This is a genomic window from Streptomyces sp. PR69, from assembly GCF_026420845.1.
Classification (GTDB): domain Bacteria; phylum Actinomycetota; class Actinomycetes; order Streptomycetales; family Streptomycetaceae; genus Streptomyces.
This window is the reverse complement of sequence record NZ_JAOWCB010000003.1, coordinates 1-57671: the sequence shown is the minus strand read 5'-3', so window position 1 is coordinate 57671 and position 57671 is coordinate 1. Positions and strand designations below refer to the sequence as shown.

Here is a 57671-nt window from a genome sequence, read left to right as displayed (position 1 = left end):
TGCTGTACGGGAACGCGGCGTCCGCGCTGGCCGAGGCGGGCCGCGCGATCCTCGCGGCCCGCCCGTCCGCCGAAGACCGCCTCAGCGCCGTCACCGGAGAACTGCTCCGCACCGGAAACCTGGCGGGGACCGGGAGCGTCACCGGGTCCGGTCTCGGCTTCCGGCGTCGCAGCTGCTGTCTGTACTACCGCACGCCGTCGGGGGTGACCTGCGGAGACTGCGTGTTCTCAACCGCGCCGCCGCCACGCCCCGACGCCTGACCTGGGGCTGAAGCTCCAGACCCCGTTTGCGGGGGCGCCGCCCCCGTACCCCCGCGCCTCAAGCGCCGGCGTGGCTTGGTTTCTGGGCCCTGCGCCTCAAGCGCCGGCGTGGCTTGGTTTCTGGGCCCCGCGCCTCAAGCGCCGGCGGGGCTGGATTTCTCAGCCCGTCTGGGGGCTTGCCCCCAGTGACGGGCAGGCGGCGACCCACCGGCGATACTGGGCGCACCCCCGTCCACCCCGACGCTCCGCCCGCGGACGTCCCCATCCCCGAGAACGGCAGCGCACATGACCGCAGACCTCCGTCATATCCTCGTCATCGGCATCGGAGCCGGCGACCCCGACCATCTGACGCTTGCCGCCGTCAAGGCCATGCGCCGTGCCGATGTCTTCTTCGTCATCGGCAAGGGTGAGGAGAAGTCCGGGCTGACGGATCTGCGCCGAGAGATGCTCGACGAGCATGTGCCCGGACCGTACCGGGTGGTGGAGGCCGAGGACCCCTGGCGCGACCGGACGCCCGCGGACCGCTCCCGGTACGCGTCCGCGGTTGACGACTGGCGGCGTCGCCGCGCCGACGTCTACGAGCGGCTGATCCGCGAGGAACTCGCGCCCGGCGAGCACGGCGCCTTCCTGGTGTGGGGCGACCCGGCGCTGTACGACAGCACGCTCGCCATCCTCGACGACATCCGCGGCCGCGGGACGGTCGCCTTCGACCACGAGGTGATCCCCGGGGTCAGCAGCGTCTCCGCGCTGGCCGCCCGGCACCGGATTCCGCTCAACCAGGTGGGCAGGCCCGTCCACATCACCCCGGCCCGCCATCTCGCCGGCCGTGTCGGCGAGGGCCCGGCGGAGACGCTTCCCGACGACGGCGACGTCGTCGTCATGCTCGACGCCCACCAGACGTTCACCCGCTTCACGGGCCGGGATCTGTGGATCTACTGGGGCGCGTACCTCGGCACCCCGGACGAACTCCTCGTCTCCGGACCGGTGTCCGAGGTGGCCGGCCGCATCCTTGAGGTGCGCGCCGAGGCCCGCGCCCGGCACGGCTGGATCATGGACACCTATCTGCTGCGCGACCATGGCTGAGCAGGCGAGGGCCGGGCAGGACGGAACCGAATCCGTCCTGCCCGGCCCTGTACGTTCCGCCAGGTCGTCATGAGCCCCGCATCAGCTTGCCGTCAGCCGGGCTCGGCCCGCCGTCAGGACGGCAGCTCCCCGCGCACCGTACGCGCCGCCTCGACGAGGTTCGCCAGCGACGCCTTCGTCTCCGGCCAGCCGCGTGTCTTCAGCCCGCAGTCCGGGTTGACCCACAGCCGCTCGGCCGGGATGGCCTCAAGCCCCTTGCGGAGCAGCGCCGCCGCCTCCTCGGCGCTCGGCACGCGCGGCGAGTGGATGTCGTACACACCCGGTCCCGCCTCGCGCGGATAGCCGTGGGCGGCGAGCTCCCGGGCGACCTGCATATGGGAGCGGGCCGCCTCCAGGCTGATGACATCGGCGTCGAGATCGTCGATGGCCTGCACGATGTCGCCGAACTCGGCGTAGCACATATGGGTGTGGATCTGGGTGTCCGGCCGGACGCCGCCCGTGGTCAGCCGGAACGCCTCCGTCGCCCAGGCCAGATACCCGGCGCGGTCGGCGGACCGCAGCGGCAGCGTCTCCCGCAGCGCGGGCTCGTCCACCTGGATCACCGAGGCGCCGGACGCCTCCAGGTCCCGCACCTCGTCCCGCAGCGCCAGGGCGACCTGGCGCGCGGTCTCGCCGAGCGGCTGGTCGTCGCGGACGAAGGACCAGGCGAGCATGGTGACCGGGCCGGTCAGCATGCCCTTGACGGGACGGTCCGTCAGAGACTGGGCGTACCGGGTCCAGCCGACCGTCATCGGCTCCGGCCGGGAGACGTCGCCGGCGAGGACCGGCGGCCGGACATACCGGGTGCCATAGGACTGGACCCAGCCGTGCTGGGTGGCGACATAGCCGCTGAGTTGCTCGGCGAAGTACTGGACCATGTCGTTGCGTTCGGGCTCGCCGTGGACGAGGACGTCGATCCCCGCCTCCTCCTGGAAGGAGATCATGTCCTGGATCGCCGTCCTGATGTGCTCCTGATAGCCGTCGGCGTCGATCCGGCCGGCGCGCAGTCCGGCGCGGGCGGCACGCAGATCGGCCGTCTGCGGGAAGGAGCCGATGGTGGTGGTCGGCAGCAAGGGCAGCTTCAGCTGGGCGCGCTGGGCGGCCGTCCGCTCGGCGTACGGCTGGGAGCGGCGGGCGTCGGCGTCGGTGACCGCGGCCGCCCTGGCCCGTACGGCGGGGTCGTGGGTGAGGGGCGAGCCGGCGCGCGACGCGAGATCGGCGCGGTTGGCGGCCAGTTCGGCGGCGACGGCCCCGGTGCCTTCCGCCAGGCCCCTGGCGAGGGTGACGATCTCCCGGGTCTTCTGCCGGGCGAACGCGAGCCAGCGCAGGATCTGCGGATCGACGTCCGTCTCGGCCGCGGCGTCCAGCGGCACATGGAGCAGGGAGCAGGACGCCGACACATCGACCCGGTCCGCGAGGCCCAGCAGCGTGCCCAGGGTGGCCAGGGACTTCTCGTGGTCGTTCAGCCAGACGTTGCGGCCGTCGACGACGCCCGCGACAAGCCGCCTGCCGGGCAGCCCGCCGACCGCGGCGAGGCCGTCGAGGTTCGCGGCCGCGGCGCCGGTGAAGTCGAGAGCCAGTCCGTCCACCGGGGACGCGGCGAGCACCGGCAGCGCCTCGCCGAGCCGGTCGAAGTAGGAGGCGACGAGCAGCCTGGGACGGTCGGCAAGACCGCCGAGGTCCCGGTAGGCGCGGGCGGCGGCGTTCAGCTCGGCCGGGGTGCGGTCCTGGACGAGGGCCGGCTCGTCGAGCTGCACCCACTCCGCGCCCGCCGCCCGCAGATCGGCCAGCACCTCCGCGTACACCGGCAGCAGCCGGTCCAGCAGGCTGAGCGGCTCGAAGTCCGCGGCGACGCCCGGCGCGGGCTTGGCCAGCAGCAGATAGGTGACGGGGCCGACGAGCACGGGCCGGGCGGCCAGCCCGAGCGCCAGCGCCTCCCGCAGCTCGCCGGTCTGCTTGGCGGAGTCCGCGGTGAAGACGGTGCCGGGGCCCAGTTCGGGCACCAGATAGTGGTAGTTGGTGTCGAACCACTTGGTCATCTCCAGCGGCGCGACGTCCTGTGTGCCGCGTGCCATCGCGAAGTAGCCGGCCAGGGCGTCGGCCGCGACCGCGTCACGGTGCCGCTCGGGGATCGCGCCGACCATCACGGTGGTGTCGAGGACATGGTCGTAGTACGAGAAGTCACCGGTCGGCACCTCATGGACGCCTGCGCCTGCCAGCTCCCGCCAGTTCGCCCGGCGCAGCCCCGCGGCGGTCTTTGCCAGGGCGTCGGCGGTGACCCTGCCCTTCCAGTAGCCCTCGACCGCCTTCTTCAGTTCCCGGTTCGGCCCCTGGCGGGGATAGCCGTACACAGTGGCCTGCGCGGCCACGGCTGCGGGCTTCGTCATGACACTCTCTCCTTCGCGAAGATGTCCTCGGTCCATCCCGGGAACCGGGGGGAGAGCGCGAAGGGGTGACGCAGTCAGGCGGCACGGCCGTGCGGGCCGTTCGCCTGATGTGGTTGCCGACCCGCCCTCGAGGTCACCGGGATGTCCGCGCACGGCCGTCCGTACGCGGGCAGCGGGCAGGTCTTCGGACTCGCGGGCGCGTGCGGCCCGGAAGGGCGCACTCCTACTGGCCGTCGCTTCCCAGACCCGGACGGGTCCAGTGCGTATGACGGCGGTCGTTCCCGCTCACCGCTGCGGGGCAGTCCCGGATTTCCACCGGGTTCCCTCTTGCGACGCGCCTGCCTGGACGACAGGGCGAACCAGCTGCGTCCGCCAGCCTAGAGCCCAAGGCTCGAAGACGGGTGCGGCGGCCCGTATTCCGGACGGTGAGCTGAGACACGTGCCGCGCCCGGTCTGGGGGCTCCGCCCCCAGACCCGCTGCGGACGGGCTTGATTCGGCTGCGCCGAATCCCAGCCCCGCCAGCGCTGAGGCACAGGAGCCAGAAACCGAGCCCCGTGGGGACACCTCCGTGGGGGTGCCCCTGGGGGCACCCCCAGCGGTAGCTGGGGGAGTTTGAGGCGCGGGGGTCCGGGGGCGGAGCCCCCGCACGGGCCCGCACCGTCGGCGAGGCCGCCACGCCGCACGCCACGCGGGTGGAGGGGGCCGGGCCGCCGGCCGTGGCGACGGCGACCGGGCGTAACCGGGCCGCCCGCGCCGGCGTAACGACACCGTACGACGCCGGCCGCAAGGGGCTACCCGCTCAGCCGCGCCCCAGTCACCAGGTCCGGCCTGATCCGCAGCGCGGCGTTCATGGGCGGGCACTCCACCCAGGGGCGGAGCCGCTCCGCGTACCGGGCGAGCAGCCCCTCGTCGGTGACCCGGCGCGCATACCCCGTGACGACCACGCTCCAGCCCAGATGGGTCACCGGATCGATGGCGTCCGCCTCATAGGCCACCACGACCCCCGTGGCGTCCGCCGGCGCGACGATGGCGGCGAGCGACGCCCCGTCGTGCAGCCGGACGATGATGTCGTCTCCGTCCATCAGATGGTTGACCGGCCGGACGGCAGGCAGGGCGCGCTCGGTGAACACGATGCGCCCCAGGGACACCGACCTGAGGAGCCGCAGCGCCTCGGCGCGGTCGAGGCGCGTCATACGCCGCGGCTGTACCCCGCCTCCGTTGTCCGGCGACTGCCGAGCAGCCGCCCCGTCGTCCGCCATCTCCGCCTTCTCCTTCGGCGCGCCGCCGGACGCGCCCCGCTGCCTGCGAGGGAAGCGTCTCTCCGGCGTGTGCGGCGCGGACAGGGCCGAACGGGTCCTTCACGGTCCCGTATGCCCCACGTCACCCCGGGGCAGCCGGGCGCCCGCGGCGCCCGGCACGGGGACAGCGGGTCCGCAAGGCCCCTTGGGGCAGGGCCGAAGGTCCCCGCCGGCCGGAGGAAACGAGGAAACGCGGAAACGCGGAGAGGGACCATTCGGCCCTGGCCCAAGGGCCCGTGGAGAGGAGACCATGCGCGGGGTGCGCCGCCGGCGGACCGGACCCGGCGACAGCGGAGTGTGTGATGACGGACAGCGGCAGCCCCGCCAAGGCCCCGATCGGCGTCTTTCTCCTCGACGACCATGAAGTGGTGCGCCGCGGTGTGCACGATCTGCTGGACGCCGAACCGGACATGACCGTCGTCGGCGAGGCGGCGACCGCAGAGCAGGCGCTGGCCCGTGTGCCCGCGCTGCGCCCCGACGTCGCCGTGCTGGATGTGCGCCTGCCCCAGTCGGACGGCGTCACCGTCTGCCGTGAACTGCGTTCGCGCATGCCGGGACTGGCCTGTCTGATGCTCACCTCGTTCGACGACGAGGAGGCGCTGCTCGACGCGATCATGGCAGGGGCGGCCGGCTATGTGCTCAAGCAGATCAGCGGCACCGACCTGGTCAGCGCCGTGCGCACGGTGGCGTCCGGCCAGTCCCTGCTGGACCCCGGGGTCACCGCCCGTGTCATGGCCAGACTGCGGGGAGAAAGCCCGCAGGAGGAACAGCCCGGCACCCTGCCCGGGCTGACGGACCGTGAGCGGGACATCCTGGCGCTGGTGGGGGAGGGCCTGACCAACCGGGAGATCGGCAAGCGGCTCTATCTCGCGGAGAAGACCGTCAAGAACAACATCTCCCGGCTGCTGGCCAAACTCGGCGTGGAGCGGCGGGTGCAGGCGGCCGTCCTCGCCACTCAGGCGCTCGCGCCGCGCGGCGGCCGGCGTGAGACGCCGTCCGGCTCGCGCCGCGACGGCCGCGGACGGAACTGACGTCAGGCCTGCGCCGGGCCGACCTCCCGCCCGGCGCAAGCCCGCGCGGGTCCTGTCCTCGCGCGGGTCCTGTCCACTGTGCGGGTCCTGCCCACCCTGCGGGCCCCGTCCCCGTGCGGGCCCTGCCCACCGTATTGGCCCTGTCCACCGTCCGGGCCCGGCGCCTTCCGGCCCTGACGCCGCCCTGCACGCGCGCGTGCCGCACCGGGCCCGGCTCCCTGCCATACGGGCCCGGTACGGCACCCGGTGCACCGCGCCGAGCCGCTCGCGCGGTGCGGATGTGCGGCACGCCGGTTCACTCAAGAAGCATGGCCGAGCAGGGGCCGGCCGGTCAGGGCCGACCGGCCCGGCTTCCGTGGCCGTTCGGCCGCACCCGCGGGGCTGCCCCGGGATGACACGACCGGCCCTCCGCCCGGAGGTCGGGCGGAGGGCCGGTCGCAGACGCCGGAGGCGGTGGGTGCCGGGCGGATCAGGTCGGATCAGGCGGATCAGAAGGTCAGGCTCCAGGAGTCGATCCGGCCGGTGTCGCGGCGGGCGGTGTCCCGGACGCGCAGCTTCCAGGTGCCGTTGGACGCCTCGGACGAGGCGTCGACTGTGTAGGTCTTGACCACGTCGTCCCCGCTGTCGCCGCCGGGGAAGTCCTCCAGGAGGTAGACCGAGCCGTCCGGCGCGACCAGGGAGATCACCAGATCCCCGCGGTAGGTGTGCTTGATGTCCACGCCCACCGCGAGGTCGGCCGGCGCATTGCCCGCGACGCCGCTGACGGTGATCGGGCTTTCCACCGTGGAGTTGTCGCGGATCGTCACATCGCCGGTGTTCTCGAACGTCGTGCCGGGCGGGGGAGTGACGGCACCGCCGACCGCCTTGAGGGCGTCGACCTGGCCCTCGCCGAAGAAGCCGTTCTTCGCCGTCGTGCCGTCGCAGCGGCTGTCGGACGGGCAGGCGACGTCGGTCGCCTCGACGCCCAGCCGGCCGCGCAGCTCGGCCGGGGTCAGCGTCGGGTCCTGGCTCTTCATCAGCGCCGCGACGCCCGCGACATGCGGCGAGGCCATCGAGGTGCCGCTCTTGGAGCCGTACTTGCCGCCGGGGAGGGTCGAGTACACGCCGCTCCAGCCGTCGCCGCCGGGCGCGGCGATGTCGATGACGTTCTCGCCATAGTTGGAATACGAGGCCTTGACGTTGCCCTGGCCCATCGCCGCCACGGTCACCACGCCGGGCAGCTCGGTGGGAATGTCGATGCACTCGTCGGTGATCTGGCGGGTGACCGGGGTGGAGTCATTGGGACTCGTGGTGTCGGTCGTCTTGTTCGCCAGGTCGTAGTCGGAGTTGCCCGCCGCGGCGACCTGCAGCGAGCCCCTGCTCTCGGCGTACGCCTGGGCGCGGCGCACCCCCTCGATGATGGCGGCCTGGTCGGCGTCGTCCGGGCAGTTGAACATCCACGGATCGGTGTAGTAGCTGTTGTTGGTGACCTCGAAGCCGTGGTCACCGGCCCACATGAAGCCGCAGACGGTGTTCTCGGGGAAGAACAGACTGGTGTCGGGCTCCGCGATGCGGACCGAGGCGATCGTCACGCCCGGCGCGACGCCCACGACGCCCTTGCCGTTCTTCGCGGCGGCGATCGTGCCCGCGACATGCGTGCCGTGCGTGCCGACGTCCCGCCAGGCGCCCTCGCGGGTGTCGGCCTTGCCGTAGGCGCAGGAGACCGAGTCGGCCGCGTTGAAGTTCGGCGCGAGGTCCTGGTGCAGGTTGTCCACCCCGGTGTCGAGCACCCCGACCGTGACCGACGACGCCCCAGTGGTCACCTGCCATGCCTGGTCGGCCTTGATCTGGGTCATGTCCCAGCGGTCGGACTCCGTCAGGGTCGTGGGCGACTGCGCGGGCGCCGACGGCAGCTTCGGGCTGTACGCGTCGGCCGGCACGTCGGAGGTCCGGGTGGCCCCCACCTGCTCGACCCCGCTGACGCCCCGCATCGCGGAGGCGAAGCCCGCGGACGCCGAGTGGGCGACGAGCACGCCGATGGCGTCGTACGCGGCGAACACCGTGCCGCCGTTGGCCTCGACCGCCTCCCGTACGGCCGAGGTGTCACCGGCGGCGGTGATGACGAGGTACGCGCGCGTGCCGGGGGCCCAGGCAGCGGCGCCGGCGCCCTCCGCGGACGCGGCGGGGGACTGAGGGGTGTGCGGGACGGCTGTGGCGGCCCCGGCGGGTACCGCGAACGCGAACGCCGCGCCGAGCGCGACGCCGGCCACGGCGATGCGCCGCAGCCCGGTGGATATGTGGGGTATCACGATGGGTCCTCCGACGGCCCGGCAGCGCGCACCGCGCCGCCGGGCCTCTCCTGTAGGGGGTGAACGCACGATGTCAGCCCGGCTCTGCGGAGGGGAAGGAGGGAAAACCCTTGCGTCGCGTGCCGGTTCGCCCCGCCGAAGGCTGCACTGCGTGCCGTGCCCCGGCCCGTCTGGTGCGCGGTCGGCGACGCGGTGGGCCCACCGGCCCTTCGGGCGGCCATCGGACTGTCCCGCGCCGCGTCTCCGCTTGTCCGGTTGTCCGGTCCGCGTCCGGCGGGGCGCACGGCGGCATGGCGCTCCGCCCGGCGGCCGGCCGGGCTGTCCGCCGCTGACGCCCCCCGGGGGGGCGCATGTCCACCGGCCGGGTGGCGCGCCGCGGAGCTGTCCGGTCTGCCGCATGCGGCAGGATCCCACCGGCGCAAGCGCGTACGGCGCACCGTGGCCGGCGCGCGCAGCCCGGCGGACATCACGGCCGAGCCGCCCGCCCAGACTGAGCCCCCCGCCCAGGACCGGGCGAGCCGCCCGCCGGGCGACGCCCGGCCCGCAGACGCGCATGTCCACCGGCCGGGTGGCGCGCCGCAGACGTGCCCGGCCCGCCGCATGCGGCAGAATCCCACGGCACAAGCGCGGACGGCGCGGCGGGAGCGGCGCACACCCCATGGACCGGAGGCGCCGATGAACGGCCAGGACGACAACGCGAACACGGACGGGGCGGGCGGCGCGGACCGTCCGGGGCTGCGCTGCCTGGTGACCGGCGCGAGCGGATACATCGGCGGACGGCTCGTCCCGGAACTGCTGGACGCGGGCCACCGCGTCCGCTGCCTGGCCCGCACGCCCGGGAAACTGCGCGACCACCCCTGGGCGCCGCGCGTCGAGACCGTCCAGGGCGACGTCACCGACGCCGCGTCCGTCGCACACGCGATGCGGGGCGTCGACGTCGCCTACTACCTGGTGCACGCCCTGGGCGCCGGACGCGACTTCGAGGAGACCGACCGGCGGGCCGCCCGGACCTTCGCCGAGCAGGCGCGCGCGGCAGGCGTCCGGCGAGTGGTCTATCTCGGCGGGCTGACGCCTGCCGGAGCGCCGCCGCACACGCTCTCCCCCCATCTGCGCTCCCGCGCCGAGGTCGGGGACATCCTGCTGCGCTCAGGCGTCCCCACCACGGTGCTGCGTGCCGCGGTCATCATCGGCTCCGGCTCCGCGTCCTTCGAGATGCTGCGCTATCTCACCGAACGGCTCCCGGTGATGGTCACCCCCAGCTGGGTCCGCACCCGCATCCAGCCGATCGCCGTCCGGGACGTGCTGCGCTGTCTCGTGGGCAGCGCGGTCATGCCGACGGACGTGAACCGCGCCTTCGACATCGGCGGGCCCGACGTCATGACATACGAGCAGATGATGCGGCGCTACGCCGCCGTGGCCGGGCTGCCGCGCCGGCTGATTCTGCGGGTGCCGGTGCTCACCCCCGGGCTGTCCAGCTACTGGATCGGGCTGGTGACCCCCGTACCCGCATCGCTGGCCCGCCCGCTCGCGGAGTCCCTGCGCCATGAAGTGGTCTGCCGGGAACACGACATCGCGCGGTACGTGCCCGAACCGCCCGGCACGCCCCTCGGCTTCGACGACGCCGTCGCCCTGGCGCTGCGACGGGTGCGGGACGCCCAGGTCAGCACGCGCTGGTCGGCCGCCGCCGTGCCGGGGGCGGCGAGCGACCCGCTGCCCACCGACCCCGACTGGGCCGGCGGAAGCCTCTACACCGACTGGCGCTCCCGCGCGGTCGACGCCTCGCCCGCCGCGCTGTGGCAGGTCATCGAGGGCATCGGAGGCGAGAACGGCTGGTACTCGTTCCCGCTCGCCTGGGCGGTGCGCGGCTGGCTTGACCGGCTGGCCGGGGGCGTCGGACTGCGCCGCGGACGGCGGGACGCCGCGCGTCTGCGCGTCGGGGAATCCCTGGACTTCTGGCGTGTGGAGGCGATCGAGCGGGGCCGGCTGCTGCGCCTTCGCGCGGAGATGCGGCTGCCCGGGCTCGCCTGGCTGGAGATGTACGCCGAACAGGACGCACAGGGCCGCACCCGCTACCGGCAGCGGGCGCTCTTCCATCCGCACGGCCTGCTCGGCCATCTGTACTGGTGGAGCGTCGCGCCCTGGCACGCCGTCGTCTTCGGCGGCATGGCGCGCAACATCGCCCGGGCCGCGCACCGGGCGGAAGCCGCCGCGCTCCCCAACGACGCCGACGCCGACGACGCCGGCCGCCGGATTCTGGATCCGTGACCGCATCCGCACCCCGGACGCCTTCCCGGTCCGCTGACGCGGCTGTCCCCGACTGTGGTGCACTGTCCGTGCGGACGACAAGCGCAGGACAGTGCACCGGGAGCCGGGCAGAGCAGGAGCAGCAGCGTGACCACGTACCGCCAGCCGGGACTCGTTCTCACCGACCACACCTTCACCGTCCCCCTCGACCACGCCCAGCCCGCCGGGGAGCGCATCGAGCTGTACGGACGGGAGGCCGTCGCGACGGCCAGGGCCGGCGAGCAGCTGCCCTGGCTGGTCTATCTGGAAGGCGGCCCCGGCTTCGGCGCGCGCCGGCTGACAGGCACACAGGCCTGGCTCGGCCGTGCGGTCCAGGACTACCGGGTGCTGCTCCTCGACCAGCGCGGCGCCGGCCGCTCGACCCCGCTCAACCGGCAGACGCTCCCGCTGCGCGGAGGACCCAAGGAACAGGCCGACTTCCTGGCCCTCTTCCGGGCGGACAGCATCGTCCGCGACTGCGAAGCCATCCGCCCACAGCTCACCGGCGGGGCGCCGTGGACCGTTCTCGGCCAGAGCTTTGGCGGGTTCTGCACCGTCCACTATCTCTCCACCGCCCCCGAGGGGCTGGCGACCGCGCTGATCACCGGAGGGCTCCCCGCCCTCGACGGTCACCCCGACGACGTCTACCGCGCCGCGTATCCCCGGATGGAGCGCAAGAACCAAGCCCACTATGCCCGTTACCCTCAGGACGTGGAGCGTGCCCGCCGCATCGCCGGACATCTGGCGGAACACCGCACCGAACTGCCCGGCGGCTACCGGCTCACCCCCGAGGCCTTCCAGTCCCTCGGCATCCTCCTCGGCCTCGGCAACGGCAGCCACCAGCTCCACTATCTGCTGGAGAACGCCTTTGTGCGCACCCCCGCGGGCCGCACCCTCTCCGACGCCTTCCTCGAAGGAGTGCTCGGTGTGCTCTCCTTCGCCTCCCACCCGCTGTACGCCCTCCTTCATGAAGCCTGCTACGCCCAGGGGGACCGGCCCACCGCCTGGGCCGCCGAGCGGGTACGGGCCGAGTTCGGGCGGTTCGACGCGGCCGCGGCGCTGGACGGCGACGGCCCGCTGCTGTTCACCGGGGAGACCGTCCACCCCTGGCACTTCGATGTGGACCCCAGCCTGCGCCCGCTGAAGCGGACTGCGGAACTGCTGGCCGCCCGCTCCGGCTGGAGCGCCCTGTACGACCAGGGGCGGCTGTCCGCCAACGAGGTGCCGACCGCCGCCGTGGTCTACCACGACGACCTGTACGTCGAGACCGCCCATTCCATGCGTACGGCCCGCGCCATCCGCGGGCTGCGCACCTGGGTCACCGACGAATTCGAGCACGACGGGGTGCGGGTGAGCGGCGCACGCGTACTGGACCGGCTGCTGGCGCTCGCGCGAGACGACGCCTGAGCGCGTCCGTCCAGCCGTGTCCGTCCAGCCGTGTCCGTCCGACCGCGTCCGTCCGAATGCGGCCGGCGCGCGGCCGTGCGGACTACGCTGCGATCATGACCGAACAGCAGCACGGCACAGAACCGCAGTTGGCGGCCATGCCCGGCGACTGGCAGCGCGCCCTCGCCGTCGTCGCCCACCCCGACGACCTGGAGTACGGCTGCTCCGCCGCCGTCGCCCAGTGGACCGACGAGGGACGCGAGGTCGTCTACCTCCTCGCCACCCGCGGCGAGGCGGGCATCGACACCCTGGAGCCGTCCGTGTGCGCCCCGCTGCGGGAACGGGAACAGCGCGCCAGCGCGGCGGAAGTCGGCGTGTCCGCCGTGGAGTTCCTGGACCACGAGGACGGGGTCATCGAATACGGCCCCGCCCTGCGCCGCGACATCGCGGCGGCGATCCGCCGCCACCGCCCCGAGCTGCTCATCACCCTCAGCCACCGGGACACCTGGGCGATGAACGGCCGCCGCTACTGGAACACCCCCGACCATGTGGCCGTCGGCCGTGCGGCCCTCGACGCCGCGGCGGACGCCGGCAATCGCTGGATCTTCCCCGAACTGGGCCGCGAACAGGGCCTCGCGCCCTGGAACGGTGTGCGCCATCTGGCCATCGCGGGCTCCAGGGACGCCACGCACGCGGTGGACGCCACGGCCGGCCTTGAGCGGGCGGTGCGCTCCCTGATGGCGCACCGCACCTATGTCGAGGTTCTCACCGACGAGGACCCGGAGACCTACTGCCGCTCGGTCGTCGAGGGCATGGCCCGGGCGGCCGCACCCCGCTTCGGCGGCAGGCCCGCGGTGCCCTTCGAACTCCTCAGCCGCTGAAGCTGCTGATCCGCGGTCCCTCGCTCTGCCGCAGAGCGGGGCCGGCTCACACGGTCCAGGCGGTTCAGCCGACCGGCTCCTCGGCCTGTTGGCCGTCGCCCCGCCAGTGGTCTTCCGCCCGCGTCCGCCCGCGTCCGCCCGCCTCCGCGGACCGCCGCGGTCGTGCGAGGAGCGGACGGCACCGAGCCGCCTGCCGCGGCCCGACCGGCAGCCTTGACAAGGTCACCTTGCCGATTCTGCAATGGCTTCCATGTCCGAAGACGCGTCCGTCGACGCCATCCTCGACCATGTAGGCCCCCGCCTCCGCACGCTCCGGCGGGCCCGCGGAGCCACCCTCGCCGCCCTCTCCTCCGCCACCGGGATCTCCGTCAGCACCCTCTCCCGGCTGGAGTCCGGCCGTCGCAGACCCAGTCTCGAACTGCTGCTGCCCATCGCCCGCGCCCATCAGGTGCCGCTCGACGAGCTGGTGGGCGCGCCCGCCGTCGGCGATCCGCGGGTGCGGGCCAAGCCGATCGTGCGGCACGGCAGGACGCTGCTGCCGCTGACGCGCCAGCCGGGCGGGCTGCAGGCGTACAAGGTCGTCCAGGAGCCGGGCGGCGACCCCGACCCGGAGCAGCGCACCCACGAGGGGTACGAGTGGCTGTACGTCCTCTCGGGCCGGCTGCGGCTGCTGCTCGGCGATCACGACGTGGTGCTCACGGCGGGCGAGGCGGCGGAGTTCGACACCCGCGTCCCGCACTGGTTCGGGCCCGCCGGTGACGCCCCCGTCGAGTTTCTGAGCCTTTTCGGCCCGCAGGGCGAGCGGATGCACGTACGGGCGCGCCCCAAGCGTCGCGACGGCTGAGGGGCCGCCGCCTGCGGGAGGGGCCTTCCCGAGCGGGCAAGCGACCGCTTAGTATGCACCTGGTGCGGGCTGTCCGCCGCCCGAGGGCGGGCGAGGACAGACGAAGGCAGACGAAGACAGACAAGGACAGGCGAAGACGGACACGGTCCGGGGAGGCCACGAGATGCAGGCATGGCGAGTCCACAGCAATGGAGAGCCGGGCGAGGCGATGCGCCTTGAAGCGACCCCGCGCCCCGCCCCCGGCCCCGGGCAGCTCCTGCTGCGGGTGCGTGCCGCGAATGTGAACTTCCCGGACGCCCTGCTGTGCCGAGGCCAGTACCAGGTGCGCCCGCCCCTGCCCTTCACCCCCGGCGTGGAGATCTGCGGCGAGACCGAGGACGGCCGCCGCGTCATCGCCACTCCCGCGCTGCCGCACGGCGGCTTCGCCGAGTACGCCGTCGCCGATGAGGCCGAGGTGCTGCCGGCCCCCGAAGCCCTCGACGACGCCGAGGCCGCAGCCCTGCACATCGGCTACCAGACGGCCTGGTTCGCCCTGCACCGCCGCGCCCGGCTGCAGCACGGCGACACGCTGCTGGTGCACGCGGCGGCCGGCGGCACCGGCAGCGCGGCCGTACAGCTCGGCAGGGCGGCCGGGGCCCGTGTCATCGGAGTCGTCGGAGGCGCGGACAAGGCCCGCACCGCCAAGGAGCTCGGCTGCGACCTCGTCATCGACCGCCGCGCCGACGACATCGCGGCCGCCGTCAAGGAGGCCACCGGCGGCCGGGGCGCGGATGTCGTCTACGACCCGGTCGGCGGGGACGCCTACGCCGCCTCCGCCAAGTGCGTCGCCTTCGAGGGGCGGATCGTCGTCGTCGGATTCGCCGGCGGCACGGTCCCCACCCCCGCCCTCAACCACGCCCTGGTCAAGAACTACTCGATCGTCGGCCTCCACTGGGGCCTGTATCGGCAGGCGGACCCCGAGGCGGTCCGGGGCTGCCACGCGGAGCTGACCCGCCTCGCCGCCGACGGCGTCGCCAGGCCGCTCGTCAGCGAGCGCGTCGCCCTCGCCGGCGCCGCCGACGCCGTACAGCGCGTCGCGGACGGCGCGACGGTCGGCCGCCTCGTCGTCGTACCGCCGTCGTCCTGACCGCGAGCCTTGCGCACGAGCGCGGCCGTACGCACGAGAGGGCCGTACACAGAGGCATGCGAATAATCCGCGTGCATACGCCACGGATGTCCCGCTAGCGTCTCCTCCCGTGGAACCGCTGACCGACAAAGCCATCCGAGCATCGTTCGTCAACTGCTCGAAAGGAGAGGCCTCCCGGCTCAAGCTGCCCGCCGGCTTCCGTGAACTGCCCTGGGAGGACCTGGACTTCCTCGGCTGGCGCGACCCGGGCGCACCGCTCCGCGCCCATCTGGTGCTCCCCTCGCCGACCGGCCCGAACGGCCTGACCGGGGTGAGTCTGCGCGTCCCCGACGCCACCCGCACCAGCGCGGTCAAGTCGAGCATGTGCCAGTTCTGCCTCACGGGCCACGCCTCCTCGGGAGTGACCCTCTTCGCCGCCCCGCTCGCGGGCGCGGCGGGGCGTCAGGGCAACACCGTCGGCGTTTACGCCTGCGACGACCTCGCCTGCTCGCTCTATCTGCGCGGCAAGCGGCAGCCCAAGCTGCGCAGTGCACGCTACGAGGAGTCGCTGACCCTTGAGGAGCGCACAGCCCGCTGCCTCGGCAATGTCGCCGCGTTCGTCGACAAGGTCACCGGGGGCCGCTGAAACGCGTCCCACCAGGGCCCCGGTGCAGAGCGCCCTTCCCCGTGAGGTTTAATTGCGATGTTTTCGCAATAGCATTTGATCTTCAGTAGGGGTGTGGGGCATGACCGCCCGAACCATACGCGGCACGGTCGCCGCGGCTCTGGCCGGAGCCCTGGCCATGACCGCGGCGGCCTGCTCGAACCCGGGCAGCGGCACGGCAGACGATGCAAAGGCGAAGGACTCGGCGGTCGTCGGCATCGCCTACGAGCCCGAGACCCTCAGCCCCCTCCTCGGCTACGGCAAGGACGGCAACTCCAAGGTCTTCGACGGGCTGCTCGCCTTCGACGCCGACATGAAGCTGAAGCCCGCACTCGCCGCCGCCCTGCCCCGGGTCAGCGACGACGGCCTCACCTACACCTACACGCTCCGCAAGGGCGTGACCTTCAGCGACGGCGAGCCCTTCACCGCCGAGGACGTCGTCTTCACCTACCGCACCATCCTCGACGACAAGACGAACAACGCCTCCAAGGCCGAGCTCGACGCCCTGAAGGACGTCCGGGCCACCGGCGACCACGCCGTCGTCTTCACCCTCAAGTACCCGTACGCGCCCTTCGCCGAGCGCACCGTCCTGGCCATCGCCCCGCAGCACATCGCAGGCAAGCAGGACGTCAACACCGGCTCCTTCGGCGTCAAGCCGGTCGGCACCGGCCCCTACGTCCTCACCGGCTGGTCCAAGGGCGAGAAGCTCACCTTCAAGGCCAACCCCCGCTACTGGGGCGGCGAGCCGAAGGTGAAGAACTTCACCATGGCGGTCATCAAGGACGACGACGTACGCGCCACCCGGCTGCGCTCCGGCGACCTCGACGGCGCGATCCTCCCGCCCAACCTCGCCGCGGGCTTCAAGAACGACGCCCGCAAGAAGACCTACGCCGCCACCACATACGACTACCGCAACGTCACCCTGCCGACCGACAACAAGGTCACCGGCGACACCGCGGTCCGCCGCGCGCTCGACGTCGCGGTCGACCGCCAGGCCATGGCCGACAAGATCCTCGAAGGCGCGGGCAAGCCCGCCTACGGGCCCGTCCCCACCGGCAGCGAGTGGTTCGCCCAGGGCACCGAGCGCCGCCATGACCTGGCCGAGGCGCGGCGGATTCTCGACGACGCCGGCTGGAAGCCCGGCAAGGACGGCATCCGGGTCAAGGACGGCGTGCGCGCCGCCTTCCCGCTGTGGTACCTCAGCGGCGACAAGCTCCGTCAGGACCACGCCCTCGCGTACGCCTCCGACGCCAAGAAGGCCGGCATCGAGATCACCGTCCAGGCCGGGACCTGGGAGGTCATCGAGCCGCGGATGCAGCACGACGCGGTCCTCGCGGGCGGCGGCGCCCCCGGCGACCCCGACTTCGACCAGTATCTGCTCCTGCACTCCAGCCTCGCCGGCGACGGCTTCAACAACATGGCCCGGTACCGCAACAAGGCCGTTGACAAGGCCCTTGAGGACGGCCGCCGCACCGACGACAAGGCCGCGCGCAAGGCCGCGTACGACACCGTCCAGCGTGAACTGGCCAAGAACCCCGGCTACACCTTCCTCACCCACATCGACCACCTGTACGTGGTCGACGACGACTGGGACGGGCTGACCACCCAGGTCGAGCCGCACGACCACGGGCTGGCTTCCGGCCCCTGGTGGAACGTCGAGGACTGGACTCCCAAGAACCACAACAACCCGGAGAGCGGGAAGAAGCCCGCCGAGTGAACCGCCGCCTCCCCTGGGGGGCGATGGCCAGGATGACGGGACGGCGGGCCCTGCTCGCCGTCCCCGTCCTCGCCACCGTGACCTTCGCGGTCTTCGCCGTCGCCGCCGCCTCGCCCTTCGACCCCGTCAAGGCGTACACCAAAGACGCGGGCCTGACCGCCTCCCAGGAGAACCTCGACCAGATCCGCGCCAACCTCGGCGTCGGCCAGCCGTTCACCGAACGCTGGCTGCACTGGCTGACCTCCGCCCTCGGCGGGGACCTCGGCGAATCCAGCCTGATGCGCCAGCCCGTCGCCGACGTCATCGCCGAACGCCTCGGCTGGTCCGCGCTGCTCGCCGGCGCCGCCTTCGCCGTCGCCGTCCTCCTCGGCACGGTGCTCGGCGTCCTCGCCGCACGCCGCCGCGGCGGCTGGCTCGACCGCACGGCCACCGCGGCCGCGTACACCCTCGAAGCCGCGCCCGCCTTCTGGCTCGGCCTGCTCGCCATCTGGCTCTTCGCGCTGAAGCTGGACGTGCTGCCCGCGGGCGGGCTCACCGACACCGCAAGCGACACCGTCTCCTTCGGGCAGGTCGCCACCCATCTCGTGCTGCCCGCCGCCGTCCTCGGCATCACCCAGCTGCCCTGGTTCTTCCTCTACGTACGCCAGGGCGTCGCCGACGCCCTCGACGAGGACCCCGTGCGCGGCGCCCGCGCCCGCGGACTCGGCGAACGGACCGTGCTCCTCTCCCACGCCCTGCGCTCCGGCATGCTGCCGACGCTCACCCTGATCGGCTCCCGCGTGCCGGAACTCATCACCGGCGCGCTGCTCGTCGAGACCGTCTTCAGCTGGCCCGGCATCGCCGCCGCCACCGTGCAGGCCGCCACCTCCGTGGACTTCCCGCTGCTCGCCGCCCTCACCGTCCTCGCCACCGCGGCCGTACTGCTCGGCAATCTGCTCTCCGACCTGCTGTACGGACTGGCCGACCCGAGAGCGGGCTTCGATGGCTGAGCCGCGCTGGACCCCCGTCGCCGCACGCAGCCCGCGCCGTTCCACACGGACGCTGCGGCTCGGCGTCTCCGCGGCCGTCGTCATCGCGGTCGTCCTCGCCGTGACCGTCGTCCCGCCCGTCGTCCAGCTCGACCAGCAGGCGGTCGACCTGGCGCTCAAACTCCAGCCGCCCTCGCCCGCCCACCCCTTCGGCACCGACGACGTCGGCCGCGATCTGCTGCTGCGCTGTGTGTACGGACTGCGGGTCTCCCTGCTCGTCGGCCTCGTCGCCGCCCTCGCCGCCACCCTCGTCGGCACGGCCGTCGGCGCTGGCGCGGCGGCCTTCGGCGGCTGGACCGACCGGCTCGTCATGCGGATCGTCGACGTCTTCTCCTCCGTGCCGCATCTGCTGCTGGGCATCTTCATCGTCGCGATGTTCCGGCCCGGCGTCTGGCCGGTGATCGTCTCCGTGGCGCTCACCCACTGGGTGTCGACGGCACGCATCGTCCGCGCCGAGATCCTGTCGCTCCGCGCCCGCCCCCACATCGACGCGGCGATCTCCGGGGGAGCCTCACGCCGGCGCGTCATCCGCCGCCATCTGCTCCCCGCGGTCCTGCCGCAGGCGGGCCTCGCCGCGGTGCTGATGATCCCGCACGCCATGTGGCACGAGTCCGCCCTGTCCTTCCTCGGCCTGGGCCTGCCCGCCCACCAGGCGAGCCTCGGCACTCTGGTGCAGTCGGCCCGCGGCTCCCTCCTCGCGGGCGACTGGTGGCCCACGCTCTTCCCCGGCCTCTTCCTGATCCTCCCCACCCTCGCCGTCGCGGGCCTCGCCGGCATCTGGCGCGAACGCCTCAGCCCGCGCCGCCGATCGGAGCTGATGCTGTGAGCGACGCACGTGAGGCAGCCGGGTCGCGGAATCCGGCGATGCCTGCGGTTTCGCCGAGCGGGCGGAGAAGCGAACATGGGAAGTCCGTGAGCGACGCGCGTGAGGCAGCCGGGTCGCGGAATCCGGCGATGCCTGCGGTTTCGCCGAGCGGGCGGAGAAGCGAACATGGGAAGTCCGTGAGCGACGCGCGTGAGGCAGCCGGGTCGCGGAATTCGGCGATGCCTGCGGTTTCGCCGAGCGGGCGGAGAAGCGAACATGGGAAGTCCGTGAGCGGCGCGCACCCCTCCGCGGCGCCCGCTTCCGTCCTTTCCGTGCGCGGGCTGCACGTCCGCTTCCGGATGCGCGGCGGACGGCAGGTCGCCGCTGTCCGTGACGCCTCCTTCGACCTCGCGCCTGGCGAATGCCTCGCCCTCGTCGGCGAGAGCGGCTGCGGCAAGTCCGTACTCGCCTCCGCCCTCCTCGGACTCCTCCCCGGCAACGCCCAGACCGCCGGCTCCGCCATCGCCGGCGGCATCGAGCTGATCGGCGCGGACGAACGCACCCTCGCCCGCAGGGTGCGCGGCCGCCGCATCGGGCTCATCCCGCAGAGCCCGGCCGCGCACCTCACCCCCGTACGCACCGTGGGAGCACACCTGGAGGAGACCCTCCGCGCCCTGACCGGCATACGCCGCCGCGAGGCCCGCCGCGCGGCGGTCGCCGCGGCCGAACGCGCCGCCTTCCCCGCGGACCTCCTCGACCGCTACCCCCACGAGCTCTCCGGCGGGCTCGCCCAGCGCGCGGCCACCGCACTCGCCCTGGTCGGCGACGCACCGCTGCTGCTCGCCGACGAGCCGACCACCGGACTCGACCGGGATCTGGTCCACCGCACCGCCGACGAACTCCGCCGCCACACCGACGACGGCCGGGCGCTGCTGATGATCACTCACGATCTGGCGGCGGCCCAGCGGATCGCCGACCGCGTCGCCGTGATGTACGCGGGACGCATCGTGGAGATCGCCGACGCGGACGCCTTCTTCGGCGCGCCCGGCCCCCGCCACCCCTATGCCCGCCGTCTCCTCGCCGCCCTCCCGGAACGGGACTTCACCCCCATCCCCGGCCTGCCGCCGGAGCTGGGCGACCTCCCGGAAGGCTGCGCCTTCGCCCCCCGCTGCGACCGCGCGACGGACACCTGCGCCACCACGCTCCCCGCCTTCGCCGCCGGGCTCTCCTGCCACCACCCCGCCGCCCCGCCAGCGGAGCCGCCCCGTGCTTGAACTCCACGGCGTCACCGCCGGATACGACCCCCGCAGGCCCGCCTTCCGCGACGCCTCACTCACCCTCGCCCCCGGCGAGGCCGTCGGCCTCCTCGGGCCCAGCGGCTGCGGAAAATCCACCCTGGCCAGGGTCGCGGCGCTGCTCCACCGCCCCGACACGGGCCAGGTCCGTATCGACGGAGAGACCGTACGGCGCTGGCGGCACGCCGCGCCACGAGCACAGCGCACCGCGATCGGCGTTGTCTTCCAGCAGCCCAGGCTCTCCGCCGACCCGCGCCTGACGCTGTACGACCTGATCGCCGAACCGCTGCGCGCGACCGGCCGCCGCGCCGAGGCCGCGGCACGCACCGGAGAACTGGCCGCGGCCACCGGCCTCACCGGCGACCTGCTGCGCCGCCGCCCCCACGAGGTCAGCGACGGGCAGCTGCAACGCGCCTGCCTCGCCCGCGCGCTGGCGCTGCGGCCGCGCTGGCTGATCTGCGATGAGATGACCGCGATGCTCGACGCCTCGACATCCGCGGCGCTCGTCGCCGTCGTCGAACGGTACCGCCGCGACCACGGCGCGGGCCTGCTCGCGGTCTCCCACGACCGCCCCCTGCTGCACCGCTGGTGCGACCGCACGCTGAACTGGCCGGACACCGGGGCGTGGTGACCCGCCCCGAGGCGTCTTCGGCCGGATCGCCTCCGCGGAGCCCACGGCGGGACCGCTCCTCCGGGGGCGGAGCCCCAGTGACGGGGGGCGTCGCCGTGTACACCGACGGCCTCCCCGGTCTCGCACGCTTTCTGCGCCGCCACGGCCGGTAGTGCAAGCCATCCCGAAGTCACCGCCAGTCAACACCCGTTCGGCGGACACGCCAGTCGGCCGGACGGGAACTCCCCTGCGCCAGACTGGCCGCCGAATGCCGCATATCCGGCGTCGTATCTCCGGCGTCGCGCATCCGGTGTGGCAGAGGAGGTTGGCGATGGCCATTTCGATTTCGGTGGTACTGCTCCTGCTGGTACTCGCAGTGATCTTTGTGCGCAACGGAGGGCTGAAGTTCACCCATGCCCTGGTCTGCGTTCTGCTCGGCTTCTTTCTCGCGGGCACCAGCATGGCGCCGACGATCAGCAACGGCATCGCCGCCACGGCAGACGTGGTCAGCAGTCTGCGGCCCTGATCCGCCGAGGTCCTGATCCGCCGGCGCCCGGATCAGGAGTCCGCGGGCCAGTCAGCCAGCGGGTCCGCCGGCGGATCCTCCGGCCGCCCCGCCAGCCGGGACCGCAGCAGAAACCGCACTCCCTCCGGCGCTTCCAGCGAGAATCCGCTGCCGCGCCCCTCCACCACGTCCACGATCAGCCGTGTGTGCCGCCACGCATCGTACTGGCTCGCCGAGATCCAGAACGGCACACGCTCGTCGACGCCGTCGACCGCCAGCGACTCCAGCAGCACATCGGAGCCGCCCGTACGGAACTCGCCGTCCGGGTAACACATCGGCGCACTGCCGTCACAGCAGCCGCCCGACTGATGGAACATCACAGGGCCGTGCGTCTCACGCAGCCGTCGCACCAGTGCGCTCGCCGCCGGGGTCAGTTCCACACGCGGGAATCCGCTCATCGCCTCAAGCCTCCTCGGCCCAAGCCAACCCGGCCTCACGTTGCAAGTCCGTTGCACGCAGGGCCTCGGCCAGCTCCGGCAGATACCCGGCCAGGAACCCCAGATCGGTGGCGCGGGCAAAGCCGGGGTCGTCGCGGCGCCGCCCCAGCCGGGCCAGCGCCGCCCGGCCGAAGTACCCCCCGCCGGCGGTCTCGACGGGCGGCACCGGCTCGCCCGCCCAGCCCGCGTCCGCGGCGAGCTGCGGCAGACACCGCTCGAAGAGCCGCTGACAGACCTCCAGCCCACGGCGCAGCACCACGTGATACGGCTCGTCCGGGCCGATCGGATAGCGCTGCGAGGCCAGCACGCGGCCGGTGTCGATGCCTTCGTCGACCTCGTGGAGCGTCGCGGCGAACTCCCGCTCCCCGTGGAGCATCGCGTAGACGAGGGCGACTTCGGGCCGCCCCCGGTAGGCGGGCAGCGGGCCGTGGTGGACATTGAGAATGCGCAGACCCGAGGAGAGCACCGGCGCACGGAAGATCAGCGGATTGTTGACGGACCAGACGACGCCGTCCGTGCTGGCGTCGGCCAGCACGGACGCAAGGGAGTTGACATCGGCCGTGGCGCGGTACGGGACGCCGGGGTGAGGCTTCTGCCGGGCGGGCCCGCACACCAGGTCCACGGGCAGTCCGGCGGCGAGCGTGTGCTCCACGGCGCGCCGGAGCAGCGCGCCCTCTCCCACGAAGATCATGCCGTGCTCCGCAGCGCCATGACCGTCTCGACGACCCGGCCGAGCGTCAGTTCCCGGCTGAGCGGGCCCAGCCGGTCCAGGAACTCCCGTTCCGCCGTACCGTGCAGCAGTTCCTCGCCGAGCCCCGACAGCATCTCCAGCACGGCGAGCGAGTCGCCGCCCAGCGCATGGAAGTCGGAGGCGGCGTCCAGGTCCGCGACGGCGCAGCGCAGTACACGCGCCCAGATGCGGGCCGTCACAGCCATCACGTCCGGCTCCTGCGCCCCGCGGGCGTGCTCGGACCCCGCACCGCCGCCCGCACAAGGACCACCGGCAGCCACACCACCGGCAGCCACACCACCGGCAGAAGAGCCGCCGCCAGCCGGACTGCCGCCGGGCAGGCCGCCCGCAAACGGATCGGGCAGGGCATTGCGGTCCGTCTTGCCGCTGGCCGTCTCCGGCAGCGCGGGGACCGCCCGCACCGCCGAGGGGACCAGATGCGGTGGAAGCGACAGCTCCAGCTCCGCCCGTACCGCTGCCTCGTCGACGGCCCCCGCGCCCGGCGCGGGCACGACGAACGCGCACAGCGCGAGTGCGCCGGAGTCCGGCCGGGGGCGGGCGGCAACCGCGGCCTGCGCGACGCCGGGCAGGGCCGTGAGCGCCGCCTCTACCTCGCCCGGTTCGACCCGGTGGCCGCGGATCTTCACCTGTGAGTCGATCCGGCCCCGGTACTCCAGCAGCCCGTCCGGCCGGCGGACCGCCAGATCGCCGGTGCGATAGGCGCGCCGGCCGTCCGGGAGGAAGACAAAGCGGTCGGCGGTCAGCTCCGGGCGGCCGAGATAGCCGCGGGCCAGCTGGACGCCTGTCATATGGAGCTCGCCGGGCTCGCCGTCGGGGACGGCGTTGCCCCGCTCGTCGAGCAGGGCCGCCGATGTGCGGTGCACCGGCGCCCCGATCGGCGCGGACCGCCGCCCGTCGCCGGGCTCGTCGCCGACGACGGCGACGGTGCAGGCCACCGTCGCCTCGGTCGGACCGTAGACATTGACGAACAGGCAGTCCGGCCCGAAGGCCGCGCGGGCCCGGCGGGCGGTGGCCGCCGTGAGGTTCTCACCGCCCGACTGGAGCGCGCGGATGCCGCGGGGGCGGATGCCGAGCCGTGCGGCGAGGTCGAGGTGTGTCGGCGTCAGCCCGAGGGTGTTGGCCTGCCGCCCGGAGAACATCTCGCGCAGCTTGACATGGTCGAGTTCGCCGGGCACCGGCACCACCGCCCCGCCGTGCAGCAGCGGCGGAAAGATCTGCATGACCGACAGGTCGAAGCCGGGGGAGAAGGAGTACGCGGCCCGTGTCTCCTCGTCGCACCGCATGAAGGGCGCGATCCAGCCCACCAGATTGGTCAGGCTGCGGTGTTCGATCTGCACGCCCTTCGGTCTGCCCGTGGAGCCCGAGGTGTAGATGACATAGGCCAGGTCGTCCGGGCCGGGAGCGGCCGCGGCGAGGACGGCCCGGCGCTCTTCGCCGACGACCGGGTTCTCGCGTGCGGCGTCGTCCACGGGGACAGCCGTGACCCCGTCCGGCACGGCCCCGGCACGCATGGAGCTGTCGAGCAGACAGAACCGCGCCTGCGCGTCGCCCAGCAGCTCCGCCACCCTGCGCGCCGGATTGCGGACGTCGACGGGGAGGAAGGCCGCTCCGGCTTTGAGCACACCCCACACCGCCGCCAGGCCGAGCGCCGAACGGTCCGCCAGGACGCCCACGATCTCCCCGCGCCGGACCCCGCGGGCGAGGAGGGCGGCCGCCACGGCGTCGGAACGCAGGTCCAGTTCCCGATACGACCACGGCTGGCCGTCGCCGAGTACCGCGGGCAGCTCCGGACGGCGGGCCGCCTGCTCCCGGAACAGCCGCACCACCGTGGTCTCAAGCGACGGCAGCCCGCCCGGTCCGGGGGCGAGCAGCAGCTCCGCCGCCTGAGCCGCGGGGGAGCGCCCGGCGGGCGGCAGGCCCGGACCGCGGGGACGGAGCGCGGACTCGATGCGGTCGAGGAGCTTCTCGCAGCGCTCGCCGACGTCCGCCGCCCCGCGGGCGGAGACCACCACCTCGGTCTGGTGCGGGAGTTCCAGCAGGGCGACGCTGACCGGAATCAGCGGCGCGTGCACCGGCAGGGCGTACACCGTCGTCGCCGTGAAGCTCCCCGCGCTGAAGTCCTCGGGCGCCGCTCGGCCGGCGTTCGACACGATGGCCGACGCCGGATACCGGTGGCGCGCCCGGGCGGCGGAGCGCAGCGCGCCGATGAGCGCGGCGGCCGCGGGCAGCGGCAGCCGGGCCGCCGCGGCCTCCGCACCGGAGACCAGCTCCCGCCGGGCGGCCAGCGCCTCCAGCAGCCGCCGGTGGACTCCGTCCGCGCCCTGGCCCGCCGGGACGTCGAGGAACAGCGGCAGCGCCAGATTCGCCGTCGACGCCACACCGGGGACGTGCCGCCGCAGATCCGCCGGGACCATGATCCGGGCCGGGGGGCCTGGCACGGCGTCGGCGATCGCGGCCGCCGTCTTCGCGGCCAGCGCCGTATGCCGGCCTGCGACCGTGCGCCGCCGCCACACCGTGACGTTCCCCGCCCGGCCGCCCAGCGGCGAGCGCCGGTCGAGGCCGAAGCGGGGCCGCCGCCCCGACCGGCCCACCGCGTCCAGCAGCGCATCGTCGGTGAGCGTGCCGGACGCGCCGGCCGGCGGCTCGCCGCGCAGCGCGCGGAACACCTCGGCGGCCCAGTGCGACAAGCCCTTCAGATCCATCACGGCGTGCGAGGCGCGGAAGACCGCCGTGGTGGCCGCCCCGCCCGTGAGCAGCAGCACCTCGCACGAGGGGTCGCCCTCCGCCGCCGCCAGCGGGGCCGCCGACTCAGGCAGCTCTGTCACCGCTGTCGCCGCTGTCAGCGGTGCCGGCTCTGCTCGATCCGGCAGCCCGGTGAAGGCCGTGCGGCCCGCTCCGTCCGCGCCGCGCACATCGACCACCACCACGCGGGGCGGACGTCCGCCGTCGATCCACATCCTGCCGCGCCGCACCAGCCGGGCGCCGGGGCAGGCGGCCGAGGCTTTGGCCACCGCCCGGCTCAGCTCCGCCGCGTCCAGCGGACCCGTCCCCTCGACCGCGAGCTGGAGCACCAGCTGCTCACCGAGCCGGGCGGCCGCGAGATACGACCACTCGGCGGCGGATACGGGCCGGAAGAAGGCCTCCGCCCGCTGAACGGCACGGGCCTGCGTGAACTGCTGCACGGTCATGACTCAGGACACCTTCCCGATGTACGCGTGGACTCCGCCGATGCTGTCGATCCACGCCTGGAGTTCCGCCATCCCCGTGTCGTGGTCCACCGGCGGCGGGGCCAGATCCCGGCACGCCGCCGAGGTGTCATAGGTCGCCGAGCGGGTCAGCAGAGCCAGCGAGTAGCGGGACAGCGGAGGCGAGGAACGCCTGGCCAGCGGCGGCGCCTTCCACACCGTGTCCGCCGTGAACGCGAGCGCGCGCAGCAGCCCGAGGGGGACCCTCCGGGTCGGCGGTGTGCCCCCGAACCGCCGTGCGAGCAGCGCGAGCATGCTCCACACCTCCACCGGTTTCCCGTCGGTGACGAAGTAGGCGCGGCCGCCGACGCCGTCCGCGCGGGCCGCCCGCACCGAGGCGTCGGCCGCGTTGGCGCAGTAGCACAGCGAGGCGTACACCGGTCTGCCGCCCGACAGGTCCGGCAGACTGCCCGTCAGCATCTTCGCGATCAGCCGCGGCATAAAGCCGGAGTGATCGCGCGGCCCCCATACGGCGCGCGGACGCAGTGCGACGGCGGTGAAGTCCGGGCCGTTCGCGGCCAGCACCCGGCGCTCCGCCGCGGCCTTGGTCGACGAGTAGAGATTGAGATGGCGCGCGGGGTACGGCACCCTCTCGTCGATGCCGAGCCGATCGCCGTCCCGCACCCCCATCAGCGCACTGGGGCTGCTGATGAACACAAAGCGCCGCGCCCCCGCCGCGCGGGCCGCCGACAGCAGCCGCTCGGTGCCCGCGACGTTCTCGTCCCAGAACTGCGCACGGGTGCCGCGGTCGGTGACGCGGGCGGCGCTGTGATGCACTGCGTCCACGCCGTCGGCCGCCGCCCGCAGCGAGGCGGCGTCCCGCAGATCCCCGTACGCGAACTCCACGCCGGGCACTGTCCGCAGATGGCTCAGATCGCTTCCCTCGCGCACCAGCACCCGCACCTCGTCGCCGGCCCGCACGCACGCGTCGACGATATGGCCGCCGAGGAACCCCGACGCGCCCGTCACCAGGGCCTTCATGCGGCCGCCTCCTGTGCTCCGCGGACGCGCCGCCGCCACCAGGTCGCCCCGAACAGCATGGTCAGCGCCGCGGTCGCGCCGGGCCTGCGCCCGGTGGCGCGCTCCTGCTCGGCACGGAGCGCGGCCGGTATCTGGAGCGCGTGGACGACGACGCTGAGGAAGGCGTCGGCCCACCACAGGGCGGTGAGCGCCGGATGCTCCCAGGGCAGCAGCGGCCATGCGACGAGATAGGCCCACCCGGCCAGCGGGACGGCGCGCAGCGCCCGTTCGGCGGCGGTCGGGCGGCCGCTCCCGGTGAGCTGTCCGTCCGCCCAGCGGGCCAGCAGCTCCCGGCGGATCTTGGCGTTGTGGCGGACGTCCACGGGGAACGCCGGGTGCGGCAGGAAGTCCTGCACCGGCTTGGCGGCCGGGCTGTTCGCGCCTAGCGCGCGCAACTCGCCCTCGATCCGCGGCCAGTCGTCCGCGTCCACGCCGGGCATCAGCTCCACACACAGCACCGGCCGCTGGCCGCCGTGCGGGCCGACGCCCACCAGCGCGGTGCGCCGCACCTGGGGGTGGACGTTGAAGACGCCTTCGCAGCGCACGGTGTGCAGCTCGCCGTCCGCGGTGCGGACGCGCTGGCTCTTGCGCCCGCAGAACCAGATGCGCCCTTCGCCGTCGATCCAGCCGAGATCGCCGGTGCGGTGCCAGCGGACGCCGTGCACCGGATCGTCGACCTTGTGCTCGGCGTCGGCCCGAGGCGAGCGGAAGTAGCGCGGGCTGACGGCCCGGCCGCTGACGGCGATCTCGCCGATCTCCCCGGCGGGCACGGGGAGTTCAGGCGTCCAGCGGGGCACGGGGGTGTCACCGGTCCGGATCACGGCGACCGACTGGCCGGGAGCGGGGCGGCCCACACAGACGCCGAGACCCGCCGCCGGGCCCTCGGCCGGCCCCGCCAGCGCCTCCCGGCTCTCGATCAGCGCGATGGGCAGCGCCTCGGTCGCCCCGTAGGTGCTGAACACGCGTGCCTCGCCCGGCAGTACGGCGCGCAGCTGGTCCATCAGCGCACAGCTCACCGGAGCGCCGCCGGAGACCGCCAGCCGCAGCGACGGCACCCGGGCGCCGGTCCGCGCCAGATGCTCCGAGAGAGGCCCCAGCACGGCCGGGGAGGCGAACATGGCGCTGACGTCGAAGCGCTGGATCGCATCGGTCAGCAGCGCGGGGTCGGCGGCGCCGACGCGCCGCATGTCCATGGCCGGCAGCACCGCCGTACGGCCCGCCGCGAGGTCGAACACGCCCATCAGCGGCAGGGTGACCAGGGTGCGGGTCAGCTCGGCGGTGAAGTGGGCGCGCTCGACGCCGTACGCCATCCCGCTCAGCATGCCGGCCGTGATCTCGACGGGCTTGGCGGGCCCGGTGCTGCCGGTGGTGTAGGCGATCAGCGCCGGGTCGTCGGGCCGGAGCCGGGCCGGGGGACCGGGCGGCGGCTCCGCGCCGAGGGCGATCAGCTCGGCGAGACCGTCTCCGCGCCGGCCCACCGTGACGGTGCTGCGCACGGAGCGCAGGGCACGCGGGTGCAGCCTGCGCAGCGCGTGCGCGGCCGGTACGCCGATGAACGCCTCGACGTCCACCCGGCGCAGGCAGTCGAGCATCCGGCGCAGACCCATGCCCGGATCGACGACCGCCGGAACCGCGCCGAGATGCAGCAGCGCGCACACCAGGGTGAGCAGCTCCGCGCCGGGCGGCACAAGCAGCGCGGTGCGGGTGGAGCGGCCGATGCCGTGCCGGGTGAGTCCGGCGGCGCACGCGGAGACCCGCGAGGCGAACGCGGCATAGTCGACCGAGGTGTAGCCGGGCCGCCCGTCGGGTGCGGCCCTGCTGCCGTCCGGGTGGACGAGGGCGGCTCTGTGCGGCGTCCGGACGGCGTGCCAGGCGAGGAGTTCGGCCGGGGACGCGTCCTGGCGCGGCGGGGCCGTGACGCCGGGAGTCAGCATGCGGCCGTTCCCTCCCCGGTGCGGCGCAGCCGGTAGAGCGAGGCCGCCGAGCTGAGTCCCGCGCCGACCGCCAGGAAGAGGATGCGGTCGTGGCCTTCGAGCCTGCCGGCGTCCTGGGCCTGCCGCAGTCCGTAGGCGAGCGCCGAGGTGTGCGGGTCGCCGTGGACGCCCTCGACGGTGACCGCCGCGTCGGCGGGCAGCCCCAGCCGCTTGGCGAGCGAGGACGCGAAGGCGGGCGACGGCTGAGAGGTGATCAGCAGGGTGCGGTCGAACGCCGCGGGCGTCACCTCGGCGCGGTCTGTCCCGTACTCCGCCGCCAGGCAGCCGCGCGCGGTGTCGGCGGCCAGGCCGAGCATCCTCTCCAGCACGTCCGCGTCCCGGTCGACGGCGATGGCGCCGCGCCCGTGCGGCCCCGCCTCGGACACTGGCAGATAGCCGTTGACGCCGTGCGGTCCGGGCAGCGCCCGGTGGTGCACCCGGCCGAAGCCGAGGGCGTCGTCGCCGCGCTGAAGCAGCAGGGCCGCGCCGGTGCTGGCATAGGGGAAGGCGGGGGTGCCGGCCCTGGCCTGGTCCATGGAGGGGTGGGTGTCGGCCGAGACGACGAGCACCCTCTCGGCGCTGCCCGTCGCCAGCAGGGCGTCCGCGGCCTGCACGGCGTTGAGCGTCCCGCATGCGCCGTTCATCAGGTCGAACGAGAACGCCGTGCGTGAGCCGCCGGGTCCGCGGGCGTAGTCGGGATGGATGCCGATGCGCTTCTGGACCAGCGCGGCGACGGACGGCTCGGAGACGTTGGAGTCCCGGTAGACGCCGACATTGATCAGTACGTCGACGTCCGCGGGCGTGAGTCCGGCCCGCGTCAGGCAGTCGCCGCCGGCGCGCGCCGCGTATCCGATCGCGCTGGCGGTGTCGTCGGCGGGGCAAAGGGCGGTGGAGGCGATGACGACGCCCATGTCACACCTCCAGGGCGGAGACGGTCGTGGACAGAAAACCGGTCACCACGCCCGAGGCGGCGGGCACCAGCAGGATCTTGGACCCCTTGGGTATGCGGCCCTGCGCGAGAGCCTGGTGCAGCACAAGGAAGTGGGAGGTGCTCGCCGTGTTGGCGAACTCCTCGACGACCGACAGGGACTGCGGCATCGGGGTGTCGAAGACCTTCTCGCCCACCGCGTTCATACAGTCGACGAACCGGCTGCCGACCTGGTGCTGGACGATGAAGTCGTACCCCTCGTCGGCGAACCGGCGGCCGTCGCGGGCCAGCCTGTCCCGCTGGAACGAGGGCCAGAGCATCAGCCGGTCCTCGGCGTGCATCACGGTGTTGTTGGTGTACATCGCCAGGTCGCCGGTCCGGTCGCTGGGCATGCCCAGACACAGCTCCGCGTACTCGGAGCAGGTCATCAACTCCACGTCGTGGATGACGTCCGCGTCGTCGACGGCACGGTCCACCACCACGGCGACGGCCGAGTCGCCGACGGACAGCGAGGCGAACTGGGGGTCCCTGCTGTCCTCCATCTCCCGCGCGGCGGTGAAGGCGATCGGGGTGATGTGCTCTCCGCTGACCACCAGCCCATTGCGGACCTGGCCGGCCCGGATCATCCGGTCCAGCAGATGAACGCCGGTCATCATGCCCGCACAGGCGTTGGACACATCGAAGCGAACGGCTCCGGGGGCGCCCAGTTCCATCGCGATGCGATGCGCGAACGACGGCTCGAACTGGTGGCGTCGGCCGTCCGTGGTGCGGCTGATGGAGCAGGAGATGACGATGTCGATCTCGTCGGGAGCATAGCGCGAGCGGTCCAGGCAGTCGCGCGCCGCGGAGACCGCCATCGTGAGGCAGTCCTCCGGAACACCGGCTTCCGCGGTGTCGTCCGCGACCCGCCGCGCAGCCGCCCCCGTAATTCTGCGAAGGTCAAAGGACGGTGTCTTCGCCATATGCGAGAGCAGTTCCGGAGTGCTCATGACCCGCGAGGGCAGATATACCCCGAGAGCTTCTAATCGACTGCTGTACAAAAGCTTCTCCCGGTTTTGCCGCTTCTTTGACGCCCTGGCACAGGGGAAGGTGAACACCCGTCAGGCGCATCCGTCCGATGACGTTAGCGCATGTCTCAAGGGCTTCTCACGCTGCAAGCCTGTGATGATCGCCACTGTTCGTTCATGCGGCATCGCGGTGCGTGATGACCGAAAAACGGCCCTTGCGTATGACGGAACGATTTCAAGGCGGGTGCGGCGGCCGGGGCTGCCGCCGGGAATGCACAGCTCCCGGGCCGCACTGGTTCGCATATCAACTTTCCGGGAATTCGATGGTGCGCAACCCGCCGGCGGGGCATGGCTCATTCGGGCACCCGGGATTTCCGGCGGAAAATCCCGTCCGGGACCCGGCGCCGCTTCTGCGCCCGCCTTGCTCGCGGACCGCCGGGCTCAGGCGCGGCACAGCGCGCCGATGCCGTGCGCGGGGGCGCCGTCGGCGTCCGGGCGCAGCACCCGCACATCCGATCCGGAGAGCAGGGCGGTGCGGATCGCGACGTCGGACAGCGGGGCACGGGCCATCGGGGTCCCGTCCACCGAGGGGGCGGCGGGGCGTCGCTCGGACACCTCGCCCGGAGCGGCGCCGAACCAGGCCGTCCGCCGGTCGCCGGGGTCGTCGACGACCACAAGCGTCTCCACCCGGCCCTCGGCGAGCGCCCGCAGCGTCGAGTGCACGCCCTCGACGGCCCGGCCGCCGGGGCCGCGCTCCTCGGCGAAGCGCCGCAGCAGGCCGCTGGTCTGCTCGTCCCCGGCGCGCCGCGTCTCCTCCTCGACCTGTTCGCTGCGGACGCGGTCGGAGCCGTCAGCGGCCCGTCCGCCGCTGACCCTGCGCACAGAGACCTGCTGCCGGACCCGCTCGGGCAGATGCTTGGTGAGGTACTGCACGGCGCGCACGTCCCCGGCGAGCAGCACGAGCCGCGCGGAGACCCGGGAGACGACGCCGGTGAGGGTCTCGGCCACCCGTACGGCGTTGTGCTCCCAGGAGTCCTCGGCGCGCCGCTGGAAACGGCCCTGCGACATGCCGCCGGGCGCGTTCCGCTCGATCTCGTCGTCCGGGCCCGTCACGGTCCGGCGAATCGGCTCCGTGCCGCCCAGCGGGTACGCCTCCAGATCGGCGCCGGTGCGGTCGACCACGGCGAGCACATGGGCGGGGTGGTCCTGCCGCCAGGCGAGCAGGGGCTGCAGATGGGGGAGCGGGCCGTACGCGGCGAAGTCGGCGTCGGCCGTGTCGCCGCGGTGGCCAGGGGGCAGCACGGCGGCGTACCGGATCTCCCCGCCGGCGGCGAAGGCGACGAGCGTCCCGGAACCGGGCAGCTCCGCGTCCACCCGCCGCGCCAGCGCGTCGACGGCGGCCGCGTCCGCGCCCTCGTCCGTCAGCTGCCGGGCGAGGCGCTGCCAGCGCAGCCGGGCGTCCTCCACCTGCTGGGGGCGGGGCTCGAGCCGGAGGTAGACCGAGCACACGGGGCCCGGCCGGCCGAGCAGGCTCTGCAGGACCTTGTCCCTGATCGATGTCGTGGTTCCCATGTCGGCTCCTGTGGTGGGCCGAGCCCCGGCCGCCGCCGTCCCGCGGAGGGCGTCAGGCGGCCGCGGGCCCGTCTGCGGCAGGGGTGATGAGGCCGTAGTGGCCGTCGTAGCGGTGGTACAGGACGGCGCCGCGGCCGGTGGCCGCGTCGGCGAAGAACACAAACGGCCACCCGGTGACCTCCAGGCGCTGCCTGGCTTCGGCGACGTCCATACGGGGAGCGGGGGCCGGGCTGACGGTCAGCGGCACGGCCACCGGGCCGATCCGCTCGGGCCGCGGGTCGACCTGGGCCAGCCGGTACTCCGCGGGGCCCGAGCGGTACAGGACGCTGTCCTGACCCGAGCCGGCGTCGGTGAACAGATGGAAGCCGTAGTCGAGGCGCTCCATCTCATCCGCCGCCTCGTCGGGCGACTCGAAGGCGAGGGCGAACGACTTGTGCCGGACGACCTCCCGTTCCGCGGCAGGACGCGGGAAGTGGTCGGGCCGGTGGGCGGGCTCGTCCCCGTGCCGCCAGGCGCGGGCGTCGCCGCCGGGCGGGCGGGTCCGGCCGCGCCGGGCCTCCCAGTGCTCGGCCATCCGGGCCAGCACCGCCGTGAGCCGGTCCTGCAGCAGGTCGGCCGCTTCCGTGGCGCTGCCGCCCGCCACATGCGCCCGGGCGGGCCTGCCGCTGACGTCCAGGTTCGCCTGGGCGATCACCGGCCGCTCCATCGCCGGGTTCGCCTGGCGGGTGAGCCTCACCCGGGCGAAGAGCACAGGCTTGGGGGCCCGGTCGAGCACGGCGCGGACCTTGTCGCGGGCGTACGCGATCTCCCCGGAGGACACCTGCCCCCGCTTCTCCACCTGCACATCCGTGATCTGCGGTGACGCCGTGTGCTTCATGACGACCTCCACACCACAGTCTTCCGCTGCTCCGCGCTCCGCGCTGGGGCCGAATGGGCTATGTCTCGCCCGGGGCGTCCTCTCTGGCGTCCACGGTGCTCAGCGGCCTGCGCTCGCCCGCCACGGGCGGCTCCCGGGGGTCCGCCGTCCCCCGGCCGACGCCTGCCGCGCCAACGGACCCGTGCCCGGACCGACAGGCCGGCCACCCCGTGAACGAGCGAAACGACCTGGGGTTAGCATATGAGCGCCGCCTAGCTCGAAAGATAAGCCTGTGACTGTCAACGACGACTCGTTCACCAACTGGAAGACCCGCGAGGAGATCGCGGAGTCGATGATCCCGATCATCGGGAAGCTGCACCGCGAGCGGGATGTCACCGTCCTGCTGCACAGCCGCTCCCTGGTGAACAAGTCGGTGGTCAGCATCCTCAAGACCCACCGGTTCGCCCGGCAGATAGCCGGCGAGGAGCTCTCGGTCACCGAGACGATGCCGTTCCTGCAGGCGCTCACCACGCTCGACCTCGGCCCCTCGCAGATCGACATCGGCATGCTCGCCGCGACCTACGGTGCAGACGACCGCGGGCTGACGGTGGCGGAGTTCACCGCCGAGGCCGTCGCCGGCGCCACGGGCGCCAACAAGATCGAGCGCCGTGAGCCGCGCGATGTCGTCCTCTACGGCTTCGGCCGCATCGGCCGCCTCGTCGCCCGCCTGCTCATCGAGAAGTCCGGCTCCGGCAACGGCCTGCGCCTGCGCGCCGTCGTCGTCCGCAAGGGCGGCGAGCAGGACATCATCAAGCGCGCCTCGCTGCTGCGCCGCGACTCCATCCACGGCCAGTTCCAGGGCACGATCACCGTCGACGAGGCGACCAGCACGATCGTCGCCAACGGCAACGAGATCAAGGTGATCTACGCTGACGACCCGTCGGAGGTCGACTACACGGCGTACGGCGTCAAGGACGCCATCCTCATCGACAACACCGGCAGGTGGCGCGACCGCGAGGGCCTGTCCCAGCACCTCCGCCCCGGCATCGACAAGGTCGTCCTGACCGCGCCGGGCAAGGGCGACGTCCCCAACGTCGTCCACGGCGTCAACCACGACATGATCAAGCCGGACGAGCAGATCCTGTCCTGCGCCTCCTGCACCACCAATGCGATCGTCCCGCCGCTGAAGGCGATGGCGGACGAGTACGGCGTGGAGCGCGGCCATGTCGAGACCGTCCACTCGTTCACCAACGACCAGAACCTGCTGGACAATTACCACAAGGCCGACCGCCGCGGCCGCTCCGCGCCGCTCAACATGGTCATCACCGAGACCGGCGCGGCTTCCGCCGTCGCCAAGGCGCTCCCCGACCTCAAGGCGCCCATCACCGGCAGCTCGATCCGCGTCCCGGTGCCGGACGTCTCGATCGCGATCCTCAGCCTGCGGCTCGGCCGCGAGACCACCCGCGAGGAAGTCCTCGACTATCTGCGCAAGGTGTCGCTGACCTCGCCGCTCAAGCGCCAGATCGACTTCATCAGCGCCCCCGACGCGGTCTCCAGCGACTTCATCGGCTCGCGCCACGCCTCGATCGTCGACGCCGGCGCCACCAAGGTCGACGGCGACAACGCGATCCTCTACCTGTGGTACGACAACGAGTTCGGCTACTCCTGCCAGGTCATCCGGGTCGTCCAGCATGTCTCCGGGGTGGAGTACCCCACCTTCCCGGCCCCGGCGGTCTGACCGGTCCGACCCGCGGCGGCCGGGTGCACGGGCCGGGGCGGGTCAGCCGATGTCGAACAGCGGCCCGGTGATCGTCAGTCCCAGGTCGGAGCCCGCGTAGGCGAAGAACGCGAACAGCGCCAACGCGGCTCCGGCCAGCGCCAGGTCCTTCTGGAAGTGGACCATTTCGAGCTGCCGCGACTGGGCGTCGCTCTCTTTCCAGAACGCGTGCATCAGCAGCGCGGTCGGAACCAGGAAGGCGACGAGCAGCAGGGCTCCCAGGTCGGCCCAGATGCCGAGCAGCACGCTCAGCCCGCCGGCGAGGAGCAGCAGGCCGCTGCCGAGCGTCGCCGGCACGGCGGCGGGCACGCCCCTGGACGCGGCGTATCCGGCCATCGCCTTGGTCTGCGTGAGGTGGCCGAGAGCGGAGGTGAGGAAGAGCGCCGCGAAGAGGATGCGGCCGATGAGCACCACGACGTCCATGGTGACCTCCAGGCGTGGAATGCTGTCAAAGCAGAAACCGCCTGTTTCAAGGGTACTCGGCGGGGCGCCGGGCAGGACCACACTCCGCGCCCCAGCCGACGCCGGCCCTGCCCGACCACTCCCAGGAGCACCGTGAGCGCCGTCGCCGACTCCGCGTCATCCCCGCCACCCGCCCTGCCCGCCTGGCGGCTGCTGCTCGCCTACGTGCGACCGCACCGCTGGACCCTGCTCCTCGGGGCGCTCCTGGCACTGGTCACCGGGGCCACCGGGCTCGCACTGCCCCTGGTGGCCCGGTCGCTCATCGACAGCCTCTCCCACGACCGTTCCATCACCGGCGCGCTGCTCGGCATGACGGCGCTGGTCCTCGCCAATGCCGCGATCGGCGCGCTGGGCGCGTATGTGCTGTGGCGCACCGCGGAGTCGGTGGTGCTCGGGGCGCGGCGCGCCCTGTCGTCGTATCTGCTGCGGCTGCGCATATCCGCCGTGGACCGGAGCGAGCCCGGCGATCTGATGGCCCGGATCACCTCCGACACCACCCTGCTGCGCGAGGTCACCACCGACTCCCTGGTCGGCCTCGGCGCAGGCGGCCTGACCCTGATCGCGACGCTGGTGATGATGGGGCTGGTGGACCCGGTGCTGCTGGCGGTCACCCTCGGCGTGATCCTCGGCGCGGGCACGGTGATCGGTGTGATCGTGCCGCGCATCAACCGGGCCGCCCGGCACGCCCAGGAGGCGGTGGGGGCGATGGGCGCCTCACTGGAGCGCATCCTCGGCGCGCTGCGCACCGTCAAGGCGTCCGGCGCCGAGCACCGCGAGGAGCAGGCCATCCACGAGGCAGCCCAGCAGTCGTGGCGGCAGAGCGTACGGGCCGCCAAGTGGTCGGCCGCGGCCGGGAACACGGCCGGTCTGGCGATGCAGGTCGCGTTCATCACCGTGCTCGCGGCGGGCGGCGCCCGTGTCGCGTCCGGCGCGATCGACATCGGCACCCTGGTCGCGTTCCTGCTGTACGTCTTCTACCTCATGTCCCCGATCCAGCAAGTGGTCGGCGCCGTCACCCAGTACCAGACCGGGGCCGCGGCCCTGGCCCGGATGCAGGAGGCACTGAGGCTGCCCGCCGAACCGGCGTCCGCGCCCGCACCGCTGCCCGCGCCCGGCGCCGAACCCGCCGCGCTGGCCTTCGAGGATGTCCGGTTCCGGTACGCCGACGACCTGCCCTTCGTCCACCACGGTGTGAGCTTCGCCGTCCCCGCCCGCGGCATGACGGCCTTCGTCGGCCCGTCCGGCGCGGGCAAGACCACGGTCTTCTCGCTCATCGAGCGGTTCTACGACCCGGTCGGCGGCCGCATCACCCTCGACGGCCGCGATCTCGCGGACTGGGAGCTGCCCCGGCTGCGGTCGGCCATCGGCTATGTCGAGCAGGACGCCCCCGTCCTGAGCGGCACGCTGCGCGACAACCTGCTGCTCGGCAACCCCGACGCCGACGAGTCGGACCTGGCGCGCGCACTGAAGACCACCCGCCTCGACGGCCTGGTGTCCCAGCTGCCCAAGGGCCTGGACACCCTCGTCGGACACCGCGGCACCAAGCTCTCCGGCGGCGAGCGGCAGCGGGTCGCCATCGCCCGCGCTCTGTTGCGCCGCCCCCGTCTGCTGCTCCTGGACGAGGCCACCAGCCAGCTGGACGCCGTCAACGAAGCCGCCCTGCGCGACACGGTCGCCGACGTCGCCCGCACCACCACGGTCCTGGTCGTCGCCCATCGGCTGTCCACCGTCACCATGGCCGACCGCATCGTGGTGATGGACTCCGGCCGGGTACGGGCCGTCGGCCCCCATCGCGAACTCCTCGCCGCCGACCCGCTGTACGCCGAACTCGCCGCCACCCAGTTCCTCGCCGCCGCAGAGACGGGCTGAGACCCTGGGGCCCGGCGCGGCGTGCGAAAGGGCGCGCCTGGCCGGCCAAGGCCAGGGTGATGCGCTCCTCTTCCCGTGCGTCAGAAGAAGCCGAGCTTCTTCGGCGAGTACGACACCAGCAGATTCTTCGTCTGCTGGTAGTGGTCCAGCATCATCTTGTGGGTCTCGCGGCCGATGCCGGACTGCTTGTAGCCCCCGAACGCCGCATGCGCCGGATAGGCGTGGTAGCAGTTCGTCCAGACGCGGCCCGCCTGGATCGCGCGGCCCGTGCGGTAGGCGGTGTTGGCGTCACGGGTCCACACACCCGCTCCCAGGCCGTACAGCGTGTCGTTCGCCGTGCGGACCGCCTCGTCGGCGTCGGCGAAGGAGGTGACGGCCACGACCGGGCCGAAGATCTCCTCTTGGAACACCCGCATCCGGTTGTCGCCCTCCAGGACGGTGGGCTGCATGTAGAAACCGCCCGCCAGCTCCCCGTCGTACTCGATGCGCTGACCGCCGGTCAGGACCTTCGCCCCCTCCTGCTGGCCGATGTCCAGATAGGACAGGATCTTCTGGAGCTGGTCGTTGGACGCCTGTGCGCCGATCATCGTGTCGGTGTCCAGGGGGTGGCCCGGGACGATCCGCTCGGTGCGGGCGATCGCCGCCTGAAGGAACTCGCTGTAACAGCCGCGCTGGATCAGCGCCCGCGAGGGGCAGGTGCACACCTCGCCCTGGTTCAGCGCGAACATGGCAAAGCCTTCGAGGGCCTTGTCGCGCAGGTCGTCGTCGGCTGCCCAGATGTCGTCGAAGAAGATGTTGGGGGACTTGCCGCCCAGCTCCAGGGTCACCGGCCTGATGTTCTCGGAGGCGTACTGCATGATCAGCCGCCCCGTCGTGGTCTCCCCGGTGAACGCGATCTTGGCGACGCGCGGGCTGGACGCCAGCGGCTTGCCCGCCTCCACGCCGAAGCCGTTGACGATGTTGACCACGCCAGGCGGCAGCAGATCGCAGACCAGGTCCAGCCAGATGTGCACGGAGGCGGGCGTCTGCTCGGCCGGCTTGAGCACCACGGCGTTGCCCGCGGCCAGCGCGGGCGCGAGCTTCCAGGCCGCCATCAGGATCGGGAAGTTCCACGGGATGATCTGTCCGACCACGCCCAGCGGCTCATGGAAGTGGTACGCGACCGTGTCCTCGTCCAGCTGGCTCAGCGAACCCTCCTGGGCGCGCAGCACCCCCGCGAAATAGCGGAAGTGGTCGATCGCCAGCGGTATGTCCGCGGCCAGCGTCTCGCGCACCGGCTTGCCGTTCTCCCAGCTCTCGGCGACCGCGAGCTGCTCCAGAGACGCCTCCATCCGGTCCGCGACCGTGTTCAGCACCCGGGCGCGCAGCTCGGGGCTCGTCCGGCCCCAGGCGGGGGCGGCGGCATGCGCGGCGTCCAGAGCGCGTTCGACGTCCTCGGCGGTGCCGCGGGCGATCTCGGTGAAGGCACGCCCGTTGACCGGGCTCGGGTTCTCGAAGTACCGGCCCCTGGCGGGCGGCACGTACTCGCCGCCGATCCAGTGGTCGTAGCGCGACGCGTACGAGACGATCGCGCCCTCGCCGCCCGGCGCTGTGTATCGGGTCATCTGCGGGACCTCCCGGTGGGTGCGCACACCGCCCGCCGTCGGGCGGCGCTCGCGCAGACGGTAGGGAGACGGACGTTGCAACGCCGTTGCGTGCGGGGACGGTTGATTCCCGCACCAGTCGGCACGGGCGTTCCCCCTGCCCCTCCCCCTGTGCCCTGGAGGCGTGGAGGGACCCCCACTTCCCGAAACCGGGGGCAAGCCCCCAGACCCCCGTACAGCCTTCGGCCGTGTCCTCAAACTCCCCCAGACTTCGTCCGGGAGGTCCCCCAACGGGCTGAGATATTCAGCCCCGTGGGGGCACCTCCCAGCGGTAGCTGGGGGAGTTTGAGGCGCGGGGGGTCCGGGGGCGGAGCCCCCGTAAAGCGGGGTCTGGGGGCGCAGCCCCCAGTTTCGGGAACGGGCGGGGCAGGGGAAAGACCAGCCGGACACCCTACGGCCGCGTACCCAGCCCACCCCCTGGCATCGCCCCCGCCCCCTGCCACGCATCGAGCTCCGCCACCCGCGCCGCCGCGGACGCCCGCTGCTCCGCCGGGAGCACGGCGGTCAGCGCCCGCCACACCGGGAGGTCGTCCTCGCCCCACGGGCTGTACGCCCAGTCGGCCAGCAGCCCCGCGTCCGCGCGTGCGATCAGCGCTGAGCGCAGCTGGTCGGCCAGCCGGCGGCGCAGCCGCACCACGGCCGGGGCCTGTGAGGCGGGCAGCAGCGGCCCCGTGTACGCGCTGAGCGCACCGGTCACCGCCCCGGCCGCCAGCCGGCGGCTCACCGCGGTGAAGTCCGCTTCCACGGGCGGCGCAAGCCGGTACGGGCGGGAGCACAGCAGCTCCGCCCCCACGACGCCGCCCAGCTCGGCGGCCAGCACCCCGCGGAGCCGGGAGAGTTCGGCGCGCAGCGTCACCGGGGTGACCGATTCGTCCTCGTACAGGTCGAGCAGCAGCTCCTCGCCGCCGATGCCTTCCCGGCGGTGCGCCAGCACCGTCAGGATCTCGCTGTGCCGGCGGCTCAGCCGGACGGTCCGGGCGCCGGCCGTCAGCAGCGCCTCGTCCCGGCCGAGCGCCGTCAGCCGTGCCCGGCCCGCGGCGGGCGGCGGGGAACACAGCGCCAGCTGGGACTCGGCGGCCCGGGCGACCGCGCCGATGAACGCCAGGCTGTGCGGATGCGCCAGACCGTCCCCGCCGGTGATGTCCACCGCGCCCAGCACCCGGCCGGTGGCCGGGTCGTGAACGGGCGCGGCCGCACAGGTCCACGACTGCACGGGCCGCCGGAAGTGCTCCGCGGCGAACACCTGGACGGGCCGGTCCACCGTGATCGCCGTGCCGGGGGCGTTGGTGCCCGCCGCGGCCTCCGCCCAGCGGGCGCCGGGCACGAAGTTCATCCGCCCCGCCCGCCGGAGGGCGGCCGTATGGCCCTCGACCCACAGCAGCCGCCCGGAGGCGTCGCAGACCGCGATCAGATGCCTGCCGTCCTCGGCGTACTGGCCCATCAGCTCGCGCACCAGCGGCATCACCCGGGCCAGCGGATGGCTCTCGCGGTAGGCGCGGAGCGCGTCCCCGTCCAGCTCGACGCCCGCCGTGCCTTCGGGGGCGACATGGGCGCGGGCGGACCTCCGCCAGGAGGCGGCCACCACGTCCCGTACGGGCTGCTCGACACGACCGGAGGTCAGATACGCTTCATGGGCTCTGCGCAGGGCCCGCACCCGCTCCGCGGGATCAGCTCCCCGCTCCAGGGCCACCCACGTTCCGTCCGTCACGGGCACCCTCCTTCCGCCCGCCATGCTGCCGCCAACCCCGCCCGGGGCCAACCGTCCCTTCCGGACTTCCGGCCGGTGGCACGTCGCGCGGCAGGACGTCGTCAGCGACGGCGGTGACGGCTGCGGCGGGCAGGAAGACGGCAGAAGCGCACTCAGGCGCACCGCCGGTGTACTCAGCCCCACCCTCCCGGCACCGGGTGCGCCCCCCTCGCTTCCGGGTGGTGGCGTCATAGCCGCACTGCCAGTCCGGTCCTTACGTTTTCCGGGTCAGCGCGTACGGCGAACCGTACGAGGACACGACTCACCGACCGGAGCATCCATTGCATCAGCCCGCCGTCGCCGCCGTCCCTGTCCCTGCCTCCGTCCCCGTCCCCGCAGCCACGTCCCACGGCCGTCCGGGGCGGGCGAGCCCGTCGCGTGCGGACAGGGCGAGCGAGTTCGCCCCGCTGCTGCGGACCGTCAAGGAGCAAGGGCTTCTGGAGCACCGCCCCGGCTGGTACGCACGCGGCGTCGCCGCCCTGCTCGTCTGGCTCACCGCGGTGATCGCGGGCATGGCGGTGCTCGGCGGCTCCTGGACGGTGCTGCTGCTCGCCCCGCCGCTCGCGGTCCTCTGCGCCCGGGCGGCGTTCCTGGCCCATGACGGTGGCCATGCCCAGATAGCGGCGGGCCGCCGGGCGAACCGGCTCGTCCAGCTGGCGGTCGCCGGACTCGTCCTGGGCATGAGCCGCCACTGGTGGAACGACAAGCACAACCGGCACCATGCCAACCCCAACCACCTCGACAAGGACCCCGACGTCGCACCCGACGTGCTGATCTTTGACAAGCGGCACGCGGCCGGCCGGCGCGGACTGCGCGGGCTGCTCACCCGGCGCCAGGCATGGCTGTTCTTCCCGCTGACCACGCTTGAGGGCATCGCCCTGAAGGTGTACGGATTCCGGGCCGTCCTCTCCCGGTCCTCCGGCGCCGGCCGCGGACTCGACCGCCGCACGCGCGCGGCGGAGGCACTGCTGCTCACCGGGCACCTCGCCGTCTACGCCGGCCTGCTGCTGGCCACCATGCCCGCGGCGCAGGCCGTGGTCTTCGCGCTGCTGCACCACATGGCGCTCGGACTCCACCTCGGCATGGCGTTCGCCCCCAACCACAAGGGGATGGACATGCCCGACGGGGAGCACGGGAGCGACTGGGGGCATCTGCGGCGGCAGGTCCTCACCTCCCGCAACATCCGGGGCGGTCCGGTGACCGACTGGTTCCTGGGCGGCCTGAACTACCAGATCGAACACCACCTCTTCCCCAGCATGCCCCGCCCCCATCTGCGGCTCGCCCAGCCGCTGGTGCGCGCTCACTGCCGCGCGCTGGGCATCCCGTACACGGAGACCGGGCTGATCGACTCCTATCGGCAGGCGCTGCGGCATCTGCACGGCGTCGGCGAACCGCTGCGGACCGCCGCATAGTGGAACCGAGGGGCGAGTGCGCACGTTCTCAGTGCAAGGAGCGGCCCCGGCCGCGAAGGAGGCGTCGACAATGACGACACGTACGAAGATCGTGATCGGGGGAGTGGCCGTCGGCCTGCTCCTGTGGCCGCTGATCGGATTCTGGTTCTCGCTGCTGGTGGTGGTCGGCGTGCCGACCGCGGCGTACTTCATGCTGGACCCGAGCCAGCGCCGCAGGCTGCGCAGGGTCTCCCGCAAGGAGATCGGCCGCTGACCGGATCGGCGGCGTGACCGCTCCCGCGGTCCTCGACCCCGGCTGAAGCGGGGCACGAGCCGAGAGCGAGACAGTCACGACGTCAACCGCCCGCGGACCTGTCGCCCACGACGGTCCGCGGGCGATGCGTGTCCCCAGGCTCCCTGCGGTGTACGGACGGCCCGGCGCAGGGACAGCTGGGCGCGGGGACGGCCGGGCGCACGGCGGTCCGAGCGGGGGCGCGGACGGCTCAGGCCGGGCGCATCGCGATCCCGTCGAGGTCCTGAAGGAGCTGCGGCAGCTCGGCGCCGCGCCCCACGGGCAGCACCTCGCAGGGCTCCTCGTCGAGCAGGACGAAGGCGATGTCGTCGGTCCTGGCGACCATGGACCAGCCGGGACCGTCCACCCGCAGCATGCGCGCGCCGCCCGGAGCGAAGCTCGACCGCACCCGGCCAGGCGGAGGGGCGCAGTCCAGATAGCTTCGGGCCTCCTTGAGCGCCCGCCGCACGCCCTCCGGCTGCGGCGTCCGTTCCTCCTCGGGCGTGTCCGGGGAGGCGAACGACTCGCCGTCGTCCAGCTGCTCCCGCCACTGGGTCCACTGCAGGGCGATCTCGTCCGCACCCAGCCGCCGCTGCGCGGGCCCCCAGGTGTCGCTGCCGGGAGGGGTGAGCGGCGGCCGGCCGCCCTCCTCCGGCGGCGGATCGTGCGGGGCGGGCACCCCGGGCGCCGCGACCGCGACCGCCAGCGGCCAGCCGGGGAGCACGGCCACCACCGTGCGCTCGCCGGGCGACAGCTCGTGCTCCATGCCGCAGTCCCAGGCGGCGATCGCGACCGCGACCAGTGAGACGTCGTCCACGACGACGGTCCAGCGGGCGCCGTCCGCGTCCTGGCCGAGCACCAGCCCGTACCCCTCCGCGTATGGCTCCAGGCCGAGCGCGGCGCACGCGGCCGGGAAGTCGTCGCCGAGCACGCTCGGGAACTGCGCGGGCGTCAGCAGCACCGCGGTCAGCACATACAGCGCGTCCTCGTCGACGACGGCGTCGTCCGTCCCCGCCACGGCACCCTCCTGCGGCTGCTCGGCTTGTGTCGGCGCACCCTAACCAGTGAGTAACCCGATCGTCGAGGGTTTGCGGCCTGGCGGCTTCGCGGGTACGGGGAGGCGCGGCCGCCGCCGCGGCCGGGCACGGTCCGGACGACAGGGCTCACCCCTGCCGGACGGCCAGCGCCAGGAAGCGGTCGTCCTCGTCGGCGTACGACGTCATCCGCCAGCCGGAGCCGGCCAGCAGCGGCGCGAGATTCGCCTCCGCCCGCAGATCGTCGCCGGTGAGCCGCCGGCCCTGGCGGGCCGCGAGGGCCGCCCTCCCGACGGGGTGGAAGAGCGCGAGCGTGCCGTTCGGCCGCACCACGCGGGCGAGTTCCCGCAGACCGTCCGCCGGGTGCGGCAGATGCGCGATCAGACCGGCGGCGAAGACGGCGTCGAGGGATCCGGTGCGCAGCGGCAGATGTGCGACGTCGGCGAGGACCGGCAGCCCGCTGTCCGACCGTCCGGCGCGCACCGCCTGACGCAGCATGGCCGGTGTGAGGTCCACCCCGATGACGGCGCCGCGCGGGCCCACGGCCGACCGCAGCGGGGGCAGGGCGCGGCCTGTGCCGCAGCCCGCGTCGAGGACGGCGTCGCCTGGACGCAGGCCCAGCTCGGCGACGGCGGCCGCATAGGCGGGGCCGTCGTCGGGAAACCGGCTGTCCCAGTCCGCGGCGCGGGCGCTGAAGAACTCCTGCACTGAGGTGTGGTCATCCGCCATGAGTCCATGATCCCCGAAATGGTCCCGCGCATGCGGACACCTGTGCTCCGCACACTTCTGCTCCGCACACCCCTGCACACTGCCGCGCGCTTCCGAACAACCTCACACGGCCGTTCGGCGCGCGCGTTCGAGCGCTGCACGATCGTTCTGGAGCATCTCTCTGTCATATTTCATCAGCTTTCGAAATGCGCCCCCGTGTGCGCCCCCTGCGCCCTAGCGTCCCTTGGCCATGGGACATCTGGACCACGCGGCCTTCGGCCTGCTGACCCCCGTGCTGTCGTACGCGATGGCCGTCATCGGCGCCGCCCTCGGGCTGCGCTGCACCGTGCGAGCGCTGGCCGCGAGCGGCCGCTCGCGCCGCAACTGGCTGGTCACCGCGGCCTCGGCGATCGGGACCGGCATCTGGACCATGCACTTCGTCGCCATGCTCGGCTTCGCCGTACGGGGCACCGACATCCGCTACAACGTGCCGCTGACCTTGCTGAGCCTGCTCGTCGCCATGCTGGTCGTGGGGGCCGGGGTCTTCTGCGTCGGCTATGGCAGGGACCGGGTCCGGTCCCTGCTCGTGGGCGGGCTGAGCACCGGACTCGGCGTGGCCAGCATGCACTACCTGGGCATGGCCGCACTGCGCCTGCACGGCTCGATCGGCTATGACCCCGCGCTCGTGGCGCTGTCCGTCGTGATCGCGGTCGTCGCCGCCACCGCCGCGCTCTGGGCGGCCCTCAACATCAGGTCGGCCGTCGCGGTGGCTGTCGCGTCCCTCGTCATGGGCGCCGCGGTCAGCAGCATGCACTACACAGGGATGCTCGCGGTCAGCGTGGACGTCGTCCCCTCCGGGGACGCGCTGCCCGGGGCCACGGCGATGCAGTTCATCTTCCCCCTCGCCGTCGGCCTCGGGTCGTATCTCTTCGTCACCTCGGCGTTCGTCGCGCTCTCCCCGACCGAGCGCGAACGCACCGCGTACGCCTTCGCCGAGCGCCGCTCCGAGGCGACCGCGGATCCCTCGCCGGACGGTCCGGGCGCCCGGGACCCCGCCGGACGGCGCGCCGCGGCCGACGCCCCGACGCCGCAGCACACCCCCGCCCGCTGACGGTCCCGGGCCGATGCCCGCACCCACAGCCGGACCCACAGCCGCAGCCGGAACGCCCCCGAGCGCCCCCGGAACGAGGAGGCCATGCGCACACCCCGCAGGACACCGGGCGAGGACGCCACACGCCCCCGCGACCCCCAGCCGCCCACCGCACCGCCCGTCCACGGTCGGCGCGCACACGCCGGGCCCCCGGCCGTCGAGCACACGGGGCACAGCCCCGCGCCCGGCCCGGGGCCGGAGCGGGCCGCCCCGGCTCCCCGGAAGCCCGGCCGGGGGGCCGGCCGATTGCTGCCCCGCCCCAGAACCGTACGGGCGAAGATCATCTCGCTGCTGATGGTCCCGGTGCTCTCGCTGCTCGCCCTCTGGGGCTTCGCGACCGTCACCACCGCGCAGGAGGCGTCGGCGCTGCGCCGGCTGCAGACCGCGGACGCCCTGGTGGGCGAGCCGGTCGCCGCCGCCGTCACCGCGCTCCAGGACGAACGGCGCGCGGCAGTGCGACAGCTCGCCGCCCCCTCCGACGAGCGGGCCGCGGCCTTCGGGCAGGAAGTCCGGCGCACCGACCGGGCCGTTGCGCGGCTGCGGCTGGACGGGGAGCACACCGTCGCCGTCGGCGGAGACGTCCCGGCGGATGTGGCCAGGAGGCTCGGGGAGTTCGTCGAACGGGCGGACGGGCTCCGGGAGTTGCGTGCCCTCGTCACTGCCGCCAAGGCCGCAGGCAAAGCCGACGGCGCAGCGGGGGAGGAGGCAGGGGAAGAAGCAGGGGAAGAAGCGGGGGAAGAAGCGGGGGAAGAAGCCGGGGAGGAATCCGGGGATGAGACGGGAGGCGATTTTGGAGGCAAGACCGGGAGCGAGGCTGCCTGGGCCGCCGCGTACGAGCAGTACACCGAGGCCGTCACGGCGGCGTTCGGCGTCGTCGGGGCGCTCAGCGCCGCACAGGGTGCCGGAACCGGCGCGGACGCGCGCGTACTGCTGGAGTTCGCCCGGTCCGGCGAGCTGCTGGCCCGTGAGGACGCGCTGCTGAGCGCGGCCCACCTCGACAAGCGCTTCGCCGCCCCCCGGCTGCGGGAGTTCACCGGCGCCGTAACCGCCCGCCGGACCCTCGCCGAGTCGGCCGCACCCGACCTGCCGGCCCCCCAGCGCACGGCCTGGCAGGAGCTCACCGCGCAGAGCGCCTACCGCCGGCTGCAGCATGCCGAGGACGAGACCCTCGCGGCCACGGCGGGCCGCGACGCCGCCCGCGCCGTCTCCGCCTCGGGCTGGGATGCCGCGCACACGGAGGTACGCGACCGGCTCCGCGCCATCGAGGCCGACGCCCGGCACGCCGCCGCCGACCGCGCCGACCCCGTGGCCGGGGGCGTCTTCACCGCGGCGGGCGCGGCCGTGCTCCTCGGCCTCGCCGCCGTCGCCGCCTCCCTGGTGATCTCCGTGCGCATCGGTCGCGGACTGGTCGTCGAACTGGTCAGCCTGCGCAACACCGCCCTGGAGATCGCCCGGCGCAAACTGCCCGAGGCCATGGACCGGCTGCGCACCGGGCAGGAGATCGACATCGAGACCGAGGCCCCGCGGGGACCGGCGGCGGCGGACGAGATCGGGCAGGTCGGCGAGGCACTCGGCACCGTGCACCGGGCCGCGCTCAGCGCGGCCGTCGAACGGGCGGAGCTGGCGGACGGCATCTCCGGCGTCTTCGTCAATCTCGCCCGCCGCAGCCAGATCCTGGTCCACCGTCAGCTCGCGCTCCTCGACGCCATGGAGCGGCGCACGGACGACCCCGACGAACTGGGCGACCTCTTCCGCCTCGACCACCTGACCACCCGTATGCGCCGGCACGCCGAGAGTCTGATCATCCTGTCCGGCGCGGCCCCCGGGCGCGGCTGGCGGACGCCGGTCCCGCTCACCAGCGTCGTACGGGCCGCCGTATCGGAAATCGAGGACTACGCGCGCGTGGAAGTGCATCAGCTCCCGGAAACCGCGATCAGCGGGTCCGCCGTCGCGGACGTCACCCATCTGCTGGCCGAACTCGTCGAGAACGCGGCCCAGTTCTCCCCGCCCCACACCAAGGTCCGCGTCAGCGGCGAACCGGTTGGCAACGGATACGCCCTGGAGGTCGAGGACCGCGGTCTGGGCATGGGCAAGGAGGCGCTCGCCGAGGCCAACCGCAGGCTCGCGGAGTCCGAGACCCTGGACCTCTTCGACAGCGACCGGCTGGGGCTCTTCGTCGTCAGCCGACTGGCGTTCCGCCATGAGATCAGGGTGCAGCTGCGCACCTCGCCGTACGGCGGCACGACCGCGGTGGTCCTGCTGCCCACGGCTCTGCTGCAGGGCGCCCTCACGGCCTCCCCGGGCGGCGGACGGGACGGACGGGACGGACAGCCGGAGCGCCGCCCGGCCCCGCACCCCGATCCCCTGCGAAGCAAGGGAATCCCGGTGCCCGGCCCGCGCAGGGAAGCGCCCCCGCAGCTCCAGGCGTACCGCGGCGGGCCGTCGGGTGCGCCGCCCCCGAACGGGACCCCCGGCGTCACCGTACTCCGGCAGCGCGGCGGCGCATCCGACGATCCGCGCGGCGGCGGCGACCGCACACCACAGACACCACAGCCACCGCCACAGCCGCACCAACCACGTCGGCCTCAGCCACCGCACCAGTCGAACCAGCATCAGCCGCACCAGTCGCAGGGCGACGAACTCCCCCGACGTGTGCGCCAGGCCAGCCTCGTCCCCCAGCTCCGGCAGCGGCAGGACACCGGGGCGCAGCGGACACCGGCGTCGCCCGGGCCGTCGGACGCCGGAGCCGAAGGCGCCCGGGAGCGCACCCCCGAACAGGTGCGGGCCCGGATGGCCGCCTACCGCGACGGATGGCGCCGCGGCGGGGGCCTCGCCGCCGGAGACACCCCCGGCCCCGGCCCCGGTCCGGCCTCCGGCCCCGGCAGCCCACACCGCAGCTCAGGCACCGAAGGAGACCCCGCATGACCGAGTACGACAGGTTCGACACGGCCCCCGCCCGCCCCGGTGCGGGAGACCTCGACTGGCTGCTGGACGACCTGGGCATGCGCGTCACCGAAGTCCGCCATGCGATCGTGCTGTCCAACGACGGTCTGCCGGTGGGCGCTTCGTCCGCGCTGACGCGCGAGGACGCCGAGCACATGGCCGCCGTCGCCTCCGGGCTGCACTCGCTCGCCAAAGGCGCGGGCCGCCATTTCGGCACCGGCGGCGTACGCCAGACCATGGTCGAGATGGACGACGGCTTCCTCTTCGTCGCGGCCGCGGGCGACGGCTCCTGCCTTGCCGTGCTCACCGCCGTCACGGCTGACATCGGCCTCATCGCCTATGAGATGGCCCTGCTCGTCAAGCGCGTCGGCGAGCATCTGCGGACGCCGCCGCGCATCGCCGCGCCATGAGCCGCTGGTACGACGCTGAAGCGGGTCCGCTGGTCCGTCCGTACGCGATGACCGGTGGCCGGACCAGACCCGGACCGAACCACATCAGGCTGGACCTCATCGCTCTGGTCGACATCGCGCCCGACGCTCCGGGCCCGGCACAGGAGGCGCTGCTCGGCCCCGAACACCGCACGCTGCTCGCCCTGTGCCGTCTTCAGCCCCAGTCCGTCGCGGAACTCGCCGCCGACGCCGACCTGCCCGTCGGAGTCGTACGCGTCCTCCTCGGCGATCTCCTGCAGGGCGGCCACATCAGGGTGAGCCGTCCCGTGCCGCCCGCCCAGCTTCCCTCGGAGAAGATCCTCCGCGAAGTGATCGAGGGCCTGCGGGCCCTGTGATGGCGCCCAGCAAGGGCCGGAAAGGGGTGCAGCATGGCTGCCGAAAGCCATGACAGCGCCGTCGGCGACGCCGCCGACGGCCCAGCCGTGGGCGGGTCCGCGGACGCCGCCGGCGAGTCCGCCGCCCTCGCGCTGAAGATACTGGTCGCCGGCGGCTTCGGCGTCGGCAAGACCACGCTCGTCGGCGCGGTCAGCGAAATACGCCCGCTGCGCACGGAAGAGCAGCTCAGCCAGGCGGGCAGCGCCGTCGACGACACCGGGGGAGTCGACCAGAAGACCACGACGACGGTCGCCATGGACTTCGGGCGCATCACGATACGGACCGGCCTGTCGCTGTATCTCTTCGGCACTCCCGGTCAGGACCGCTTCTGGTTCCTCTGGGACGAACTCGCCCAGGGCGCGCTGGGCGCCGTCGTCCTCGCCGACACCCGCCGCCTCGTCGACTGCTTCCCTGCCGTCGACTATTTCGAGCACCGGCGCATCCCCTTTCTCGTCGCCGTCAACTGCTTCCCCGGCGCACGCGCCTACCGTGCCCACGAGGTGTCCCGCGCACTCGACCTGGACGGCGGCACCCCGGTCGTGCTGTGCGACGCGCGGGACCGGGACTCCGGAAAGGAGGTCCTGATCCGGCTCGTCGAATACGCGGGCCGTATGCACACCGCCCGGCTGCTGGACTCCGTCGGCTGACATGCCCTCAGGGCTTTGAAATCCCCGGATCCCGGGCAACGGCCTGGCTGCACCTTGCCCTGCCGAGGCCCGTGCGCAAGGCTTGCGGGCACTACGGGGAGCGAGGAGCACGGGGAGTGCACGGGGACGCATGAGCGGAGGCCGACCATGGCGCTGAGCAAGGGACTCGACTGGCTTCTGGACGATCTGACCAGCCGGGTCGAGCCGATACGGCATGCGCTGGTGCTGTCCAACGACGGCCTGGTGACGGCGGCGAGCAAGGGGCTGGCCCGGGAGGACGCGGAGCATCTCGCCGCGGTCTCCTCCGGGCTGCACTCCCTCGCCCGGGGCTCGGGCCGTCACTTCCGCGCCGGCAGGGCACGCCAGACGATGGTGGAGTTCGACGAAGCGCTGCTGTTCATCACGGCGGCGGGCGACGGAAGCTGTCTCTGTGTGTGGAGTGAGGCGGAGGCGGATGTCGGGCAGATCGCCTACGAGATGACGCTGATGGTCAACAGAGTCGGCGAACACCTCGGCGTGGACGCCAGGCAGCAGCACGAAGACCCCGCCTGACCTGCGGCTTCCTCGATTCCCCGCGGGCTGCTGCGGAAGCGTGCGGAAGTTATCCACAGGCCGAGCGGGGCAGGGCTTCCACGGGCTACGGTCGTCACCGAGAGTGTTCGACACGCACGGGGGAGACGATTGACCATGACCGACAGGACAGCGGGGCAGAGCGCCGCCGCGGCGCACCGCACCTGGACCGCGGGCCGAGCCGCACGGGAGCTCGGACTCCGGCGCGGAGAGTTCGATCTGGCCGTCCAGCTGGGGCACATCCGCACAGAGCCGGGCGCGAGCGGACGCCCACCGCGAGTAGCTGAGAGCGAAGTCGAGCGGCTGCGCCGCGCGGAGGGCTTCCCCGGCGCACTGCGTGAGCGGGTGCGGACGGTCGGCGTCATGGAAGGCGCACAGCTCATCTCCATCAGCCCCGCGCGCTTCGCCCGGCTGGCACGGACCGGGCACCTCACCCCGGTCAGGTTCTATCTGAACCGCTATCGCGCGGTGGTCTGGGGCTATCTCGCCGACGAGATCAGGGAGTTCGCCCGCAGTCATCCCGGCCTCCTCAGCGGCCGGACGCCTCCTGCGATGCGCGCCCTGCTGGAGGAAGGCGTCGACCGGCGCGCCCGCAACTGGCGGGGGAGACGCCTGGGCATGCTGCTGCGCCAGACCGACGACCCCTGGGAGCAGGCCGCCGCCATCACGGCGGTACTGGACCCCGTGACCGTCGCCGACGTGGTGGCCGACCCCTATGAGCGGGCCCATCTGCGGCAGCTCAGGCCCGAACTGGCCCGTGTGCGCGAGGAGTCCCCGGCCGCCCGCGCGGTGGTGCAGCGGCTGCTGCTGGCCGACGACCCCGACGAGCTCCACTGGCACCGCGAAAGCCTCGCCGACACCCTCCGCCAGGCGCGTGCGCTGCGCCCCGCGCCGCGCCCCAGCCAGAGCGCCTCCGGACCGGGCCCCTCCGTTCCGGGCCGCTCCGTTCCGGGCCGCTCCAGCCCCGCGGACCCCGCGCCTGAGCAGCGCCCCGAGAGCCGGCCGAGGCTCCGGCCCAGCCCACGGGGATCGCGGAGACCGCGGGGCCGGAGGTCGCTGCTGGCGCTGCTGAGGAGGCGTGTGAAGCTGCGCTGTTCACCCGCTTAAGAAAACCTCGATGGACGAGCGAGTCACCGCTGGGCAGATTGGTGCGGGTCATATGGCCGGAGCGGGTGAAGGCTCCGGGCCGCCCTCATCCCCCCTGCCTGGAGACGCCGCGATGAAGGCACTTGTCAAGCAGCACGCCGAGCCTGGACTGTGGCTCATGGACGTGCCGGAGCCGGACACCGGCCCGGGCGATGTGCTGATCAAGGTCCTGCGCACCGGGATCTGCGGCACCGACCTCCACATCAGGAGCTGGGACGGCTGGGCCCGGCAGGCCGTCAGCACCCCGCGGGTCCTGGGCCATGAGTTCGTGGGCGAGGTCGCCGCCGTCGGCGCGGACGTCCAGGACATCGCGGTGGGCGACATCGTCAGCGGCGAAGGCCACCTGGTGTGCGGGAAGTGCCGCAACTGCCTGGCGGGCCGCCGCCATCTGTGCCGCTCCACGATCGGCCTCGGCGTCGGGCGTGACGGCGCGTTCGCCGAGTATGTCGCCCTGCCCGCCGCCAACGTCTGGGTGCACCGCACCAAGGTGGACCTGGACATCGCGGCGATCTTCGACCCCTTCGGCAACGCCGTCCACACCGCGCTCTCCTTCCCCCTGGTCGGTGAGGATGTGCTGATCACCGGCGCCGGGCCGATCGGCATCATGGCCGCGGCCGTCGCCCGGCACGCCGGTGCGCGCAATGTGGTGATCACCGATGTCAGCGAGCCCCGGCTCGACCTCGCCCGCAAAGCCGGAGCCACCCTGGCGCTCAATGTCTCGGAGCACGACATCGCCGAGGCGCAGCGCCGTCTGGAGCTGAGGGAGGGCTTCGACATCGGCCTGGAGATGTCCGGCCGCCCCGAGGCCATGCGGGACATGGTCGACAACATGACCCACGGCGGCCGGATCGCCATGCTGGGCCTGCCCGCACAGGAGTTCGCGATCGACTGGTCGAAGATCGTCACATCGATGATCACCGTCAAGGGCATCTACGGCCGGGAGATGTTCGAGACCTGGTACGCGATGACGGTGCTGCTCGAAGGCGGGCTCGACCTCAGCCCGGTGATCACCGGCTCATACGACTACCAGGACTTCGACGCCGCGTTCGACGAGGCGGCGAACGCCCGCAGCGGCAAGATCATCCTGAATTGGGGCGCCTGACTCCCGGTGGCCGGCCCACTCGCCTGTGGGCGAGCCGCAGTCCCGCTTCCCCTTCCGCATCGCTAGGAGCCCTGATGTACGCGTCCGTTCGCAATGAACTCCGCACCGCCCTCGACGAGATCCGGGACGCCGGGCTCTACAAGCCCGAGCGTGTCATCGGCACCCCGCAGAGAGCCTCCGTCGCCGTCACCGAGGGCGGCGCCCCCGGCAATGTGCTGAACTTCTGCGCCAACAACTATCTCGGCCTCGCCGACCACCCCGAGGTCGTGGCCGCCGCGAAGGACGCGCTGGACCGCTGGGGCTACGGCATGGCCTCCGTCCGCTTCATCTGCGGCACCCAGGAGATCCACAAGGAGCTGGAACAGCGCCTTTCGGTGTTCCTCGGCCAGGAGGACACGATCCTCTACTCCTCCTGCTTCGACGCCAACGGCGGCGTCTTCGAGACCCTCCTCGGCCCCGAGGACGCCGTGATCTCCGACGCCCTGAACCACGCCAGCATCATCGACGGCATCCGGCTGTCCAAGGCCCGCCGCCACCGGTACGCCAACCGCGATCTGGCCGATCTGGAGCAGCAGCTCAAGGAGACACAGGACGCCCGCCGCCGTCTGATCGTCACCGACGGCGTGTTCTCCATGGACGGCTATGTGGCGCCCCTGACGGAGATCTGCGACCTCGCCGACCGCTATGACGCCATGGTCATGGTCGACGACTCGCACGCCGTCGGCTTCGTCGGCCCCGGCGGCCGCGGCACACCCGAGCTGCACGGCGTCATGGACCGCGTCGACATCATCACCGGCACCCTGGGCAAGGCCCTCGGCGGTGCGTCGGGCGGCTATGTGGCCGCCCGTGCGGAGATCGTCGAGCTGCTGCGGCAGCGGTCCCGTCCCTACCTGTTCTCCAACTCGCTCGCCCCCGTGATCGCCGCCGCCTCCCTCAAGGTCCTCGACCTGCTGGAGTCCGCCGCCGATCTGCGCGAGAGGCTGGCCGCGAACACCGCGCTGTTCCGCACGAAGATGACTCAGGCCGGCTTCGAGATCCTCCCCGGCGACCACCCCATCGCCCCCGTCATGATCGGCGACGCCGCCGAGGCCGGCCGGATGGCCGAGCTGCTGCTGGAGCGGGGCGTGTATGTGATCGGCTTCTCCTACCCCGTCGTCCCGATGGGCCAGGCCCGGATCCGGGTCCAGCTCTCCGCCGCGCACTCCGCCGAGGACGTGGAGCGGGCCGTCGCCGCCTTCGCCGACGCACGCCGGGCCCTGACGGCCTGACCCGGTGCGCGGCCGCCCGGCTGTCACAATGGCCTCGTGATCGACCCCCGGCGGCTGCGCATCCTGCGGGCCGTGGCGGACCACCGTACGGTGACCGCCGCGGCGGCCGCGCTGTATCTGACCCCCTCGGCCGTCTCCCAGCAGCTCAACGCGCTGGAGCAGGAGACCGGGCACCTCCTGCTGATCCGCAGCGGCAAGGGAGTGCGGCTGACCGCCGCGGGCGAGATCCTGCTGGCCCACACCCATGAGGTGCTGGCCCAGCTGGAACGCGCCGAGGCGGAACTGGCGGACTATGCGGGCGGAGTCGCCGGAGAGGTCACGGTCGCGGCCTTCGCCACCGGCATCGCCGAGGTCGTCGCCCCCGCCACGGCCGCGCTCGCCAAGGACTGCCCCGGCATCCGGGTGCGCGTGCGGGACGCGGAGGGCGACGAGAGCCTGCCCCTCGTCCTGGACGGCGAGGCGGATCTGGCCGTCGCGGTCGAATACCGGGGCGCACCGGCGGAGGACGACCGGCGTCTGGCGCGGGTGCCGCTGTACGCCGAGCCGTTCGACGCCGTCCTCCCGCTGGGCCACCGGCTCTGCGGCCGCGAGCGGATCGAACTCGCCGACCTCGCGGACGACGACTGGATCGGCCAGTACCCCGGCAACCCCTGCCATGACATGGTGCTCTTCGCCTGTGAACTCGCCGGCTTCCAGCCGCGCCTGCTGCACACGTCCGACGATTTCCGCGCGGTCGTGGCGCTGGCGGCCGCCGGTGCGGGCGTGGCGCTCGTGCCGCGGTCTGCGCTGCGCGGCATGGAACTGAGGGACGCCGTGGTGCGCCCGGTGGCGGGCACGGCGGCCACCAGGCGCGTGTTCGCGGCCGTGCGGCGGGGTGCGGAGCCCCATCCGCTGTTCCGCCCCGTCCTCGACGCCCTCGCCCAAGCGGCCTCCGGCCTGTCCGCGGACTGACCCCCTCCTCGGGGGCTCATGTGAGCCCGTTGGGGGCACCCCCGGACGAAGTCTGGGGGAGTTTGAGGACACGGCCGAAGGCCGTACGGGGGTCTGGGGGCGAAAGCCCCCAGTCACAGGGGAGCAGGCCCCGGCCGTTTACACCACCGCGCCGGACCCGCCCCGCTTCCCGCCCCCCTTCTCCAGCGCGCGGACCGCCCCCGGCCACCGCTCCTCGAAGATGACCGACAGCGGCGCCGCGGTGAAGACGCTGGAGGCCATCCCGGCGACTACGCCCGCCAGCAGCGCGATGGAGAAGTCCGCGAGGGTGTCCCCGCCCAGGACGGCGAGAGCGATCAGAATGAACAGCGCACCCATGCCCGTGTTGACCGTCCGCGGCAGCGTCTGCGCGACCGCGCGGTCGGCGAGTTCCGGCCAGCCCGCGGTGCGGCGGGCGCGCCGCAGCTCCCGGAGCCGGTCGAGGACGACGACCGTGTCATTGACCGAATAGCCCACGACCGTCAGCAGCGCCGCCAGGAAGACACTGTCCACCGGCTTGCCCAGCCAGGCGAAGAGCCCCAGCACGAGCAGCACGTCCTGCAGCATGGCGACCACCGCCGCCACCGCGAACGTCCAGCGGAACCGCACCGTCAGATAGAGCAGTTGGGCGCCGACGGCGACGCCCAGCGCCACCAGCGCCTGGGTGCGCAGTTCCTCGCCCAGACTCGGCCCGATCCGTTCGTCCCGCTCCAGCGTCAGCTCCCCGGAGCCGCCGTCCACCGCGCCGCCGAGCGCCTCGCGGATGCGCACCTGGTCGTCGTCGGACAGCTCGCCTGCTGTCCGCACGGACACCCCCGCCTCGCCCGAGGTCTGCACGACCGCGTGCGGGAATCCCGCCTCGGCCACGGCCGCGCGCGCCGCCTCGGCGTTCACGGTCCCCTCCGCCGCGTAACTCACCATCCGCCCGCCGGTGAACTCCACGCCGAACTCCAGCCCCCGCAGTCCCATACCGCAGAGAGCGGCCAGCGCCAGCACCGCACAGGCGGTCAGCCAGATCCGCCGGCGGCGCATCAGCCTCAGCCCGCGGCGCTCCAGCAGCGCCCGCAGGCGGCCCGTGCCGCGCAGCCCGGTCACGGCGGGATTGCGGCGTACCGCTCCGCGGCGCAGCGCCCAGTCGGCGAGCAGCCGGGTGATCACCATCGCCGAGATCATGGACGCCAGCACGCCGAGGGCCAGGGTCACGCCGAATCCCTTGACGGGACCGGAGGCGAGCGCGAACAGCAGGCCCGCGGCGATCAGCGTGGTCACATTCGAGTCAGCCACCGCGCTCCACGCCTTGCGGAAGCCGGTGCGCAGCGGCCCGCGCAGGTCGGACACGGCCGCCTCCGCATCCCCGGAGCGCGGGGTGCGACGCCGCGCGTACTCCTCCCGCGCCCGCTCGAAGACCAGCACGTTCGCATCGACCGCCATGCCGATCGCCAGCACGAATCCAGCCAGACCGGGGAGCGTCAGCGTGGCCCCGAGGGCCACCACGGCGGCGTACGAGATGAGCCCGTACAGCGCCAGTGCGACCGTGGCGACAAGCCCGAGCAGCCGGTAGACGGCGACGATGAACACCGCCGTGCACAGCAGGCCGATGACCGCTGCCTGTGCGCTCGCCCGGATGGCCTCCGCGCCCAGCGTCGGGCCCACGGTGCTCTGCTCCACCGTCGTCACGGGAACGGGCAGCGCGCCGCCCTTGACCAGGGCGGCAAGTTCCCGTGCCGCGGCCGCGTCGAAGCCTCCGGTGATCTGGGTCGAGCCGGCGACGATGCCCGTGCCGCAGGGCACCGAACTCTGCATGCCGGGCGCGGAGATGATGCGGCCGTCGAGGACGATGGCGACCCGCCGCGAGGGATCGCCCTGGGCGGCGCAGGCCGCCCGGCCCGTCACCTCCGCCCAGGCGTCCGCCGCACTCCCGCGGAAGTCGAGTGCGACGGTCCAGCCGTTGCCGGACGAGGTGTCCAGCACCGCCTCCGCGTCCTTGACGCCGTCGCCTGTCACGACGGGCGGATCCAGCCGCAGGAAGCGCCCCGGCGCATCCGGGTCGGGCAGGGTCCGTGCGCCGTCGGCGTCGGGGCCGCTCGGCGGCCCGGCGGTCATCTCCCGCACGGGATGGATGGTGAGCTGTGCGGTGCGGCCGATGGTCTCGGCCGCCTCGCGCGGATCCTGTACCCCGGGCAGTTCGACGACGATGCGCCGTTCCCCTGAGCGGGTGAGCGAGGGCTCCGCGACGCCGAGCGCGTCGACGCGGCCGCGCAGCACCTCCAGGGTCCGCTCGGTGGCCGCGGCGTCGGCGCGGACGGCGGGGGTGTCCTGGGTCTCCAGGACGATACGGGTGCCGCCGCGCAGATCAAGTCCGAGGCGGGCGGGCACGGTCAGGGCGAAGAACAGGGACCCGGCGACCACGGCGAGCGCGACCAGAGCGCGCCAGAGCATGCCGCGGGACGGCCGGTGAGAAGCCGGCCTGCGAGAAGCCGGCCGGTGAGGGGACGACCGGGGGGACGGGGCACGGGAGACAGAAGACGTACGAGAAGACATAAGGGCTCCACGGACAGCCCGTCCACGGCCGGCGGCGCGCACCACAGGGCACGGCCGGGCGGCGGACGGGAAGGGCACAGAAGGGGACGGCGGCATGACGACCGGCGTCATGCGTCCGTCGGGGGAGGCGTCAGCTGTGCCGTGTGGAGGGCGGTGCGCGGGTGTGGCGCGGGTCGTACGGGGCGTGCGGCGGGGCCCGTTCCCAGCGCGGCCGCACGCCGTCCCGGCC

47 protein-coding genes and 1 riboswitch (1 of these 48 running past the window's edge) are annotated in these 57671 nt (G+C 73.3%); of the genes, 29 read left to right on the top strand and 18 right to left on the bottom strand.

Annotation, left to right across the window (positions count from 1 at the left end; all coding sequences use genetic code 11):
- On the top strand, positions 1 to 260 hold the 3' end of the coding sequence (locus tag OF819_RS03660; RefSeq protein WP_267241851.1) for a (2Fe-2S)-binding protein. 463 nt of this gene lie to the left of the window's left edge; the window shows 260 of its 723 coding nt (coding positions 464-723); the start codon falls outside the window, past its left edge; the stop codon is at positions 258 to 260.
- Positions 261 to 545: 285 nt separating this feature from the next.
- Positions 546 to 1343 (top strand): precorrin-6A synthase (deacetylating), encoded by a 798-nt coding sequence (gene cobF / locus OF819_RS03655; protein ID WP_267241850.1) that lies wholly within the window; start codon positions 546 to 548, stop codon positions 1341 to 1343.
- Positions 1344 to 1456: 113 nt separating this feature from the next.
- Here the strand turns inward: cobF and metE are convergent, their stop codons facing one another.
- Both metE and OF819_RS03645 read right to left on the bottom strand, forming a co-directional pair.
- Positions 1457 to 3769: a 5-methyltetrahydropteroyltriglutamate--homocysteine S-methyltransferase gene (metE, locus tag OF819_RS03650; RefSeq protein WP_267241849.1), complete on the bottom strand. Its 2313-nt coding sequence runs from the start codon at positions 3767 to 3769 to the stop codon at positions 1457 to 1459.
- A gap of 157 nt (positions 3770 to 3926) precedes the next feature.
- Positions 3927 to 4148: riboswitch (cobalamin riboswitch) on the bottom strand.
- A gap of 413 nt (positions 4149 to 4561) precedes the next feature.
- Positions 4562 to 5029 carry a pyridoxamine 5'-phosphate oxidase family protein gene (locus tag OF819_RS03645; protein ID WP_267241848.1) on the bottom strand — a complete coding sequence of 156 codons (468 nt, stop codon included), beginning with the start codon at positions 5027 to 5029 and terminating at the stop codon, positions 4562 to 4564.
- 341 nt (positions 5030 to 5370) lie between these two features.
- Here OF819_RS03645 and OF819_RS03640 point away from each other — a divergent pair, with 341 nt between their 5' ends.
- The gene (locus tag OF819_RS03640) at positions 5371 to 6099 is read left to right on the top strand and encodes a response regulator (protein WP_267241847.1); all 729 of its coding nucleotides are present in this window, start codon (positions 5371 to 5373) and stop codon (positions 6097 to 6099) included.
- Between the two features lie 488 nt (positions 6100 to 6587).
- Here the strand turns inward: OF819_RS03640 and OF819_RS03635 are convergent, their stop codons facing one another.
- On the bottom strand, positions 6588 to 8387 hold the full coding sequence (locus tag OF819_RS03635) for a S8 family serine peptidase (protein ID WP_267241846.1): 1800 nt from the start codon (positions 8385 to 8387) through the stop codon (positions 6588 to 6590).
- A 675-nt stretch (positions 8388 to 9062) separates the two neighbouring features.
- Here OF819_RS03635 and OF819_RS03630 point away from each other — a divergent pair.
- The 12 genes from OF819_RS03630 to OF819_RS03575 all read left to right on the top strand — a co-directional run bounded on the left by OF819_RS03630 (position 9063) and on the right by OF819_RS03575 (position 21531).
- On the top strand, positions 9063 to 10652 hold the full coding sequence (locus OF819_RS03630; protein WP_267241845.1) for an SDR family oxidoreductase: 1590 nt from the start codon (positions 9063 to 9065) through the stop codon (positions 10650 to 10652).
- A 126-nt stretch (positions 10653 to 10778) separates the two neighbouring features.
- Positions 10779 to 12077, top strand: a complete 1299-nt coding sequence (locus tag OF819_RS03625; RefSeq protein ID WP_267241844.1) for an alpha/beta fold hydrolase — start codon at positions 10779 to 10781, stop codon at positions 12075 to 12077.
- Positions 12078 to 12172: 95 nt separating this feature from the next.
- Positions 12173 to 12937, top strand: a complete 765-nt coding sequence (locus OF819_RS03620; RefSeq protein WP_267241843.1) for a PIG-L deacetylase family protein — start codon at positions 12173 to 12175, stop codon at positions 12935 to 12937.
- A gap of 250 nt (positions 12938 to 13187) precedes the next feature.
- Entirely contained in the window at positions 13188 to 13781 is a 594-nt protein-coding gene (locus OF819_RS03615) for a helix-turn-helix domain-containing protein (RefSeq protein ID WP_267241842.1), read from the top strand.
- 163 nt (positions 13782 to 13944) lie between these two features.
- Positions 13945 to 14907 (top strand): NADPH:quinone oxidoreductase family protein, encoded by a 963-nt coding sequence (locus OF819_RS03610; protein WP_267241841.1) that lies wholly within the window; start codon positions 13945 to 13947, stop codon positions 14905 to 14907.
- 109 nt (positions 14908 to 15016) lie between these two features.
- The gene (locus tag OF819_RS03605; protein WP_267241840.1) at positions 15017 to 15532 is read left to right on the top strand and encodes an FBP domain-containing protein; all 516 of its coding nucleotides are present in this window, start codon (positions 15017 to 15019) and stop codon (positions 15530 to 15532) included.
- Between the two features lie 100 nt (positions 15533 to 15632).
- Positions 15633 to 17267: an ABC transporter substrate-binding protein gene (locus tag OF819_RS03600; protein WP_267241839.1), complete on the top strand. Its 1635-nt coding sequence runs from the start codon at positions 15633 to 15635 to the stop codon at positions 17265 to 17267.
- Between the two features lie 23 nt (positions 17268 to 17290).
- Entirely contained in the window at positions 17291 to 18256 is a 966-nt protein-coding gene (locus OF819_RS03595) for an ABC transporter permease (RefSeq protein ID WP_267242067.1), read from the top strand.
- Positions 18249 to 19121, top strand: coding sequence for an ABC transporter permease (locus OF819_RS03590; protein ID WP_267241838.1), 873 nt, complete (start codon positions 18249 to 18251; stop codon positions 19119 to 19121). The genes OF819_RS03595 and OF819_RS03590 overlap by 8 nt, the downstream gene beginning before the upstream one ends.
- 338 nt (positions 19122 to 19459) lie before the next feature.
- A complete protein-coding gene (locus OF819_RS03585; RefSeq protein ID WP_267242066.1) occupies positions 19460 to 20374 on the top strand; it encodes an ABC transporter ATP-binding protein in 915 nt (304 codons plus the stop codon).
- Positions 20367 to 21026, top strand: a complete 660-nt coding sequence (locus tag OF819_RS03580; RefSeq protein WP_267241837.1) for an ABC transporter ATP-binding protein — start codon at positions 20367 to 20369, stop codon at positions 21024 to 21026. Before OF819_RS03585 ends, OF819_RS03580 begins: the two co-directional genes overlap by 8 nt.
- 310 nt (positions 21027 to 21336) lie before the next feature.
- Positions 21337 to 21531, top strand: a complete 195-nt coding sequence (locus OF819_RS03575) for a hypothetical protein (protein WP_267241836.1) — start codon at positions 21337 to 21339, stop codon at positions 21529 to 21531.
- Between the two features lie 32 nt (positions 21532 to 21563).
- Here the strand turns inward: OF819_RS03575 and OF819_RS03570 are convergent, their stop codons facing one another.
- From OF819_RS03570 to OF819_RS03530, 9 genes are all read right to left on the bottom strand, one after another.
- Entirely contained in the window at positions 21564 to 21968 is a 405-nt protein-coding gene (locus OF819_RS03570) for a DUF779 domain-containing protein (RefSeq protein WP_267241835.1), read from the bottom strand.
- Positions 21969 to 21972: 4 nt separating this feature from the next.
- Positions 21973 to 22698 (bottom strand): formyltransferase family protein, encoded by a 726-nt coding sequence (locus OF819_RS03565; RefSeq protein ID WP_267241834.1) that lies wholly within the window; start codon positions 22696 to 22698, stop codon positions 21973 to 21975.
- Positions 22695 to 25946, bottom strand: a complete 3252-nt coding sequence (locus tag OF819_RS03560; protein ID WP_267241833.1) for a non-ribosomal peptide synthetase — start codon at positions 25944 to 25946, stop codon at positions 22695 to 22697. Before OF819_RS03560 ends, OF819_RS03565 begins: the two co-directional genes overlap by 4 nt.
- Positions 25947 to 25949: 3 nt before the next feature.
- Entirely contained in the window at positions 25950 to 26984 is a 1035-nt protein-coding gene (locus OF819_RS03555) for an NAD-dependent epimerase/dehydratase family protein (protein WP_267241832.1), read from the bottom strand.
- Positions 26981 to 28957, bottom strand: coding sequence for a fatty acid CoA ligase family protein (locus OF819_RS03550; protein ID WP_267241831.1), 1977 nt, complete (start codon positions 28955 to 28957; stop codon positions 26981 to 26983). Before OF819_RS03550 ends, OF819_RS03555 begins: the two co-directional genes overlap by 4 nt.
- The gene (locus tag OF819_RS03545; RefSeq protein WP_267241830.1) at positions 28951 to 29907 is read right to left on the bottom strand and encodes a 3-oxoacyl-ACP synthase III family protein; all 957 of its coding nucleotides are present in this window, start codon (positions 29905 to 29907) and stop codon (positions 28951 to 28953) included. The genes OF819_RS03550 and OF819_RS03545 overlap by 7 nt, the downstream gene beginning before the upstream one ends.
- A 1-nt stretch (position 29908) precedes the next feature.
- Positions 29909 to 30913: a 3-oxoacyl-ACP synthase III family protein gene (locus tag OF819_RS03540; RefSeq protein ID WP_267241829.1), complete on the bottom strand. Its 1005-nt coding sequence runs from the start codon at positions 30911 to 30913 to the stop codon at positions 29909 to 29911.
- A gap of 459 nt (positions 30914 to 31372) precedes the next feature.
- Positions 31373 to 32503, bottom strand: a complete 1131-nt coding sequence (locus OF819_RS03535; RefSeq protein WP_267241828.1) for a Vms1/Ankzf1 family peptidyl-tRNA hydrolase — start codon at positions 32501 to 32503, stop codon at positions 31373 to 31375.
- A gap of 52 nt (positions 32504 to 32555) precedes the next feature.
- Positions 32556 to 33380 (bottom strand): sigma 54 modulation/S30EA ribosomal C-terminal domain-containing protein, encoded by an 825-nt coding sequence (locus OF819_RS03530; RefSeq protein ID WP_267241827.1) that lies wholly within the window; start codon positions 33378 to 33380, stop codon positions 32556 to 32558.
- A gap of 271 nt (positions 33381 to 33651) precedes the next feature.
- Between OF819_RS03530 and OF819_RS03525 the strand changes: the two genes are divergently transcribed.
- Positions 33652 to 35097, top strand: coding sequence for a glyceraldehyde-3-phosphate dehydrogenase (locus OF819_RS03525; protein ID WP_267241826.1), 1446 nt, complete (start codon positions 33652 to 33654; stop codon positions 35095 to 35097).
- Positions 35098 to 35139: 42 nt separating this feature from the next.
- Here the strand turns inward: OF819_RS03525 and OF819_RS03520 are convergent, their stop codons facing one another.
- Complete coding sequence (locus OF819_RS03520; RefSeq protein ID WP_267241825.1) at positions 35140 to 35559, bottom strand: DoxX family membrane protein; 420 nt, start codon at positions 35557 to 35559, stop codon at positions 35140 to 35142.
- A gap of 132 nt (positions 35560 to 35691) precedes the next feature.
- Between OF819_RS03520 and OF819_RS03515 the strand changes: the two genes are divergently transcribed.
- Positions 35692 to 37467: an ABC transporter ATP-binding protein gene (locus OF819_RS03515; RefSeq protein ID WP_267241824.1), complete on the top strand. Its 1776-nt coding sequence runs from the start codon at positions 35692 to 35694 to the stop codon at positions 37465 to 37467.
- An 80-nt stretch (positions 37468 to 37547) separates the two neighbouring features.
- Here the strand turns inward: OF819_RS03515 and OF819_RS03510 are convergent, their stop codons facing one another.
- Positions 37548 to 39071 (bottom strand): aldehyde dehydrogenase family protein, encoded by a 1524-nt coding sequence (locus OF819_RS03510; protein ID WP_267241823.1) that lies wholly within the window; start codon positions 39069 to 39071, stop codon positions 37548 to 37550.
- Positions 39072 to 39501: 430 nt separating this feature from the next.
- Complete coding sequence (locus OF819_RS03505; protein ID WP_267241822.1) at positions 39502 to 40818, bottom strand: GAF domain-containing protein; 1317 nt, start codon at positions 40816 to 40818, stop codon at positions 39502 to 39504.
- A 320-nt stretch (positions 40819 to 41138) separates the two neighbouring features.
- Here OF819_RS03505 and OF819_RS03500 point away from each other — a divergent pair, with 320 nt between their 5' ends.
- Both OF819_RS03500 and OF819_RS03495 read left to right on the top strand, forming a co-directional pair.
- Entirely contained in the window at positions 41139 to 42269 is a 1131-nt protein-coding gene (locus OF819_RS03500) for a fatty acid desaturase family protein (RefSeq protein ID WP_267241821.1), read from the top strand.
- Positions 42270 to 42339: 70 nt separating this feature from the next.
- The gene (locus OF819_RS03495; protein WP_267241820.1) at positions 42340 to 42522 is read left to right on the top strand and encodes a hypothetical protein; all 183 of its coding nucleotides are present in this window, start codon (positions 42340 to 42342) and stop codon (positions 42520 to 42522) included.
- Between the two features lie 229 nt (positions 42523 to 42751).
- Here OF819_RS03495 and OF819_RS03490 read toward each other — a convergent pair whose 3' ends face one another.
- Together OF819_RS03490 and OF819_RS03485 are read right to left on the bottom strand one after the other, a co-directional pair.
- Positions 42752 to 43558, bottom strand: a complete 807-nt coding sequence (locus OF819_RS03490; RefSeq protein WP_267241819.1) for a hypothetical protein — start codon at positions 43556 to 43558, stop codon at positions 42752 to 42754.
- Positions 43559 to 43703: 145 nt separating this feature from the next.
- Entirely contained in the window at positions 43704 to 44303 is a 600-nt protein-coding gene (locus OF819_RS03485; RefSeq protein WP_267241818.1) for a class I SAM-dependent methyltransferase, read from the bottom strand.
- 229 nt (positions 44304 to 44532) lie between these two features.
- Between OF819_RS03485 and OF819_RS03480 the strand changes: the two genes are divergently transcribed.
- The 10 genes from OF819_RS03480 to OF819_RS03435 all read left to right on the top strand — a co-directional run bounded on the left by OF819_RS03480 (position 44533) and on the right by OF819_RS03435 (position 54883).
- On the top strand, positions 44533 to 45393 hold the full coding sequence (locus OF819_RS03480; protein ID WP_267241817.1) for an MHYT domain-containing protein: 861 nt from the start codon (positions 44533 to 44535) through the stop codon (positions 45391 to 45393).
- Between the two features lie 84 nt (positions 45394 to 45477).
- Positions 45478 to 48357, top strand: a complete 2880-nt coding sequence (locus OF819_RS03475; RefSeq protein WP_267241816.1) for an ATP-binding protein — start codon at positions 45478 to 45480, stop codon at positions 48355 to 48357.
- Entirely contained in the window at positions 48354 to 48785 is a 432-nt protein-coding gene (locus tag OF819_RS03470) for a roadblock/LC7 domain-containing protein (RefSeq protein WP_267241815.1), read from the top strand. Before OF819_RS03475 ends, OF819_RS03470 begins: the two co-directional genes overlap by 4 nt.
- Entirely contained in the window at positions 48782 to 49159 is a 378-nt protein-coding gene (locus tag OF819_RS03465; RefSeq protein ID WP_267241814.1) for a DUF742 domain-containing protein, read from the top strand. Before OF819_RS03470 ends, OF819_RS03465 begins: the two co-directional genes overlap by 4 nt.
- A gap of 33 nt (positions 49160 to 49192) precedes the next feature.
- Positions 49193 to 49846 carry a GTP-binding protein gene (locus OF819_RS03460; protein WP_267241813.1) on the top strand — a complete coding sequence of 218 codons (654 nt, stop codon included), beginning with the start codon at positions 49193 to 49195 and terminating at the stop codon, positions 49844 to 49846.
- A 147-nt stretch (positions 49847 to 49993) separates the two neighbouring features.
- Positions 49994 to 50398: a roadblock/LC7 domain-containing protein gene (locus OF819_RS03455; RefSeq protein ID WP_267241812.1), complete on the top strand. Its 405-nt coding sequence runs from the start codon at positions 49994 to 49996 to the stop codon at positions 50396 to 50398.
- Between the two features lie 135 nt (positions 50399 to 50533).
- Positions 50534 to 51523, top strand: coding sequence for a DUF6397 family protein (locus tag OF819_RS03450; protein WP_267241811.1), 990 nt, complete (start codon positions 50534 to 50536; stop codon positions 51521 to 51523).
- A 112-nt stretch (positions 51524 to 51635) separates the two neighbouring features.
- A complete protein-coding gene (gene tdh, locus OF819_RS03445; protein ID WP_267241810.1) occupies positions 51636 to 52664 on the top strand; it encodes an L-threonine 3-dehydrogenase in 1029 nt (342 codons plus the stop codon).
- Between the two features lie 74 nt (positions 52665 to 52738).
- Complete coding sequence (locus tag OF819_RS03440; RefSeq protein ID WP_267241809.1) at positions 52739 to 53932, top strand: glycine C-acetyltransferase; 1194 nt, start codon at positions 52739 to 52741, stop codon at positions 53930 to 53932.
- A gap of 36 nt (positions 53933 to 53968) precedes the next feature.
- The gene (locus OF819_RS03435; protein ID WP_267241808.1) at positions 53969 to 54883 is read left to right on the top strand and encodes a LysR family transcriptional regulator; all 915 of its coding nucleotides are present in this window, start codon (positions 53969 to 53971) and stop codon (positions 54881 to 54883) included.
- A gap of 138 nt (positions 54884 to 55021) precedes the next feature.
- Here OF819_RS03435 and secD read toward each other — a convergent pair whose 3' ends face one another.
- The gene (gene secD / locus OF819_RS03430) at positions 55022 to 57340 is read right to left on the bottom strand and encodes a protein translocase subunit SecD (RefSeq protein ID WP_267241807.1); all 2319 of its coding nucleotides are present in this window, start codon (positions 57338 to 57340) and stop codon (positions 55022 to 55024) included.
- Between the last annotated feature and the right edge of the window lie 331 nt (positions 57341 to 57671).

Excerpts from the sequence above, each read along its gene's own strand:
- tdh (WP_267241810.1), top strand. The coding sequence starts at position 51,636 with ATGAAGGCACTTGTCAAGCAGCACGCCGAGCCTGGACTGTGGCTCATG.
- OF819_RS03535 (WP_267241828.1), bottom strand. The coding sequence starts at position 32,503 with ATGGGAACCACGACATCGATCAGGGACAAGGTCCTGCAGAGCCTGCTC.
- OF819_RS03530 (WP_267241827.1), bottom strand. The coding sequence starts at position 33,380 with ATGAAGCACACGGCGTCACCGCAGATCACGGATGTGCAGGTGGAGAAG.
- OF819_RS03465 (WP_267241814.1), top strand. The coding sequence starts at position 48,782 with ATGAGCCGCTGGTACGACGCTGAAGCGGGTCCGCTGGTCCGTCCGTAC.
- OF819_RS03570 (WP_267241835.1), bottom strand. The coding sequence starts at position 21,968 with ATGAGCGGATTCCCGCGTGTGGAACTGACCCCGGCGGCGAGCGCACTG.
- OF819_RS03600 (WP_267241839.1), top strand. The coding sequence starts at position 15,633 with ATGACCGCCCGAACCATACGCGGCACGGTCGCCGCGGCTCTGGCCGGA.
- OF819_RS03560 (WP_267241833.1), bottom strand. The coding sequence starts at position 25,946 with ATGACCGTGCAGCAGTTCACGCAGGCCCGTGCCGTTCAGCGGGCGGAG.
- OF819_RS03555 (WP_267241832.1), bottom strand. The coding sequence starts at position 26,984 with ATGAAGGCCCTGGTGACGGGCGCGTCGGGGTTCCTCGGCGGCCATATC.
- OF819_RS03480 (WP_267241817.1), top strand. The coding sequence starts at position 44,533 with ATGGGACATCTGGACCACGCGGCCTTCGGCCTGCTGACCCCCGTGCTG.
- OF819_RS03495 (WP_267241820.1), top strand. The coding sequence starts at position 42,340 with ATGACGACACGTACGAAGATCGTGATCGGGGGAGTGGCCGTCGGCCTG.
- OF819_RS03520 (WP_267241825.1), bottom strand. The coding sequence starts at position 35,559 with ATGGACGTCGTGGTGCTCATCGGCCGCATCCTCTTCGCGGCGCTCTTC.
- OF819_RS03460 (WP_267241813.1), top strand. The coding sequence starts at position 49,193 with ATGGCTGCCGAAAGCCATGACAGCGCCGTCGGCGACGCCGCCGACGGC.
- secD (WP_267241807.1), bottom strand. The coding sequence starts at position 57,340 with ATGCTCTGGCGCGCTCTGGTCGCGCTCGCCGTGGTCGCCGGGTCCCTG.
- OF819_RS03510 (WP_267241823.1), bottom strand. The coding sequence starts at position 39,071 with ATGACCCGATACACAGCGCCGGGCGGCGAGGGCGCGATCGTCTCGTAC.
- OF819_RS03440 (WP_267241809.1), top strand. The coding sequence starts at position 52,739 with ATGTACGCGTCCGTTCGCAATGAACTCCGCACCGCCCTCGACGAGATC.
- OF819_RS03610 (WP_267241841.1), top strand. The coding sequence starts at position 13,945 with ATGCAGGCATGGCGAGTCCACAGCAATGGAGAGCCGGGCGAGGCGATG.
- OF819_RS03485 (WP_267241818.1), bottom strand. The coding sequence starts at position 44,303 with ATGGCGGATGACCACACCTCAGTGCAGGAGTTCTTCAGCGCCCGCGCC.
- metE (WP_267241849.1), bottom strand. The coding sequence starts at position 3,769 with ATGACGAAGCCCGCAGCCGTGGCCGCGCAGGCCACTGTGTACGGCTAT.
- OF819_RS03640 (WP_267241847.1), top strand. The coding sequence starts at position 5,371 with ATGACGGACAGCGGCAGCCCCGCCAAGGCCCCGATCGGCGTCTTTCTC.
- OF819_RS03645 (WP_267241848.1), bottom strand. The coding sequence starts at position 5,029 with ATGGCGGACGACGGGGCGGCTGCTCGGCAGTCGCCGGACAACGGAGGC.
- OF819_RS03455 (WP_267241812.1), top strand. The coding sequence starts at position 49,994 with ATGGCGCTGAGCAAGGGACTCGACTGGCTTCTGGACGATCTGACCAGC.
- OF819_RS03565 (WP_267241834.1), bottom strand. The coding sequence starts at position 22,698 with ATGATCTTCGTGGGAGAGGGCGCGCTGCTCCGGCGCGCCGTGGAGCAC.
- OF819_RS03470 (WP_267241815.1), top strand. The coding sequence starts at position 48,354 with ATGACCGAGTACGACAGGTTCGACACGGCCCCCGCCCGCCCCGGTGCG.
- OF819_RS03620 (WP_267241843.1), top strand. The coding sequence starts at position 12,173 with ATGACCGAACAGCAGCACGGCACAGAACCGCAGTTGGCGGCCATGCCC.
- OF819_RS03595 (WP_267242067.1), top strand. The coding sequence starts at position 17,291 with ATGGCCAGGATGACGGGACGGCGGGCCCTGCTCGCCGTCCCCGTCCTC.
- OF819_RS03575 (WP_267241836.1), top strand. The coding sequence starts at position 21,337 with ATGGCCATTTCGATTTCGGTGGTACTGCTCCTGCTGGTACTCGCAGTG.
- OF819_RS03590 (WP_267241838.1), top strand. The coding sequence starts at position 18,249 with ATGGCTGAGCCGCGCTGGACCCCCGTCGCCGCACGCAGCCCGCGCCGT.
- OF819_RS03540 (WP_267241829.1), bottom strand. The coding sequence starts at position 30,913 with ATGAGCACTCCGGAACTGCTCTCGCATATGGCGAAGACACCGTCCTTT.
- OF819_RS03630 (WP_267241845.1), top strand. The coding sequence starts at position 9,063 with ATGAACGGCCAGGACGACAACGCGAACACGGACGGGGCGGGCGGCGCG.
- OF819_RS03475 (WP_267241816.1), top strand. The coding sequence starts at position 45,478 with ATGCGCACACCCCGCAGGACACCGGGCGAGGACGCCACACGCCCCCGC.
- OF819_RS03450 (WP_267241811.1), top strand. The coding sequence starts at position 50,534 with ATGACCGACAGGACAGCGGGGCAGAGCGCCGCCGCGGCGCACCGCACC.
- OF819_RS03550 (WP_267241831.1), bottom strand. The coding sequence starts at position 28,957 with ATGCTGACTCCCGGCGTCACGGCCCCGCCGCGCCAGGACGCGTCCCCG.
- OF819_RS03585 (WP_267242066.1), top strand. The coding sequence starts at position 19,460 with ATGCGCGGCGGACGGCAGGTCGCCGCTGTCCGTGACGCCTCCTTCGAC.
- OF819_RS03545 (WP_267241830.1), bottom strand. The coding sequence starts at position 29,907 with ATGGGCGTCGTCATCGCCTCCACCGCCCTTTGCCCCGCCGACGACACC.
- cobF (WP_267241850.1), top strand. The coding sequence starts at position 546 with ATGACCGCAGACCTCCGTCATATCCTCGTCATCGGCATCGGAGCCGGC.
- OF819_RS03615 (WP_267241842.1), top strand. The coding sequence starts at position 13,188 with ATGTCCGAAGACGCGTCCGTCGACGCCATCCTCGACCATGTAGGCCCC.